The following is a 51294-nucleotide window of genomic DNA, read 5'->3' on the forward strand; positions in this document are numbered from 1 at the left end:
GCCCGAGGTAGCTGAACAGGGCGATGGCCCCCGCCGCGGAGATCGCGCCCAGCGCCGACTGGCCGCTGGCGTTGAAGGCACCGAAGTTGTCGGGGTCGATGAAGAACAGCCCGATGCTGGCCATGAAGATCAACGGAATGAACTTCAGCGCGGTCGTGATCACCTGGAACGCGCCGATGTTGCGGACCCCGGTGAGGTTGATCGCCGCGGGTATCCAGAGTCCGACCAGCGCGAGGGCCACGGAGATCCACGTCTTGTGGCCGGTGTTCACGAAGACCTCGACGTAGCCGACCCACGCCACGACGATCGCCGCGTTGCCGGCCCATGCGGTGATCCAGTAGGACCAGGCGTTCAGGAAGCCCGCGAACTCGCCGAAGGCCTCCCGGGCGTAGACGTACGGTCCGCCGCTCGCCGGGACCCGCTTCGACAGGGAACCGAAGGTCGACGCGAGCGCCAGCGCGCCCAGGGTCACGGCGGCGAAGGCGACCAGGGAGATCGGCCCGTAGGAGGCGAGGGCCGAGGGCAGGGCGAAGACTCCGGTACCGATGATGCTGCCGATCACGAGTGCGGACGCGGCGGGCAGCCCGAGAGCGGCCTTGGGCGCCGCTCGCTCACCACTGGTCGTGGTTCTGGACATGGCTGTGCTCCTTGTGCAAGTCGCTGGAGATGCGGTGGATGCAGGTCGCTGCGAATGCCGCGGCCACGGGACGATGCTTCTGCGCCATGCCGGATCGGGGCAGCGGCCATACGGTCCCGCGCGGTTCCCGAAGGTCCCGGTCTCGAAGGTCCGTGCAGCCCAACCGGCCTTGGCCGCGGGTCGTGTGGGCCGCTCTGAGGGGTCGTCAGCACCCGCGGGCTTCGGCGGCTCAAGATCCCGCGACCAGAAGACGATCAGCCGTCGCCCCCGCCGCGGGGCCGGAAGACAGGCGCACCGCCCCTGGCGGCGTACTTCGGCGCCGCACCGAAATTCCCTCTGCGGTACCGAACAGACCGATCAGTGGACCGAGCGGCCCATGGCCTGCTTGGAGGCACGGCCACACGCTGGCTCCGGAAGTTCACACATCTGCCCGGAGGCAGGCCATGACCGCTTCGCCCACCCCCACCATGGCGCTCTCGCTGTCCGCCGAACACCGCGAGCGGCTCATGCGCGTCGCCCGCGAGGTGTCTCTCCCGCAGGGGACCCGCCTGTTCGAGGAGGGCGGACGCGCCGACCGCTTCTGGATCATCCGCACCGGCAGCATCGAACTCGACCTGCGGGTGCCCGGTCACCGCACGGCCGCGGTCGAGAACCTCGGGCACAACGAACTGGTCGGCTGGTCCTGGCTCTTCGCTCCGCACTTCTGGCACCTGGGCGCCGAGACGACCACACCCGTACGGGCCTACGAGTTCGACGGCGCGGCCGTCCGGTCCATGTGCCAGGACGACCCGGCGCTGGGCAACGACGTCAGCCAGTGGGTCGGTCAGGTGCTCGCTCACCGTCTCCGCGCAGCCAGGACGCGGCTTGTGGACCTGTACGCCCCGCACGGCGCCGGCAGCGCTGTCTGACCCGCCCCGGCACAGGACGAAGGAGTGACCATGCACGGCACGCCGCACATCGTCAGCGATGTCATGACCCACACGGTCGCCGCGGTCGGTCGCGAAGCGACCTTCAAGGAGATCGTGCGGCTGATGCAGGACTGGAAGGTCAGCGCCCTGCCCGTCGTCGAGGGCGAGAACCGCGTCGTCGGCGTCGTCTCCGAGGCCGATCTGCTGCACAAGGAGGAGTTCCGCGACAGCGACCCCGACAGGTACACGCAACTGCGTCGTCTCTCCGATCTGAGGAAGGCCGGCGCGGTGACCGCGGAGGAACTCATGACCTCCCCCGCCCTCACCGTCCACCCCGACGCCACGCTCGCCCAGGCCGCCCGGACCATGGCCCGGGCGAAGGTCAAGCGGCTTCCCGTGGTGGATGCCGTGGGCATGCTCGAAGGCGTCGTCAGCCGTGCCGACCTTCTCAAGGTCTTCCTCCGCACCGACGAGGAGATCGCCGAAGAGGTTCGGCGCGAGGTCGTCTCCTATCTGTTCCCCACGCCGGAGTCGAACGTGCGCGTGGAGGTGTCGGACGGCCGCGTGAAGCTCGTCGGCCGGGCCCGGGACACCTCTCTGGTACCGGTGGCGGCACGGCTGGTCCGCGCCGTCGAGGGCGTCGTGGACGTGGACTTCGACCTCGCGCGCCGCGGCGGTCCGGCCGAGCCGAAGGAGACTCCCTCGGACGGCGCCGGGACCGTCGGCTCCGAGTGAACCCGCGGGGACACTCCGGGCGGGTTGGGCCGGTCGGCCCTAGCACATTCGATCCGGGCGCGTGATGATCGGCGACAAGGACAGCCCAGAGTCTGTCCTCCGTCGGGGAACGAGAGGTCACCATGCCGGAGTCACGCACTTTCAGCGAGCAGAACCCGATTCGCGTGTTTCTGCTCGACGACCATGAGGTCGTCCGCCGTGGCCTGGCCGATCTGCTCGAATCCGAGCCGGACATCTCCGTTGTCGGCGACGCCGGCACCGTCGACCACGCGCTCGCGCGAGGCCCGGCGCTGCGCCCCGACGTCGCCGTCCTGGACGTACGGCTGCCGGACGGCAACGGCATCACGGTCTGCCGGGAGCTGCGCGACCAGATGCCGGAGCTGGCCTGCCTCATGCTGACCTCGTTCGACGACGAGGAGGCCCTGCTCGACGCGATCATGGCTGGGGCGTCGGGCTATGTCCTCAAGCAGATCAAGGGCTCCGACCTGGTCTCCGCGGTGCGTACGGTGGCCTCGGGCCAGTCGATGCTGGATCCCGCCACCACGGCCCGCCTGATGCGCTCGCTGCGGGCGGAACCCGCGGACAGCCCCGCCGTGCCGTCGGAGATCGCCGGCCTCTCACCTCGTGAGCGGGACATCCTCGCGCTGATCGGCGACGGGCTGACCAACCGCGAGATCGGCAAGCGGCTCTACCTGTCGGAGAAGACCGTCAAGAACCACATCTCCCGGCTGCTGGCCAAGCTGGGCGTACAGCGCCGGGTCCAGGCCGCCGTCCTCGCCTCCCACCTGGAACAGCCGGAGGCCGGCGAACGCCCGGCGAGGTGAGACACGCCGGGCCGTCTGGAACGGCCCGGCCGGGAGCGTCGCTGGGGCGACGTGCGCACATTCCCGAACCCGGCGGTCGGCCGTTCGGCCGGCGGGACACTGGAGCGTGCCCGGACGGCCACACCGAATACGGCAGGGCGGGCGATACCCCGCCCACGCACTGCTCCCGCCGGGCAGGCAAACACGATCACGGCGTCCATCACAGGAGGTGTCGGTCATGAGTGGGTCCCGCTCCCCCGGGGCGGTTCGAGGACAGCGCCCGCGCCGGCGGCCCGGTTCGTACAGTGGCCGAGCCGCTCGGCCGTGGACACCGGAGTTTCCGTGGTGACGACCGCGACCGGGGGCGAGGAGCAGACGCTCCCGTCCCAGACACCTGGCTCCTCGATTCAGACGCTGGCGACGCGGGAGGTGTTCACCGCGCTGGACGCCTCCGCTCGCGGCCTCACCTCGGCGGACGCGGCCGCGCGCCAGGCCCGGTTCGGGCCCAACGAACTGCCTCCCGCGCGGCGCAGGAGCCTGTGGCGAGAGCTGGCCGGACAGTTCACTGATCTCTTCGCGGTCGTCCTGCTCGTCGCGTCGGCGATCACTTTCCTGGCCTACGGGCTCCAGGAGCCTCGCGAGGTGGGCACCCTGCAACTGGCCGCGGCGATCGCGGGTGTGGTCGTACTGAACGCGGGCATCGGCTTCGCCCAGGAGTACTCCGCGGAGCGAACGGCGGAGTCCCTGCAGGCGATGGTGCCGCACACCTGCCGGGTGCTGCGCGACGGGGAGCGGCAGGAGCTGCCCGCGCGGGACCTCGTCCCCGGGGACGTCATCGTCCTGGAGGCCGGGGACGCGGTGCCGGCGGACTGCCGCCTCGTCGAGGCACACGAGGTCTCCGTCAACAACGCGGCGCTGACCGGGGAGAGCGACGCCGTCGCCCGTACCGCCGACCCCGTGCCCGCCGGGCCGGTGCTGGAGACGCGCAACTGCCTGTTCATGGGCACCGACGTCGTGGCGGGCTCCGCGAAGGCCGTGGTGTTCGCCATCGGCGCGGCGACCGAGTTCGGCGGGATCTTCCGGCTCACCTCCTCGGCGACGCGCCAGAAGACGCCGCTGCAGCTCCAGGTGGCCTCGATGGCCCGGCGGGTGGCGGGGGCGGCGCTGGCGATCGGAGCCGCCCTGTTCGCGGTGCGGCTGCCTGCCGGGCAGCCGTTCGTCGAGACCTTCGTGTTCTCCCTGGGAGTGATGGTCGCCCTCGTGCCGGAGGGTCTGCCCGCGACGCTGTCCGTCTCGCTGGCGATCGGCGTACGACGTATGGCCCGTCGGCACGCGCTGGTCAAACAGCTGCTCGCCGTGGAGGCGCTGGGGTCCACCACTGTCGTGTGCACGGACAAGACCGGAACGCTCACCCAGGCCGAGATGACCGTGGTACAGGCGTGGGCCGGCGGCGTGCGGCACCCGGTGTCCGGGGTGGGGTACGCGCCCGAGGGCGACGTGGCCGACCCCCGGCCGGTGCGGGACCTGCTGCGGACGTCCGCGCTGTGCTCCAACGCCCGGCTCCTCCCGCCCTCGGCCGACGGCGGGACGTCCGCCCCGGCGGAGCACCGGGGCTGGCGGGTGCTCGGCGACACCACCGAAGGCGCGCTGCTCGTGGCGGCGGCCAAGGCGGGACTCGACCGTGCCGCGGAGGAGGCCGCTGCCCCGCGGGTGGCGGAGTACCCTTTCGACTCCGTCCGCAAGCTGATGAGCACGGTGCACGGTGATGCCGACGGCGGCTACCGCGCCTGCGTCAAGGGCGCGCCGCAGGAGCTGCTCGCCCGCTGCACGACGATCGACTGGGACGGGGAGCAGCGCCCGCTGAACGAGGGACTCCGTGCCGCTGTCATCGCCGCGAACGACGAGCTGGCGTCGCAGGGGCTGCGCGTGCTGGCCGCGGCGTGGCGCCCGGTGTCGGGCCCCCGCCCGGCTCAGGAGGAAGCGGAGTCGGAGCTGACGCTCCTGGGGCTCGTGGGCATGCTCGACCCGCCACGGCCCGAGGTCAGCGGCGCGGTCGCCGCGTGCCGACGGGCCGGCATCCGTATCGTCATGGTCACCGGCGACCACCCGCTGACGGCGGAGGCCGTCGCCCGCCGGGTGGGTATCGTCACCGGGCCCGCACCGACCGTGGTGACCGGTGACCGGCTCGACGCCCTGGACGACGACGCCCTGGACCGGCTGCTGGCTGTTCCCGACGAGCTCCTGATGTGCCGGGTCAGCCCGGAACACAAGATGCGCGTGGTCACCGCCTTGCAGCGGCGCGGCGAGGTCGTCGCCGTGACCGGCGACGGCGCCAACGACGCGCCCGCTCTCAAACACGCCGACATCGGTGTCGCCATGGGCGCCTCGGGCACCGACGTCGCCCGGGAGGCCGCGGTGATGGTTCTGCTGGACGACTCGTTCGCCTCCATCGCCGCGGCGGTCAGGCTCGGCCGGTCCGTCTACCAGAACATCCGCAAGTTCCTTATCTACCTGTTCAGCCACAACATCGCCGAGCTCGTCCCCATCCTGGCCGCGACCTTCGCCGGGTTCCCCCTGGTGCCGATCAGCGCGGTGCAGATCCTCGCCATCGACCTCGGCTCCGACGTCCTGCCCGCGCTCGCGCTCGGCGCCGAGCCACCGGAATCCGACGTCATGGACCGCCCCCCGCGCTCCCGGCGCGAGCGGCTCTTCTCGACCGCCGTGATGGGACGCATCCTCTTCCTCGGCGGCATTCAGGCCCTGGGCGTGACAGCCGTGTTCTTCTGGCACATCCACGCCTCCGGAATCCCGTACTCGGACTTCACCAAGCACGACCTCGTCTACCGGGAAGCGATCACCATGGTCCAGGCAGGCATCGTGGTCAGCCAGTTCTTCAACGCACTCGCGGTGCGCACCGACCGGCAGAGCGTGTTTCACGTCGGTCTGCTGTCCAACCCGTGGCTGCTGGCCGCCGGCGGCTTCGGCATCGCCCTGATGGCGGCAATCAGCTACCTGCCCCCGCTCCAGTCCCTCTTCGGCACCGCTCCGCTGGCCGCGTCCGACTGGGCGGTCCTCGCGGCCTTCGGCGCGCTGCTGCTGGCCGCGGAGGAAGCCCGCAAGTGGTGGCTGCGGCGCCCCAGGGCGACCCGTCCGAAAGGAGAAGCACGATGAGAGTGATCATCGCGGGCTGCGGCCGGGTGGGCTCCACACTCGCGGCCCGGCTCGTCACCGAAGGCCATGACGTGCGGATCGTCGACCGGTCCGCCCGGACCCGCCGACACCTTCCCACCGGGTTCCCGGGGCAGTTCCACGAGGGCAACGCATACAGCCGAACCGCGCTCGAAGCAGCCGGAATCGAGCACGCGGACGCGTTCGTCGCCGTCACCTCGGGCGACAACAGCAACATCGTCAGCGCACGGACGGCCAAGGACTCGTACCGGGTGCCGATCGTCCTCGCCCGTATCTACGACCCCCGCCGCGCCGACATCTACCGCGACCTCGGCATCCCCACCGTCGCCAGTGTCCGCTGGACGGTGCACGAGATCCACCGGGCGCTGCTGCACCGCCATCTCACGCCCGAACTCACCTTCGGCAACGGCGAGACGCTACTGGTCCGTTCGCAGCTGCCCGACCATCTCACCGGGCGGCGCCTGACCGAATGCGACGTCGACGGAGAGATCCGTGTCGTGGAGGTCACCCGCGCGGGTCGCTCGCTCGTGCCCGGCCGCGACACCCCGGCCGAGCCGGGAGACCTGGTCACCTTCGCCGTCGCCGCCACCGCACTCGGGCGGTTGCGCGGCTTCCTGGACAGAGAGTTGGGGACATGAGGGCTCTCATCGCCGGCGCCGGGCGCCTGGGCACCCAGATCGCCCAGGTCCTCGCCGCCGCCCACAACGACGTCACCCTCGTCGACGTCGACGAGGACCGCGTCGCCGAACTCGAAGGCCATCTCCCCGTGCGCCTGCTGGCCGGGGACGCCTGCGAACCGGCCTTCCTGGAGGAGGCCGGGGCACTCACCGCCGACCTGGTCGTCGCGGCCACCGGCGAGGACGAGGACAACCTCGTCATCAGCCTCCTGGCCAAGCGGCAATTCACCGTTCCGCGCGTCGCGGCCCGTGTCAACGACGCGGAGAACACCTGGCTGTTCGACCAGAGCTGGGGGGTGGACACCGCGGTCCCCGCGGCCACCCCCCTGATCTCCCTCATCGAGGAGGCCACCGGCGCCACCGACACCGTCGCCCTGCTGCGGCTGAGCAAGGCGGGCGTCGACGTCATCGAGACGGCCATCACGCCGGAATCCAGCGCCGTGGGCCGTACGCTCGCCGGGATCCGCCTGCCCACGGGCGCCGTCATCGCAACCGTCATCCGCGACGGCCAGCCCACCGTCCCGGCCCCCGAGATGCGGCTCCAGCCCGGCGACGAACTCCTCATCGTCTCCCACGCCGCCACCGAACGGGAGATCCACGCCGCCTTCCAGTGACGACCGCGCTCCGGGCGCCCGCTCACGAACGCCTGACCAGGACGGACAGCCGACTGCTGCCGGTGCTTCCCCGCCACGGAGCACAGGCGCCGGGAAAGGATTGTCGCGGGTCCGCAAGCCCCCTCTTCGGCACGGTTCCGCGTCATGCCGGTCACAAAAAGGGCCGACCGGCCCCGTACGCACCCGATCGGCCTCTCGATCCGCCCTTCCGCCCGCGCTGCACTGGAAATCGCCGGCAGGACCCGTCGTCGAGGGAGGCCCGCCATGACCAGCACAGCATCGAGGACTCCGACCGTGCGCCCGGCGCCGGAGGGGGACGTGCACCGACTGGACGTCGCACACGTCGACGGTGACGCATTCGCAGTGGACATCCGAGGTCATCGCATCCTGGTCGACCAGCCCACGGACGCGGGCGGGACGGACACCGCGCCGACCCCTGTCGAGTTGTTCGCCGCGTCCCTCGCCACCTGCGTCGCCTTCTACGCAGGCCGCTACCTCCAGCGCCACGGACTGCCCCGCGCCGGACTGCAGGTCCGTACGGAGTTCACCATGGCCGCGGACCGCCCGGCCCGGGTCGCGTCCGTACGCCTGGTCATCGTCCCGCCGCCCGCGCTGTCCGCCGAACGCCATGCAGCGATGCTCGCGGTCGCCGCGCACTGCACCGTCCACAACACGCTGCACGAGCCACCCGTGATCGACATCGGGCTGGAGGCATGAGTACGCCGGGCACCCGCTCCGAGCTCCGGCCGCACCCGCACCGCGGACGAGACGACCGCGGCCGGTCCGGGGGCGCTGCTCCCCTCCATGGTGCGGGACGACCTTGGGCGCCGAGGACCAACGTCCCGGGGCGGAAGGGCCCCTCCGGCCCATGACGGGCAGGCGGACGGGGCCCACCCTGCAGGGGAGACACAAGGACCGCGGGGAACCACGGACGAGAAGACCCTCGTCCTGTAGCCGCGAGGAAGTGAGTGACCGTGATGCTCTGGTATGGGCATGACCCCGGTGTATGGAGCTGGATGGCCATGTCGGCCGGCATGGTCCTCTTCTGGGCCGCACTGGTCGCCGTCGGTGTCCTGCTGTTCGGGGCACTTTCCCGGTCGGCCGGCAGCGGGGCGCCCGCCACCGCTCCGCCGACCGGGCCGACGCCCGAGCGACTCCTCGCCGAACGCTTCGCCCGCGGGGAGATCGACGAGGACGAATACCGACGCCGCCTGGCAGTCCTGCGCGCCGACGACTGCCTCCGTCTCAGCAAGAGCTGACCACGTCCGGGTGCACCCCGCCCAGGAAGCCCCTCGCAGGGGCGCAACAGCTCATCCTCGGACCTCCTCGGCTGGGCGAACCCGGTCCTCCGTGAAATCGTGGAGGAGACGGGAGTCGCCTTCCCGTGAACGCCCGGTCGGCCTGGGAGAGAGGCAGATCCAGTGTTCGTACACACACTCGATACGCGGACCGTGACGGCCCTGGTCGAAAACGCCGCAGCCGCTCCGTCCATGCACAACGCGCAACCGTGGAAATTCAGCTTCCGCCGCGGCGACAGCACTTTCCGGTTGCGCTCGGATCTGGAACGCGCCATGCCGCATGCCGACCCGACCACCCGCGCCCTTCACCTGGGCTGCGCCGCCGCCCTGTTCAACCTGCGCGTCGCCGCCGCGCACGCCGGCTGGGAGACGGCGGTCGACCTGCTGCCTGATCCGGCCGATCCGCGCCTCCTCGCGGTGGTACGCCTGACAGACCCGGCGCCTTCCGACAACGACCTCGCACCGCTGTACCCGGCGATCCACCGCCGGCACACCAGCCGTCACCCGTTCACCGAGGAGGAAATACCGCAGGCGATCAAGGACTCCCTGAGTGCGGCCGCCCTGCTCGAAGGTGCACGACTGTCCTTCCCCGAGCTCTGGCATGTGCGGACGCTGCTGGACCTCGTCCACGACGCCGAGGGGCGCGATGCCACGGACCCCGCCGCCGCGGACGAACTGGAACAGTGGACCCGTGCCACCGCGGAGGCGGGGAGTGACGGCGTACCGGAGTACGCCTTCGGCCCGCGCAGGCGTGCCGGCGAGGCTCCCGTGCGTGACTTCGTCGGCAGGATCCCCGTGCCCGGCCGCGAGGCGGCAACATTCGAAAACACGCCTCAGCTCGCCCTGCTGGGCACCACCCGCGACCGGCCGAGAGACTGGCTGGTTGCAGGCCAGGCGATGGAGCGGGTCCTGCTCCAAGCCACCCTCGACGGGCTGGCCACCTCACTCACCTCCCAGGCCCTCGAACGGCCCGAACTCCGCTGGACCGTGCGCGATCCTCAGTCGGCGATGGGATACGTCCAGATGGTCCTCCGCCTCGGATACGGCCCTGCGGGCCCAGGGACACCGCGGCGCCCCGTGCACGAGGTGCTGGACATCGGGTGAGTGCACTCGTGGAACCCAGCTGACCTTCGCGGACGGCCTGCTCGGCCAGGCCGGCATTGTTTCTGGTGGCAGCCCGTGTGCGACAAACTCCACGGCGCCGATGACCGCAGCCGCTGCCGCACGGCGCCCCCCGCGAAGCCATGGGCTCAGATGCCAGCACTCGGAGATCACGAGGAAGCCTTTCGCTACCACTCATCCACCGCCCCGGCAAACCGTGGTCTGCAGCTGAGACTCAGGGGCCTTGTCAGCCCAAGCTCGCTTGAGGATCCTGCATGCCTACCCAGTTCATGAACGCCAAGCAGACCGCTGAGTATCTGAACATGTCGATCACTTGGGTGTACCGAGACGCTCCTAAGCTCGGACTTGTCCCCTACAAGTTCGGGAACGGCCGTAGCGCAAAGCTGCAGTTCAAGATCGCAGATGTACAGGCTTGGGCTCGCCAGCAGAAGCTCGGCTGAGCTGCTCCACTCTGGATTCCCGGCCGCCTACACTGCCGGGAATCGCCCGCCGCGTCAGGCCGCGAGTGCCATGTTCAGGACCTGCGCCGCCTTGCCGATCGATCCCGGCAGCAGATGCCGGTAGATCTTGAACGTGACGCCGACGCTCTTGTGCCCCATCCACTCAGCGACGTCCGTGATGGGGATGCCGTGGCTCAGGCAGTTCGACGCGTAGAAGTGGCGGTTGCTGTACAGGACCATTCCTTCCGGGATGTCCACCTGTCCCGATGCCCTGATCCGTCGCCACTGGTTGTCCATTCCCCAATGCGGATAAGGCTTGCGAGGGTCGGTCTCCTGCCGCAGCAGGTAGCCGTCGACCGTGCCGTATTTCTCGGCGTACCACTGGATCGTCTCCCTGATCCGTGCAGGAAGCGGCACGTCGCGGTACTCCCCCACCTTGCGATGCTTGAGCGGCCCGTACCGGCGCGTGGACAGCACCACCTGTTCGGTGATCCGATACACGTCATCGGCCACGATGTTGTTCAGGTTCACCGCGAACGCCTCGCCATTCCGCAGACCGCAGCCGCTCATCAGGTCGACGACCAGCATGAAGGCGTCATCACCTGCGGTCCGTATCGCTCGAAGCTGTTCGAGGGACGGGATCACCGCCCGGGCCGGGTCATACTGCGGCGGCTTGACGCCGTCCAGCGGGTTGTCGGAGAAGAGGCCAAGCCGCTGCCCGTCGAGGAGGACCGCGCGCAGCTTGTCGAACGCGTTGGACTGGGTGGCCAGACCCACACCGTTGCGTTCCATGGTGCGGATGAAGCCGTCGACCACCTTGTGGTCGAAGGAGTTCATCCGCCGACTGCCGAGGGCCGGGTAGAGGTGGTGCTCCAGGAGCGAGTCGAGGTGCCGTACAGATGAGGCAGCCAAGTGCCGTTGGCCGGCCTTCCACTCCTCGGCGTACTCCTCGAACCGCATCTTCCCGTACTTCTGGATCCGCTCCGCCTTCGACTGGGACTGCGGCGCCGCCTTCTTCTGGTTGTAGACCTCCGTCAAACGCGCGATGGCCTTGTCCTGGGTCCCGAAACCGGACTCCTCCGCCTGCCTGCCCGCCGCACTGCGGTACCGGATCTTGTACTCGTGCGGGCACTTCGACCAGCGGGACTCAGGGTGCTCGCAGTCCTTGAAGAAGGTGCCCATGCCGCGGGCGAGGGCGCGTGCTGCCATGTGGTGGTGACTCCTCGGCGTCCGATGCTGACCTTTTGCTGACGCCCGAGGGTGGTCGATATCTCTGACCTGGGAAGAACCGCCGAATCCGTGGTATGTGGTGGAACTTCATCGGGCGCACCCAGGACGACATAAAACAGGCTCGCGAGGACTGGACCAACGGGTCGCGATTTGGGGAAGTGAAGGGCTACGACGGAGCACCCCTCCCGGCGCCGGAACTGCCGCCGGTGCCACTGAAACCGCGGGGAAGAGTGCGCTGATCCGGCACTTCACGAACGCGCACACTCAACACCGGGCGAGGCGAAACACGCCCCGCCCGATTCATCAAGACAGCGTGAGCATTTGATCGGACTGATGCTGACTCAAAGGCGACTTTACTGACGAATAGTCAAATCTTTCGGGAGGGCTGCGCTCTCTAGGAGTGACTCGTCGTGGGTGAGTCGGCCGGTGGCCGTGAAGGTGTCCGTGCCGCAGGCCAGTTGCCGGTCCCTGGCGGCTTCGAGGCTCGTCTGAGAGCAGCACCCGGCGCCGACCAGCGCCTGCTTGGGGGCGCGAGCGGCCTGCAGCCCGGCCAGGCGCGTGTCGCGCCGGTCGAGTTCGGCAGGCGGGTCGGTGTCCTTGCCGTCGAGCCCGAATCCGTGATCCTCGGCTTCGGCCGGCAGGGCGGCGGCTGTCGCCTCCAGACGGGCGATCTCGGCCTTGATCCATTCCTCCTTGTCCACCAAGCGGCCGTAGCACATCGCCTTGTCCTTGGGGGCGTTGGAGTAGTCGGGGTACTGGTCCGCGGCCAGGAACCGGAACGCCACTCCGTCGGTGCACTTGCGGTCGATCGCCCGGGAGGAGCACTTATTACCGAGAAACGCGCCTCCAACGGCCGATGAAGCCGTCAGGAGCGGTAGGCGCGCTTGGATCGACGGCTCATCTTCGTGTTCTGGAACGCCACGCACTCCCAGCGCCTCTCGCGGCGGTGCAGCGTGAAGGTCTGGAACTTGTCGAAGTCGATCCGGTCGCCCTTGCCGATGCCGCCGACGGTGGTCACCACCGCCGTGGACTCGTTCGGCATCCGCACATCGATCGGCCTGACCGCCAGGCGTGTGCCCTTCTGCCACCGGGTGAACACCTCGTGATGCGTCTGCTCGATGGCGGCGCGCCCGAACATGGCGTCCCCCATGAAGATCACATATGAGGCGTTCTCCGCGAACCGTGCCGCGTAGCCGGTCGCGTCCCCCGCGTCCCAGGCAGCCCGGATCCGCTCGAGGAATTCCTCGACCGTGTCGTCACTCGTGGCAGTCATCAGCTCGCTCAGCCCTCGCAGTGCGCGCCGGCCACCGGGAGGGTGGTGACGGAGTCGCTGTCCTGGGAATCGGTGTTCCGGACGAACCGGTAGCACTGCTGCTGCCCGGAGGCGTGCACGAGGGCGGTGACGGTGACGTCCGTGCCCTGGCCGGTCACGGTGATCACGTCGTAGGCGTGGTGGTCGGAGGCGCTGCCGGCCGACGCGAGGAGCTGCTGGACCTCCGAGTGGGTCACGCCCGGTCGGACGAGGGTGCGCAGGGCGTCCTGGGCGGCCTGGGCGGCGTCGGTGACCGGCTGCCGCCGCCCGCAGTCCGCCTCGGACCGAGCGGTGACGTCGGCCCGCCAGCCATCCGTGTCGCGCCAGAAGGCCAGGGCGTAGCAGCGTGTCTCCGACTCCGTGCGGACGGCTCCCCACAGGGCGGGACGCACCTCGTACCCGCTGGAGAACGGCGTGACGACGGTCAGCCGGCCTGTGCCCCGGTCGTACCCGAGATCCGGCGCCACCGCGCTGCCGCCGGAGTCCGGGTCTCTTCCGTCGCGCAACACGATGTCATCCGCCGTCGGGCCGTCGGCGGATGTCCGCGCCGCGGTCAGCGCGCGGACGGTCGCCGACGCGGCCTGCCGTGCCTGCCGCTCCACCGCGGCCTGTGCTTGCGTCCGGCGGTCCGCGTTGTCGGCGCCGGCCCGGTGGAACGCGTACGCCGTCCAGGCGAGGACGGTCCCGAGGACGAGGACCAGGGCGACCAGCACGGCCAGGCAGCCGCCGGTCACGGCGCGGGAGCCCCGCCCCGTGACCGGCGTGGAAGTGGTGGTGTGTGTCACTGGCTGCCCGTGTATCCGATGTCGGCGAGGGTCTGGTCCATCACCTCGGCATAGGCCGTGGTGCCCCGGTCCTTGGGGTGGAACGACTCCAGGCTGGCGCAGATACCCGTGAGCGGAATGCACGGCACCGGGTTGGCCGGATCGCCCGAGTGGTAGTCGCCGTCGCCGTTCGGGCCGGCCACGATGCGGTTGATCCACTCGTCGCTGTCGCAGATCCCATGCCCCTGGAAGGCGCTGATCGGGTCGGCGAACGCCACCTTGACCCCTTGGCTCTTCAGTTCGGCGACCTTGGCTGCCTGCTGGTCCCGCACTTCGTCGGCAAGGGCGTTCAACGTGTCGAAGTCGGCGGTCAGACAAGGTTCGTCGGCGACGATGTGAGGGTAGCCCATGAGGACGATCTGCGCGTTGGGAGCCTTCTGGCTGATCTCGTCGAGAAGTCTCCCGGTCGCCTCGACAGCCGTGTTCAGCCTGGCCGTGTAGTCGTCCTTGTCGCACACACCGACGATGTAGCAGTCGGTGATGGCGTCGGTGAAGAGTCCGCCGTCGTTCCCGCCGATGGTGAGCATCACCAGGGTGGTGTCGTCGCTGAGGACGCCCGAGTCGATCTGTGCGACCTCGTGGAACTGGCCCTGGGTCTGCGGCTGGCTCGGGTCGTCCCAGGCGGAGGGGTGCACCTCCGCGTCGTTCTGGGTGATGTCCTTGCCCCGCACGTTCCAGGTGGCGGCTCCGGAGCAACTGACGTTCTGCAGGTCGGCGACCGTGGAGTGGGTGTCGGAGAGGTCGCCGAGGGGGGTGGCCTGGAAGGGCAGGAGAATCTTGCGGCTCCAGCCGTTGGCGCCGCGCCGGCAGGCGTTCCACTCGACGGTGCCGTGGGAGGTGTCGGACTCGCTGGAGTAGTCCCCGGCGCCCTCGCCGGAGGTGTAGGAGTCGCCCATGGCGACGACCATGTGCTGCGGCTTTCCAGGAAGCTCCTGGAAGGCGACCGAGGTGAACGCCACGTCCTCGTCGCCGGTGCCGTCGTCGGCGGTGTTCGACAGTTCCACCTGGGGCGTCCCGGTGAAGTGGTAGACGCCGAGTTCGGCCCAGGTGTTGGCACCGTAGTGGGTGTTGAGGTAGCGGTCCCGGTCGCCGCCGTCCACCCCGTGGATGATGTAGTGCGCCTGCTGGGTGTGAGCGCCGGTGTCGGGCAACTGCACGAACACCCGAGTCCAGCCGTCCAGGTTCTGGCCGAGAGTCCAGGTTCCCTTCACCGTCATGGCCCCGCCATCACCGCCGAGGTGGCTGGAGTTGCGGGTGTGGGCGTACCAGAAGTGGCCGCCATACCCGCCGCCTATCTGGTAGAGGTCCCCCTTGGCCTCGTACTGCCCGAGGCCGGGACCGGACGTGCCGTTGGAGTTGAACGTGAACTCGAAGCTCCCGTCGTCGGTGCCGGTCGTACCGCACGAGCTGTAGGTGTTCGTGTTGTCGGGTACGGAGTTCACGATCAGCGCGCCCGCGGGCAGACCGTCGTCGGTGCAGATCGGGGTGCCGTACTGGAGCCGGGTGCCGCGGCCGGGCTCGGCGACCAGGGTCAGGTACTTGATGTTCTCGAAGCCGCAGGTGGTGGCGCAGTCGCCCTTCCAGGTGGCGTTGGACTCGTGCCACCAGTACTGGGTGTAGCAGCCCGCGTCGGGGCAGTCCGGCGGGTTCGCGGCGTCGCAGTTGTTCGCGGTGTTGCAGAACGTGTCGAGCGGCGGCGTGGCGTGCGCGCGGTTGTACGTCGCGCTGCCCGGGACCGTGTAGGCGTCGGCCGTGCCGTTCCAGTAGGCGGGGCGGAAGCCGGCGGACGAGAACCCGGACTCGCCCGGCCAGTCCTGCCGGCCCGAGGTGGCGTAGGAGTAGCCGGTGTCGATGGACCAGGCGGCCCAGCCCTCCACCTTCTCCTCGTACGGCCAGTCCTGGGGATGCGCGGCGTCCTTGACGGCCAGCGGGTCGACGTCGGTGTTCATGAAGGCCGAACGGGACGGGGGATACACCGGGTTGGCGGGGTTGTTGTACCAGCCCAGGCCCCAGTTGCCGTTGGTGCCGTCGTCCGCCTTCTCGTTGAAGCCGAGGTTGTAGTTCCATAGCGCGGCGAACCAGTTCTCGGGCTTGGCCGGGTCGTCGTTGTTGACGGTGATCGTCTGGTCCGGCTCGTGGAGCTCGTTCCACTTGTCCGCGAGGATGTACAGGGAGGCGGCGACGTTCACGGTGTAGTCCAGGGCGACCGCGCGCTGGGTGGTCGCGGGCAGTGCGGTCTCGCCCGCCTTCTCGTACCCCGCGAGCCGCATGCCGTCGGTGACCTGGCCGACGCCGTAACCGCAGTCGGAGTTCGCCCAGTCGATCTGCCAGTAGTCGGCGGGGTCGTCGCCCGAGTGGCCGTAGAAACCGGCGTAGGAGGCCAGCGGGTTGCCCATCTGGCCGGGGATCGAGCCCGGTTCGGCCTGCCACAGGTTCGATTCCTGCGCCATCACTCCGAGCAGCACGTTCGCCGGGATACGGCCGCCGCCGGTCAGCGCGGGGAGGGGGAAGAGGCCCTGGGGGTCGATGGTGCTCAGTCCGATCTGGTCGCGCCAGCCGCCCTGGGTGAGATAGCTCGCCCGCAGGTCTCCGCGTACGGCCATGTCGACGGCCCACTCGACCTGGTTCGGGGTGGGCTGCAGGGCCTGGGAGTCGACATCGTTGCGAGGCACCGAGCACCAGCGGTCGGTGTCGACCGGGTCGTGGGCGCGGGGGTCGGTGTCGGCGGGTGCGAGAGCGACGGTGGGGGCGGCGGTGCCGGTGAGGGCGGGGGACATGGAGGTGCTGCCCCCGGCAGCCGCGGTCTGCGGCACCGACTGGCTGATCTTCTCTCCGGTGGTGGTGGCGGTGGACGTCACAGTGGTCGGCTCGTCGGCGGCCACCGTGTCAGGTGTGCCCACCGTGGTGCTCTCCGGCCCGGGACTGCTCGTGGTGAAGTTCTGGCCCGCGTCCTTGATCTGGGCCAGGCCGCGGCGGACTCCGGGGGTGAGCACGGGGTCGACGGCGAGGCGCCCCAGTGTGGAGACGTCCGTGTCGGCGGGCGCGTCGAGGAGTGTGACGTGCGTGTCCTTCAGGTGTGTGTCGGAGGGTGTCCCGGTGAGGAACACCCGGCCCCCGGCGCCCTGGCGCAGGTCCACGTCGCCGAGCTTGCCTGAGGCGATCACGGAGGGCTCGCCGCTCCCGGGCCAGAGTTCGGCGTGCACGGTGGAGTCGCCCTCGCGGTCGAGGAAGGCGACCTGCCCGTTCATGGTCGGCCGGATGTCGAACGGGACGCTGTCGGCCGCGGCGAGCGTCGTCACCTTGCCTGCCTTGTCGATGTGGACCAGGGCGCGCCCGCGTCCGCCGATCGCGCCGTCCTCGACCGGTACCGCGCCGGTGATCTCGCCCGCCGTCGCCGCCGAACCCATCGTTTTTCCCGCCGTGTTGACGGTCACCACCCGGGTCCTCGTCTTCGCCGGATCGTTCATGTCCCGGAAGGCGGTGAACGCGGCCGTGTGCGTGACCGTGTTGCAGGACGGGTCGAAGTAGGCGAGCGATGCGGTGAACGGCAGTTTCACCACCTGGCCGGTGGCCGAGTCGACGATGGCGGCGAACGCGCCGCCCTGCATCAGGTCGGGCTCGTTGGTGAACGAGCGGGGCGCGTACACGGCGGCGATGTGATCCGCGTCCATGACGCACTGGTTGCCGATCCAGGTGTCCGCCGGCATCCCCGGCTCCGACAACGAGGCGGCGGTCTTCCAGGCGTAGGCCCTCGACGAGTCGGCCACCAGGATCTTCAGGCCGTCGGTGTCGGCCGCGCTCGTCACCGCCCGGTCCTTGGACGTCTTCCAGCCCGTCCCGAGCTTCTTGCCGGGATTTTCGACCTGGGACGACGGCGCGGACCCGGTGGAGGGTTCGGGAGTCGGTGCCGCTTCCGACTCGGCGGCAAGTGCCGGCGCGGCGGCTGGTATCAGGCCGGTGACCACCAGTGCGGCGGCCGCCAAGGCGATGGCTGTGCGTGCCCTGCGTCTCCGTCTCAAGGGTTCTCCAAGGTCCGAAAGAGCGGTTCTCTGTATGGGCTCGGGGTCCGCAGCGGCGCAGGTGACGTCGGACCGGCGGCGGAGGGAGCTTCGGCGTTCGGGACGGCACCAGCGCGCCAGGCCGGGTAGCGGACTGCCAGACCAGCGTGCGATCAGCGTGATTGGGGCTACCGACCGGCCGGCGAGAGGCGGCCATCGAAGATGAGGACGCAGGCGTTCGACGCGGCCTTCCAGCGACCGGTCCAGCGGACCTGAGTCCCTTCGGCGCGGTCGAGGGACATCGCCGTGGAGACGTATTTCGTGCGGCCTGCTCGTTCGGGAAGTGCCTGCGGGCCACAACCGCCCGGCTTGGATGCCGGCGTTGACCGAATCAGCCTGAGTTGTGGGGAAGACGGCGCGGCCAGTCGTGCCAGGTCGCGGCGTGGCCGGCCACGGAGCCCGGGTCGTACCGGCCCCGAAGGCGACGGCTCACGCGATCACCGCCGCCACGGAAACGCGCGCATGTCTGCATCGGGTGTGTCCTGCTGCGTCTCAACGTCGTGTCTCTCTACTGAAAGATCGCAGGTGGATTTCCGCTAGCGAACTGCGTCAGCGTAGACGGACGTCGAGATCCGACGGAAGTGTGCGGGCCGGCATCGGCGCCCGGCGGACCCGGGAGACGTTCACCGATGGTGGCTGCGCGTGTTGGATGGTAGGGGAAGTTGGGCGTTTCTGCGTCAGTTTCGCTCTCCATCCGATCTCACCGCCTGCGCTGCAAGTGATGTGAATCACCCTTATTTTCAAGGGAGTTGAGGCCGCCACCAGCAGGATCCCTTGACCTTCCCGTGAGAAATTCTTGGTTGTGGTTGATCGGGAGCGGCGATGAGCCTGTATGGGTCACGCAATCAAACGCGCTGCTCGGTGACGACCACGGGGGTGGCGGCGGCGCGTTGCACGGTGTCTCGGTGAACCCACCTCCGGTGCATGAGATTTACCTTAATTCCTTTTGTAAAGGATGCTTCATGCCTAGACGAAGACACCTCCTGTCCTGTTTACTCGCGCTCGCCCTGGCGGGCGGCGGCGTGCTCGCCGTCTCGGCGCCTGCCTCGGCGGTCGGCTGCCAGGGTTCGGCGTGCGACGGTGCCAGTCCGGTGACGATGGGCTGCGACGGCGACGCACGGCTCCTCGACGAGGTCGACACGACCAATCTGTCCGTGCGCTTCTACCACTCCCCCGCGTGCGACGCGTCCTGGGCCTATGTGACCTCCGCTTTGGCCGAGCCGGTCGCCGCGGACATCTACTACCTGCCGCAGTTCGGCGGCACGGAGGCGTACCACACCGCTGACTACGTGAACCCGGGGGACGTGGCCAAGGCCACGCCGATGGTCGGCGGGAACGCCCAGGCCAAGGGATGCGCCGAGGACAACGGGCCCGGCGCGGACCCCGCGCCGGAAGTCTGGCAGCAGGAGGGGGACCACGGACTGTGTACCGCATGGCACTGAACATCGCACCGGCCCAGGCGCGCCGGTCCGGTCGCCGTGGACGATCCCGGGCCCGGACCGCCCGCCTGATGTCCAGGATGGCCGCCGTCTCCTGCGCGGCGCTCGCCGCCGGGCTGCTGCCGGCCACCGGGGCGGCCGCCGCGACCACCTCGACCGATGCCCCCACGGCCGAGTCCCACACCGGCGGACGCCTGTTCGCCTCCCCGGACACCACGCTCGGCGCGGGCTGGAAGTCCTCCTCGGACCGGGCGGTGACCGGCACAGGCGACTCGGAAGGTTTCCACGTCCTGGTGGCCGACGAGTCGAAGTCCTTCGCCTACCGTGAGGTCGCCGACCTCACCCAGGAAGGACTGGACGGGATCGGCCCGTGGACCGGGTACGTGTGCCAGACCGGCTCCGGCCGGTACGCGGCCGCGGTCTACGCGCCCTCGTCCGCCGTCAACACACCGGCGCTGATGCAGCACGACGCCTTCGCCGCCGTCGTCGACCTGGACACCGGCAAGGTGACCCAGGCCGCCACCAAGGTGCAGCTCGCCTACTTCTCGCCCGGCTGCGGCGCCGGTGACACCGTCACCTTCACCCGCACGACAGTCGGAGACTCGGCGAAGGGCACCACGACGCTCCTCGACATCGATGCCAGAACCGGCAAGACCGTCGGGAAGAGCACCGTCGCCGGTCAGCTGACCAACCCGCTGCCCTCCACCGATGGCGACCTCGGCGTGCTCGGCGGACGGCTCGTCAGGGTCGGCTCCGACGGCAGCACCAGCACCCTCACCGATCTGCCCGGCCGCGCCTTCGCCCTGGCACCGGCGGCGGGCGGTGGCCTCGACGTGGCCGAGGTGGACGGCGGCAAGGACGTCCTGCGCCGCTGGACCGGCACGAAACTCACCGAACTGGGCAGCGCACCCCTGGGCAAGCTGGCCCTCTTCCCCCGTGCCGGCGGCGATCTGGTCGCCGGTCAGGTGTCCGGCATCGACACCGCCGAAGCCCCCGGCCTCCTCAAGGCGAGCAGCGCCGACAAGCCGGTGGCCGCCTCACGCGAGGGGCATCTGCTGACCACCTCGGTGGCCTCACAAGAACTCAAGGGCATCACCTCGAAGATCGGTTCAGCCGACGGCCAGGGCGCCGGTGTCCTCACGGTCGGCGCGCTCGCCACCTCCTCGGGCAGCACGGCCACCACCGAACTCGTCACCCCGGAGGCCACCGCCACCGCCACCGCCACCGCCACCGCCGATAACGTGACAGCGGCCGCGGACGCACCCGACGACGTGGAACCCACCGTCGACGGCCAGTCGGAGAAGGACTTCCTGGCGCACGCCGGGGTGGCCCCGACCGACCCCAACCCCCAGTCGCACTACAGCAACTGCCTGGTCAAACGCAACGACGTCAACGCCCAGGCCCTCCAGCCGAGCGCCAACCAGGTCGAGTGGGCCGTCGACCAGGCCGTGCACGGCGACCTGGACATCACCCGGCCGGCGAACTACCTCGGCACCGGCAGCGCGGCCTACGACCCCGAGTCGCTGTTCCCGCGGGTCACCCTGAGCGGCGGCGGCACCGTGCCCGCCCAGGTGATGCTCGGCGTCCTCGCCCAGGAGTCCAACTTCAAGCAGGCGTCCTGGCACTCCGTCCCGGGCGACGGCGGCAACCCGCTGCTCGGCGACTACTACGGCAACGCCGACAGCATCCACACCTACCCCAACGGCTCCGTCGCCGACTGCGGTTACGGCATCGCCCAGGTCACCAGCGGCATGAACGAGGCCAAGCCGGACCCCTACGAGCCGGCCGAGGCCTACGCCATCGCCACCGACTACGCCGCGAACATCGCGGCCGGCGTGCAGATCCTCAGCAAGACCTGGAACCAGCTCAAGACGCTCGGCATGAACGTCAACACCGGCAACTCGGCCTACATCGAGAACTGGTTCATGGCGCTGTGGGGCTACAACAGCGGCGTCTACACCGATGCCTCCGCCAACGACGGCCAGACCGGACTCGGCTGGTTCAACAACCCGGCCAACCCGATCTACCCGCCAGACCGAGCCCCCTTCCTGCGCGACTCCTACGACGACGCCTCCCACCCGGCCGACTGGCCCTACGAGGAAAAAATCATGGGCTGGGTGGAGACACCGCAGCGCACCTACAACAGCCAGCCCTCGTACGCGCTGCCGCAGTTCCCGGTCGGCGGCACCAGCCCGGCCGGCAAACTCGACCTCGACCTGGACTACCGCGCCTACTGCAACAGTTCCAACAACTGCGACCCCGGCGCGGCCACCGGCACCGACCCGTGCCCGGCCGAGGACGGGACCTGCTGGTTCAACGGCTCGGTCAGCTGGGGCGCAGGCGAGGACAGCACCACCGGATCCAGCGAGAACCTCGTCTACTCCCTCGGCTCCGGCGAGCCAGCCCTCAACCGCCAGTACACAGCAGGCCCCTGCGGCGGCGCCCCGTCCGGCCTGCTGATCGACGACGTGCCCGACCCGAAGGACAACACCCAGGGCTGCGCCGACTCCCGCACGAACGACGGCAAGTTCACCCTCCAGCTCGGGGACAACTTCACCTACCAACGCAGTGACGGCAGTTGGCGGGCCACCGGCGACATCGCCCCCATCGACCTGCACCAACTGGGCGCCGGCTACGACGGACACGCCTGGTTCACCCACGCCTACCCCGGCAGCATCGTCGGCAGCTCCGTCGCCGAGGCGGGCGACCTGTGGCACAAGGTCCTGGCCACCTGGACCCCCGACCCTGCCCTGATGGCGGACTACGGCACCAACGGCGTGCTGTACGACATCTTCGTCCACCTGCCCAACCACGGGGCGCAGGCCGTCGTGCCGTACACCGTCCACGTCGGCATGAACAACGCCAACGCGAAGCCCACACACGTGTGCAACGTCAACCAGGCGACCAAGAGCAACGGCAACGACGTCTGGGTGGATCTCGGCACCCTGCGACTGTGGCAGGGCGCCAACATCCAGCTGGACAACGTCAGCCGCAGCGACTACACGGGCGACCAGGACGTCGCCTATGACGCCGTCGTCTTCCAGCCGACGACCACTGTGGCCAGTTCGGACCACTGCTTCACCGACTCCTGACCGCGCCTCCTCCCTCACCCACCATGGCGGTGCGTCCACGCCCCGGCCCCGGCCGGCCCGCACGGCGCACCGCCACCCACGTCCTCGCCCCACGCCCCGGAGCCCCGAACATGCACCTGCCCGCCATCCGCCCCCGCCAACTCGCCGCAGTGGTAGCGGCGTTGGCCCTGCCTCTCGCCGGATGTTCGTCCTCGCACCACACCACCTCCTCCGCAGGCACCACGAACCCGGCCACCACCGGCCCGGCGGCCACCACCTCACCGTCCCCGTCGGCCTCCGCCTCCCCCGACATCTCGGCCTGGCCGACCGTACCGACCGACGTCAACGAGACGGAGGTCCCGAAGGTTTCCTATGAGGTCTTGTCCCAGAACTACACGGGCAGAGGTTTCATCGACGCCCTGACCCGGCAGTGGCACATCGACCTTGACGCCCGCACCAAGTTCGACTCCACGAAGGACGACAGACCCGCTGTATGGCACGCCGAGGGGACCACGCATCCGACCAAAGGCACCGAACTCGGGGTGTCCGTGGTGTGGGACCTGACAGGCGACCTGGAGTCACTGTCATGCGGTGCCACCGCGAAGGCACCCGGCCAGGCCGATTTCCTGCACGCCTGCGCCCGACTGGACCACCCCGGCGCCGACCCGGCCGCGGCCGTCCGCTGGCTCGACAGCATCACCGGGCCCGTGGACCGGAAGTACCGCGAGGCCGGTGTGACGACGGTCAGCCCGCTGTACCGGGCTGGAACGGCCGCCACCGAGCTCCTGGAGTACGGCGGCAGTTCGACCCCCACCACCTACGATCTCCGCACCTTCGGCGTCAAGAACTGACCACCGCGGTAGGGCTGGGGCGAGGAAAGCCCTTTTCGGCAGGCTTCAGAATCGCCGCGGACTCCACATGCGAGGTCATCGGAGTCACATCAAGCGCCTGCACCCGCAGGTTCGGGTCTCTGAGCGAAAGAGCGACAACTCCGCGAGGGGGCCGCGCCCGCCTTGCGGATGGCCGGTCGGCCGTGGTGCCGTGTGCCGTCACCTCACCGCCGGCTCCACACCACCTGTGCGAGCCGAACTCGCCAGTTTCTCGGCAGCCGCTTGGGCGGTGAGGCTCTGGATCTCCTCCCCGGCCTCGACGACTGCACGCTTGACTTCGAGGGCCAGGCCGACCGATGTCTTGATGACGCCTCGCACCAGCGGTTTCGCCACTCTTTTGGCCAGAGGGGCCGTGATCACGCCGACGGCGAAGGGAGCAACTGCAGGGAGCATGTGTGAACCCTCTTCTTGTGTACACAGCACGACTGCCGACGCCGCACGAGCCGATACCGTCTGGCCGACAAAGCCGGGCAGGAATTTCGCCCCCTCAGAAAGCACGATAGTCGGACCTCGGCCGATGCGCCCGTGGACGCCGGCGTTGTTCATTCGGTCGGGCGGAAACTCGCCGGAGCGGACCGTGGCTGCGCGACGGGATCAGAACGGCTTCGGCGTCTGCGACCCGCACTGATCCAGCATCGAGCCCACCACCTGTACAACGAAGTCGGGTACGCGATCCGGGAAATCGTGGCCGGTGCCCTCTGGGGTGTAAACCCTCCGCCCCCTGCTGGAAGCCGCGAGGAACCGCTCTCTCACGGTGAGGAAGAAGTGCCGTACCCGGGCGCTCTCCTCCGGATCGTCGACCGCGTCGAAGACCTCGCCACCGCCTGTCAGATCGCGTGGCGCCACGAGGAGGAGGGGCAGCGAGCCGAGTTCGCCATCGTGTACGGCCGTCTGCCAGCCGTCTCTGGTGATGCCGTCCGGCGACAGCTCTCGCAGGATCGATGCCGCGGCGCAGCTCGCCTTGGTCCGGAGCTCGATCATGGTGAGAATCTGCGTCGGGTCGTCGGAGGTGTGTGTCTCCTTCTTGCCCGCGAGAGGGTGGAGGCCGAAGAGGTGCCGCAGCGCGAGAGCGGTCTGGTCCCTCGGGGCACGTCGCAGGGCCGGAAGCGCCGGGCCGAAGGCGACGGCATCGGGCGGGGTGGGATCGAGCAGCACCAGACCGGCCACCAGGTCGGGGCGGCGCCTGGCGGCGTTGGCCATGAGCAGCCCCCCGAACGAATGCCCCACGAAGACGTAGGGCCCCTTCTCACCGGCCCGTTCCAGCACCGTGAGCAGTTCGGCGGCTTCTACCGCCGTCGTCCGCGGGAACGGGCCCGGGTCACTCCAGCCGGACCCCGGACGGTCCACCAGGACCGAACGCGTCTGTTCCCGCGCCAGCGCGTGCAGCCGGTACATGGCGTACCCTCCGGCATGGCCACCCGGCATCCACACCACAGTGGGCCTCGGTCCGGCGTCCCCCTCGGCCAGGACATGCATGCGGTAGCTGCCCACGTCGACCATTCGTCCGGGGGGCGGATACCTCACCCGTATCCGGCCCACATGCACCAGATGGCGGAACGACCCGAGACCGAGCGCGAGGGCCACAGCCCACAGCACACCGCCGAGAGCCCGCCGGCCGGTCCCCCTGGTGACGCACCGCGCACCCGCGGCCGCCGGCAGCAGAGCGATGCCCAGCCCGGCCCAGTCCCGGCTGAGCAGCCGGAGTATCGCGTCGGCGGCACGTGTTCCCGGTCGCATGGTCCCTTCTCCGTCCCGGCCTTCGCGGCCGCTGCCGGGGACACCGCACGTCTCAGCGACCGGTACGACCATCGTCCCCCGGGAACCCCGCGGGCGCCATGCGCGGTGCCGGCATCCGCCGTCAGGCCTGACCGGCGCCGCACGCACGCGCAAGGCGTGCTGCCACGTCCGCGACCACTTCGGCCTCCCGGGCTGCGAGGTAGAAGTGATCCCCGGGGAACGGGCACAGCTCGAAGGAGCCCGGGGCGGTGAGGCCGGACCAGGCGAGGACCCCGTCGAGCACGCAACTCGGATCGTCCTGGCCGACGTACGCGGTGATCGGCGCCTTGACCGGAGCCGGATTCAGGGGGTGGTAGCCCTCGATCAGCCGGTAGTCCGAACGGAGGGCGGGCAGCAGCAGGTCACGCAGCTCCGGGATGTCGTAGGCCTGCGAGTGCAGGTCTCCGAGGTGCCGGACATGGGTGATCAGGGATTCGTCGTCGGCGTCGTGCAGCGCGACGCGTTCGGCCCACCGGGGGGCTTCGTGTGCGGAGACCAGCAGGTGCTCGGGGACGATGCCGCGGGTCTCCAGTCGCAGGGCCACCTCGTAGGCGACGCAGGCGCCCATGCTGTGCCCGAAGAGCGCCAGCGGCCGGTCGAGCCAGGGCCGCAGTGCGTCCTCGATCGTGTCGGCCAGGGTGGCCATGTCCTCGATGCAGGCTTCCGCAAGCCGGTCCTGGCGGCCGGGGTACCGCACGGCGAGCACCTCGACGTCCGCGGGGAGCAGCGCGGGCCAGCCGTGGAACAGCTGTGCCGTGCCGCCGGCGTGCGGGAAACACACCAGTCGGAGCCTGGGGTCCGCCGCCCGCTGGTGAACACGGAACCACTTCTTCGGGTCGGTCACCGTCATCGCCGACGGATCCCGCGCGTGGACACGTATGCGGGCCGCACGGTGTGGCGCCGGCAATCGGTCACGACGAGTTCGCAGGCACCGCCTTCCTGGATGAGTCCTGCGGAATACAGGGGGGTTCCGGTCGCAGACATCTGACCTGCCTCCATCAGGGTGTCGTGATGGCCGATAGGGCGCAGCCCACCATGTCGCCGATGGCACAGGTCGGCGGGCAGACTCAGCGCGCCTTGGCGGCGGCCGAACCGGTGCTACGGGCCTTGCCGACGGGCTTGTCCTGAGCGCCGGTCCGTCCCTCGGGGGCCTCTACCGCTGCGGGCGCCGGCTTGGCTGCCGCTGCCGGCGCCGACTTCGCTTCCTCAGCGGCCCGGCCCGCGGTGCCGTCCTCCGGGACGCCTACGCTGTGTCGCGCTCCCGGTGTCGTCTGGGCTGCGAGCACCCCGGCAGTCGCCTCGGCGGCGAGATCATGGATTCCCTCGCCGGCTTCATGGACGGCCCGCTTGACCTCAAGTCCCAGGCCCACCGACGCTTTGACGACCCCTCGCACCAAGGGCTTGCCCAGCCTCTTCACCAGGGACGCGGCGATCAGACCGATCAGGAAAGGAGGTACTACAGGCGGCATGGCACAACATCCTTCTCTTCTGTCGAGGAGATGATGATTAGATGGACGCACTCCGCTTCAGCGGACCCGCACCCTCCATCACAGAGAGTATCCGAGGCCGGGCAAACGGCTACGAATTCCCCGTGGCCTTCACTCATTCGAGTAGAGCGGCCTTCCCTGGAAGCCTGGTCGGCCGTGTGCCCCGGGCAGTTCTCTCGCCACCCGTCGGCGCAGGGCGGGAAACGGCAGTGTGCCGCCGGCCAGCACGGTCTCGTGAAAGGCGCGCACGTCGAAGGCGGCGCCGGCGCCGCGTTCGCACGCTGCCCGCAGTGCCGTGAACTCCGTGTGACCCGCCCGGTACGTGAGCGCCTGCCCCGGCAGATCGGTCGCGTAGCGCAACAACTCGGTCGTGATCTGTCCTTCGGACTCGGCTGCCGCGTGGGCCCGCATGAAGGTGCGCGCCTCCTCCAGCGTCATCGTCCCGAGGTTGAGGCCGGTGTCGACGACGAGGCGCTGCGCGGTGAACCGTTCGTGGGCCAGTCGTCCGTACGCGTCCCACGGGTCGTCGTACAGCCCCATCTCCCAGGCGAGCCCTGCCGCGTACTCCGCCCAGCCTTCCTCGAACCCGCTGAAGGCCGCCAGTTCGCGTCGCAGGTCGGGCAGCGCGGTGTTCTCGGCCTGGCGGGCGAGGTGGAAGTGATGTCCGGGCGACAGCTCGTGGTAGATGAGCGCGGCTGCGCCGAGCAGTGACCGGTGTGCCAGGTCCGAGGCGTTGTAGCGGTAGCGTCCCACCGGTTGCGTGGCGGTCGGCGGTTCGTAGTAGCCGAACGTCATCGAACCCTCCAGCGCCGGGTCGAGGCGGGCCACGTCGTAGGGGGCGCGGGGCAGGACCGCGAACCAGCGCGGCAGCAGCGGCGCGAGGCGGTCGAGGTGTCCGCGGTAGCGGGCTTCGACCTCCTCCGGGGTGGCGGCGTACAGGCGCGGCTCGGTCGCGAGCCGTTCGTGGAACTCCGCCTCCGTCCCCGCGAAACCGAGCGTGTCGCGCATCTCCCGCAGCCGCTCGCCGAGTTCGCGGCAGTGCTCCCGGCCGAGTTCGTGGAGGCGTTCGGGTGGCGTGTCGCCGGATGTGTACGTCCTGACGAAGGACCGGTATGCCGCCTCGCCTTCCGGGTAGCGGGCCCAGCCGACGGCCTGCGGTGCCCGCCGGAGGTAGTCCGGGTCGCCCACGAGGGCGACGAGGCGGTCGAACGCCGGCTCCAGTTCGGTGGCCACGAGCCGCTCGACCGTGTCGCGCAGGTGCCCCCGGCTCGCCGCGTCGAGTCGGGTGAGCCGCTCGGCATCCGCCCGGACGTACCGAGCCGACGACGCCCGCAGGCGGGTGAGTGTGGTGTGGACGCCGGTCAGGGCGGGGGCGGGGATGTGAAAGCCCCGCTCCGCCTGCCCGGCGACCTTGTCGCCGATCGCCGCGACGCAGCGGGCCAGGTCCCGTACGAGGGTCACGTACCGGTCCGCGTCGGCTCGGTGCTCGAAGCGGAACGGGCGGAAGACGGTGTCACCGTACTGCTGGAGGCGGAAGAGCTGGTACGGCGTGGCGGTGGGGGTGAGCCAGTGGAAACGTCCCGCCTCCGCTTCCTGTTCGGCCAGTGCCCGGAGGAAGCCCGCCGTGTCGGCGGCGGGACCGGACAGCTCCGCCGGTCGCAGCGCACGCAGCCGGTCCAGCACCCCTGCCGCGAACCCGGCGCGCTCGTCGGCCTCCGCGGCGGACACCCCCGGCAGCGACTCGACCGGCAGCCCGCGGCGTGTGCGCAGCGACGGCTCGCGTGCGAGCAGGAAGTCCCAGTACGAGGTCGCGAGTCGGTCGATCTCGCGCTCCGTCGAGTCGTCCGGGGAGCCCGCTGGATTGATGACCATGTCGCCAGTGTGCGTCTCGAGGTGACGCAGCGTCAGCAACAGGAGCGTGGACCGCGCGTCGGGCGGCCTCACTCGGACGGGGGAAATAGTCCCGCATGTTCGCGTCCGTCCCGGGAAAGCCCGGCCGGCGCCGTCGATCGCGATGGCACGATGAGCGCCATGCGCCGCCGAACCGTGTCGTCTCCCAGGGCTCGGTCGGTGGCGGCGGCGGTCGGCGCCGTCGTGTCAGTCGTGCTGGCCGGTTGCGGCGGCGACGTGTCGTCGACGCGCACTCCTGTGGTCGTGGGCGGCACCGTCACGATCGCCACCGCCTCCGAGACCCCGAGCTTCAACCCGTACTCGCAGTTCGGCCTTTCACTGGCTCCCTACGCCTACGACTCACTGGTCGATGTGGCGCGGGACGGGCGTGTGGTGTCCGGTCTGGCCGAGAGATGGCAGGCGGGGGCCACTGCGGCGAGTTTCACCCTGCGCAAGGGGGTGACCTGCTCCGACGGCACGGCCCTGACGGCGTCCGGGGTGGCCCGGTCGCTGCGGTATGCCGGCGATCCCCGCAACCGGCTCGTCGGTGCCCGGACCGCCCTGCCGGGTGTGCCGTTCACGGTGTCGGCAGACGACGCGGAGCGGACGGTGTCGGTGCGGACGGCATCGCCGTACAGCTTCATCGTGCGGACGATCGGTCTGCTGCCCGTGGTCTGCCCCGCCGGACTGGCGGATCCCGGCGCGCTGGACAGGAGATCGGAGGGCACCGGGCCGTATGTGCTGAGCGGCTACGCCTCGGGGGGTCCCTACCTCTTCACGCGGCGCAAGGGTTACGCGTGGGGGCCGCGCGGAGCGGGCAACGCGGCTCCGGGGCAGCCGGAGCGGATCGTGGTGACGGTGGTTCCGCAGGAGTCCACCGTGGCGAACCTGCTGCTCACGGGCGGGGTGAACATCGCCATGGTGACCGGCCCGGACCGCGCGCGGCTGACCGGCCACGGTCTGGCGACCGCCCGGGTGCCGACCGTGGTGGGGCTGACCTTCTTCAACGAGCGCGCCGACCGGCCCCTGAGCGATCCGGTGCTGCGGCGGGCGCTGGTGGGGGCCCTGAACCGCAAGGGCCTCGCCAATGTGGCGATCGGGGGCACCGGTACGCCCGCCCGCGCTCTCACCGCCCCGAACTCCCTCTGCTACTCCGACGTGGCCGCGGGGAACCTGCCCTCGCACCGCAGCGCCGTGCGGGCCCTGCGCGCCGCGGGCTGGACGAAGAACGTGCGGGGCAGGCTGGTCAAGCAGGGCCGACCGCTGCGTCTGCGGCTGCTCAGCAGCGCCGACTTCGGCTCCACCCTTCCGTCGGTCGCCGAACTGATGGCCGTGACGTGGCAGGCGCTGGGCGTGGACGTCGACCTCGTCGGCGAGAGCCGCAACGCGGTGGTCCAGGCCATGTACGGAAGCGGCGACTTCGACGTCGTGGTCGGCAGCTCGCCGGGGCCGCCGCTGCCCGCGCAGCTCGTCCCGTACTTCTCCGGGCCGCCGTCGTCAGGAGGACTGAACTTCGCGCACGTCACCAACCCCGCCTACGACCGATTCGTCGCCCGGGCCCTGCGTGCGCCGGGCTCGGCCAGTTGCGCGGACTGGAACAGGGCCGCCGCGGCGCTTCTCCGCTCGGCCGACGCGCTGCCCATCGCCGACGGCACGAGCACGGTGTACGGCTACCGGACGACCTTCTCCGTCGCACCCGGCGGCCGGATCGTACCGACCAGCATCCGCCTGCACAGATAGCGGCGGCGGACCCACCACCCGGCCGACCACCACCAGTCGAGGAGGTCTCTCATGACGACCGTGTCCGCACGGCTCGGTGCCCTGGCGCGGCGCCATCCGTGGGCGGTGTTCTGCTGCCGGCGCGCGGCACGGCTGGTCGTCTCGCTCTTCCTTGTCGTCACCGCTTCCTTCGCGATGATCCGGCTGGTCCCCGGGGACCCGGTCCGGGCCGCGCTGGGCGTGGACGCCCCGCCGGACCTGGTGGCGGCGAAGCGGCACGAACTCGGTCTGGATCATGGCCTGTCGACTCAGTACTGGCGGTATCTGCGACACCTGGCCCACGGGGACCTCGGGGTCTCGCTGGTGACCGGCGAGCCGGTGGCCGACCTGGTCAGGGCACGACTGCCGGCCACCTTGCTGCTCGCCGTCGTGGCCTTCGCCTGCGTACTCGCCGTCGCCCTCCCAGGGGGGCTGCTCGCCGCGGCGTGGACGCACGGAGGGCGACGCCCACGGGTGGAACTGGCGTTCACCGCCACCACATCGGTCCTGGCGGGCGTGCCGGACTTCGTCCTCGCGGCCGGTCTCACCGCGGGGCTGGCGGTCGCCCTGCGCATGCTTCCCGCCGCCGGCGACCTCGGTCCCCGGTCCTATGTGCTGCCCGTCCTCGCGCTGGCGCTCGCTCCGACCGCGGTCCTGCTGCGGATCGTGCGGGTGGAGACGCTCAAGGTCCTCGCCACGGACTATGTGCGTGCCGCCCGTGCGAAACGGCTGTCCGCCGTCCCGCTCTACCTGCGCCACGTGGCCCCGAACACGCTGACCGCGTCGCTGACGGTCGCCGGGAACCTGCTGCCGGCCCTGATCGCGGGAACGGTACTGGTCGAGAAGGTGTTCGCCTGGCCGGGCATCGGTTCGGCGATGGCGCAGTCCGTGGTCGCACAGGACTACGCGGTCGTCGAGGCGTCGGTCCTGGTGCTGGGCTCGGCCGTCCTCGTGGTGAACTTCCTGGTCGATCTGGCCCTCGCGCTGCTCGACCCCCGATCGGTCATCCGGGAGACGTGATCCGATGGCGTTGTCCGCCCCTTCCCCGCTCACGCCGCGTGCCACCGCCGGCAGGTCTCGTGCGGCCCGCTCGGGCTGGTCCACACCGATGGGCGTGATCACCCTGGTGATGCTCGGGTCACTCGTCGTACTGGCCGTCGCGGGGGCGGTGCTGTGGGGGCAGGCCGCCGAACGTCCGGACCCGTCGGCGGTGTTGCGGGCGCCCTCTGCAAGCCATCTGCTCGGCACGGACCATCTCGGGCGCGACCTGCTCGCCCGGCTGCTCTCGGCGACCTGGCTCTCCCTGCTGCTGGCCGTCGCGGCCACGCTCCTCGGTGCGACGGCCGGGATCACGCTGGGGGCGCTCACCGCCGTCGTCGGCGGACGTGCCCGCCGCCTGCTGGGAGCCCTGATCAACCTCCTGCTGGCCTTCCCCGCGCTCCTCGTCGCGATGTTCTTCGCGGCCCTCTTCGGTGCGGGGGCGGACGGGGCCGTGTGCGCACTCGCCGTCGCCTGTGCGCCCGGCTTCGCGCGGATCACCCAGACCCTCGCGGCCAAAGTGGCCGGAACCGACTTCATGGCGGCGGCGCGCGTGCTCGGCCTGCGCCGTCACCGGCTCCTGCTGCGCCATGTCCTGCCCCACATCGCCGAACCGCTGATGCTCAACACCACGGTCGCCGCCGGCTCGGCACTCGTGGCCCTGTCGGGACTGAGTTTCCTCGGACTGGGGGTGCAGCCCCCCTCGTACGACTGGGGGCTGCTGCTCAGCCAGGGCCTGGACCGCATCTACACCGAACCGCTGCCCGCCGTGGCCCCCGGCATCGCCATCGTGTACGCCGCCGTGGCCTTCCAACTGCTCGGCGAGATGCTGGCCGGAGCCGCCGCGCGCCGCACCCGCCCACGGCAGCCGGCGGAATCCGCGCCACACCCGGCACGCACCGGCCTTCCGGCAGCCGCGGACCACGTGCTGGAGCTGAGGGATCTGCGGGTCGCCCTTCCCACGGCGGAGGGAGTGGTCCGGCCCGTCCGCGGTGTCACCCTCACCCTGCAACGCGGTGAGATGGTCGGCCTGGTGGGCGAGTCCGGTTCCGGCAAGTCGCTGACGGCGCTCGCCATCGCCGACCTGCTGCCGGACGGCGCCTGCGCGACCTGGGGCACCCACCGGTTCCTCGGCGCGGACGCCGAGTCGCTGTCAGGCAAAGAGCGGCGCAGGCAGCTGGCGGCGGGGATGGCGATGATCTTCCAGAACCCGGCCTCGGCCTTCAACCCGTCGCTCCGCATCGGAACGCAGATGACGGAGGCCGTGCGCGCACACCACCGCACGCCTCGTGCCGAGGCCGTCGAGCAGGCCCTGGTCCAGCTTCAGCGGGTCGCGCTGCCCGGCGGGCGCCGGTTGCTGCGCTCCCGGCCCTTCCAGCTGTCCGGCGGTCAGCGGCAGCGAGTGGCGATCGCCGCCGCTTCGATGATGCGGCCCGACCTCATCGTCGCGGACGAGCCGACGACAGCCCTGGACGTCACCGTGCAGCGGCAGATCATGGACCTGCTCCGCCGTATCCGGCGGGACGACGGCACCGCGATCCTCTTCATCAGCCACGACATCGCCCTGGTGGCCGACGCCTGCGACCGAGTTCTGGTCATGTACGGCGGAATGATCGTGGAGAGTCTTCCCGCCCGTGAACTGGCGACCGGCGCACAGCATCCGTACACGCGGATGCTCGTGGCCTCGGTGCCGGACCTGGCCGCGGATCGCGACCACCCCCTGCACACCATCGAGGGAGGGCCGCCCGATCCGGGCGGTACGGCCCCGGGCTGCCCGTTCCATGACCGCTGCCCGCATCGGGTGGACCGGTGTGCCGTGGAGAGCCCCGTGCTGTCCCCGCTCGACCCGGAGCACGAGGTCGCCTGCTGGCAGCCGCTGCCCCCGGCACCGTTCCGCGGACAGCGTGAGACCGAAGAGGCGGAGCAGTGAGGGAAGAGGCAGGGCTGGCGCTGTGCGACGTCACCGTCCGCCACCACGGACCGTTCGGGCCGGTCACGGCGGTGGACGGGGTGTCACTGGAGGTTCCCCGGGGCACGACGGTCGGCCTGGTCGGCGAGTCCGGTTCGGGAAAGTCCACTCTGGCACGTGCGGTCGTCGGGCTGGACAGCCCGTGCGCCGGGCGGATCACGGTCGGCGGACGGGAGTACCGAGGCCGCCGGGCGGCGGATCGGCGTCGGCTGGGCCAACAGGTCCAACTGGTGTTCCAGGACCCGGACACGGCACTGGACCCCCGTATGACGGTCCGCCAGTCGCTTGTCGAAGCAGCCGGGGCCTTCGTCCGGCTGGACCGCCGTAGCCGCGAACGGCGCGTCGGCGGACTGCTGGAACTCGTCGGTCTCGACACCGGTTGCGCCGACCGGCTGCCGCGGCAGCTCTCGGGCGGCCAGCGCCAACGCGTCGCCGTCGCCCGCGCGCTCGCCGTCGATCCGGCGGTGCTCATCGCCGACGAGGTCACCTCGGCTCTCGACGTGTCGGTCCGGGCGGCACTGCTCACCATGCTCCGGGATCTGCAGCGGCGCATGGGCTTCGCCATGCTGTTCATCAGCCATGACCTCGCCGCCGTCCGCCATGTGTCGGACGCCGTCGCCGTGATGTACCTCGGCCGGATCGTGGAGATCGCCGCCACCGAGAGCCTGCTGAGCGGCCCACGGCATCCCTACACCCGAACGCTGCTGTCCGCCGTGCCCAGTCTGCACGCCGGGAGACGCCCGGCCGGGGAACCCCTTCTGGCCGGTGAGGTGCCCGACCCCGCGTCGCCGCCGACCGGGTGCCGCTTCCATCCGCGCTGCCCCGTCGGACCTGACCGGCATCCCGGACGGGACGTCTGCGCCGCGCGGGACCCGCAGCAGGACGCGGCCGGTCAGCCGCATCGCGCCGCCTGCCACTTCCCGTACCGCGCCGACGACCGCCCGCCCCAGGCCCGTCGCGTTCCCCCGGACGACGGCAGTGACCGGACTCCGCGAACCCCCGAGGAGCCGCTGTCATGACGGCCGGGGAAGCGGACACGCCGCCGTCCGGCGCGGACGCGGTCGTCGTGGGGGCCGGTGTGATCGGTGCCGCGGTGGCACTGGAACTGGCGCGCACCGGTCGGCGCGTCGTGGTCGTCGACAAGTCCGGCGGCGTCGGCCACGGATCCACCAGCGCGTCGAGCGCGATCATCCGTTTCAACTACTCGACCTGGGACGGTGTCGCCACCGCGTGGGAGTCCCGGCACTGCTGGGGACGATGGGCGGAGCACCTGGGCACCGTGCGCGGCCCTGGTCTGGCGGCGTTCCGGCGGACCGGAGCGGTACTCCTCGACGCACCGGGCTCCGGGACGTCGGAGGTCGTCGCGCTGTTCGAGCGTGCCGGTGTGCCGCACGAGCGCTGGGACGCCGCGACGCTGCGCAGCCGGATCCCCGGTATCGACGCGGGACGCTACGGGCCTCCCAGGTCCCTGCTCGACGATGCCTTCTTCTCCGGCCCCGAAGGTGAACTCGGCGCGCTGTTCACACCCGACGCGGGCTTCGTCGACGATCCGCAGCTCGCGGCACAGAACCTCGCGGACGCGGCGGCCCGCCTCGGCGCGAGTTTCCTCTTCCACCGCACGGTCGTCGGTGTCCTGCGTCGCGAGGACCGGGTGGCCGGCATCCGGCTCGCCGACGGCACCGCGATCACCGCACCGGTGGTGGTCAACGCCGCCGGGCCCTGGTCGGGAGCGTTGAACCGGCTGGCCGGGGTCGGGGCCGAGTTCACCGTCGGAGTGCGCCCCCTGCGCCAGGAGGTCCACCAGGTGGCCGCACCGGTCGGCCAGGGCGACACCGACCCGTCGGGCCCGGGCGGCGCCGAGACCACGCTCGGCCCGATCGTGGCCGATGTCGACCTCGGGATCTATCTGCGCCCCTCCGGCGGACACCTCCTCATCGGCAGTACGCTGCCCGCCTGCGACCCCAGGGAGTGGCTCGACGATCCCGACGAGTGCAACCCGCACCCGACGCCCGCCCGGTTCGAGACCCAGGTGACCAGGGCCGCACGCCGGTTCCCGCTCCTCGGCGTGCCGAACCGGCCGACCGGCGTCGCCGGTGTCTACGACGCCGCCGACGACTGGTCCCCCATCTACGACCGCACCGATCTGGCCGGCTTCTACGTCGCGATGGGCACGAGCGGCAACCAGTTCAAGAACGCTCCCCTGGCGGGCCGGTTCCTCGCCACCCTGGTCGACCGGGTCGAGGCCGGCCACGACCACGACCGCGATCCGCTGCGGTACACGGGGGAACACACCGGTGTCGTCGTCGACCTGGGGGCTTTCTCCCGCAGACGGCCTCTGGCCGAGGGTGCCGCCTCCAGAACGGTCCTGGGCTGACGTTCGGCCATCAGCGCCCGGTCACGGAGCCGGTGCCGTCCGGCAGTCGATGTGCGGGACGACACCGGCCTCGTCAATTTGGAAGCGGTCTACCAGCGGCCGCGTGCCGTCGCCGAGCCGAGCTTGGAACTCAGCACCGACAGGAAGGCCGGAAGCCTGGCCACCGCGGATTCGGGAACCGGGGTGACCTGGACCGTGTCCCGCACCACGTCCTGAACCACGAGTTTGTAGGTGCCGTCTTCCCGGACGAGTTCGGCGGCGTAGAGCAGTGTTTCCACCAGAGGTCCTTCGATTGTGTTGTGCGATGGGTCAGGAGCCGTTGAGCCAGGCGTTCCAGGCCTTGATGGCCTGCTTTTCGTCCGCGTCCTCGGCGAACAGGTGGTGGCCCAGCCAGATCGGCCAGTTCCAGGAACTGCCGTTGAAGAACCGGTACAGCGCGTCCGGGCCTCGCAGGCCGACGAAGTCGGGGCTCAGCCAGTCCACGACCACCTCCGTCGGGCCGCCGTCCGTACCCGGGAGGTCGAGCGGCAACCGGTCGCCGACGGACGCGCCGTCGGCGAGGCCGAGGCGCCGGCGCAGGGCGGCGAAGTCGGCGGGATCCTCGGTGCACTCGCCACGGGCGGCCTTCACGTAGACGGCGGGGCGGCCGGCGAAGTGCCTCAGGTACTCGGGGAGGGAGTGCTGGTAGAAGTCGACGTGCTTCTCGGCCGCGTCCGCCTTGGTGTCCCAGTTCCAGGTGTCGTCCACGACGCCCGTGTGCACCCAGTGGATTCCCATCCGCAGGTGGCTCGCGCCGCCGTCGGCCGGCTCGATGCGGTAGGTGAGCGTGTTGGAGAACCCGCCGTCCTGGGTCGCCCGAACCGCGAAGTGGTGCGGCGGCTCCCACGCCACGACGGTGCTGTCGCCGCGCGTGGCCTTTCCACCGACGCGCGGCTCGACCTCCATCGGGTAGAGCCAGCCGAGGTTGCCGGCACCGGTGGCGACCGCGTCCCAGACCTGTTCGGGCGTGGCGGGCAGGTCCTGTTCCCGGCGGACCTCGAGCTCTCGGGCCATGGTCACTTCTCCTTCGTCGTCGTTCATGGGTCAGTAGGCGAGCGGAAGCGCGGTGAGCCGCCGTTGCAGCGGGTTGGGCCGCCAGTCGAGGGCCGCGCCGTCGGCCAGCCGCAGGTGCGGGAGCCGGCGGACCAGCGTGCCGACGGCCACCTCCGCCTGGAGCTTGGCCAGCGGGCCGCCGAGGCAGAAGTGCGGTCCGTTGCCGAAGCTGAGGTGCCGGTTGCCGGGGCGGGTCAGGTCGAGTCGGTCGGGGTCCTCGAAGCGCTCGGGGTCACGGTTGGTCGCGGCGAGGAACAGGTAGACCAGCTCGCCCTCGCGCAGCGTCCGCCCGCCGATCGCGATGTCCTCGGCGGCGACCCGGACGATCGCCTGGGTCGGGGTGTCGTAGCGGGCGAGTTCCTCGACGGCCGTGCGGACCAGCGCCGGGTCGGCGCGCAGCGAGGCCAGTTGGTCGGGGTGGCGCAAGAGGGCGAGCATGCCGTTGCCGACCACGTGGGTGGTGGTCTCGTCGCCGGCGGTGATCAGGACGAAGCAGGTGGCCAGCAGTTCGGAGTCGGTGAGCCGGTCGTCCTGCGACTGGGTGGCGACCAGGGCGCTGATGAGGTCGTCGCCGGGGTCGGCCCGGCGGCGGCGGACGAGCCGGGCGAGGTACTCCTCGTACTGCTCGATCGCCGCCTCGGACTTGTCGATGTCCTCGCTCAGCCGGCCGAACCGCTGGAACCAGGTCTTGACCTGCGGGAGGTCCTCGGGCGGGATACCGAAGAGCTCGCAGACGACGGACATCGGCAGCGGGGAGGCGACCGCCTCGATCAGGTCCATGGTCGGCCCGGCCGCGACCGCCTCGTCGATGAGCCGGTCGACGATCCGCTGGATGCCGTCGCGCAGGGCTTCGACGCGCCGGGCGGTGAAGGCCCGGTTGGCCAGCTTGCGCAGCCGGGCGTGGTCCGGCGGGTCGGTGTTGCTCATCACCCGGCCGAGCCGGTCGGTGAGCCGGCTGAAGGCCTTGAGGTCGCCGCCGAGCGCGCTGTAGGCGCGGGTCATCCGGTCCCGGTCGTTGGAGAGCCGCAGGTCGCTCAGGGCCGCCTCGACGTCGGCGTACCGGGTGAGGTACCAGATGCCCTGGGCGCTGCGGTGGACCGGGTCCTCGCGGCGCATGCGGGCGTAGAACGGGTAGGGGTCCCGGCGGGCCTCGGGCGTGAGCAGGGCCGCGGCGAGGTCGTCGGACCGGGCGAGGCCCGCGCTGTCGAGGGCCTCGTCGGTGGTGTCGGTCAGGTTCACTGCGAGCCGCGCTACTGCTGGGCGTTCATGGCGTCGGCGAGGCTCTTGGGCCGCATGTCGGTCCAGGACCGCTCGACGTACTCCAGGCAGGCGGCGTGGGTGTCGGGTCCGTGGGCGATGCTCCAGCCGTCGGGGACGTCCGCGAACTGCGGCCACAGCGAGTGCTGGTTCTCGTCGTTGGTGAGCACGAGGAAGGTGCCGTTCTCGTCCTCGAACGGGTTGGTCATGGGTCAGTCCTCCAGGTGGGAAAGGGTGGTGTCACGGGTGGCTTCGGCGAGGCGGGCGGCCAGGATCGGTCCGATCTGGGCCAGCGAGCCGGCTTCGGTCATCCGGTTGTGCCGGGTGGTGATCTCGTGTGATTCGATCCGGCCCGCGATGTAGGGGCGCCAGGTCGCGGGCCCGGCGTCGTCCCCGTCGCGGTCGATCGTCGAGTTGAACAGCAACAGGTCGCCGTCGAACCCGGTGGGGACGAAGTCGACCGCCAGCTGCGCGTTGTTGATCATGATGTGGACGATGACCTCGATCTGCTGCTCCGTCAGGCCCTGCAGCGCGCTGCCGCGCCGGTTCAGGACCTCGGCGACCTCGGCGTAGGTCAGCTCCCGGTCGCCCAACTCGTCCGGGTCGACGTCGAGCACACCGACGAGCACGTCCCGCTCGGTGGGCACGGGCATCTCCTCGAACTGCACGTCCTTGACCGGGTAGGCGTCGAGGATGGCAAGGAGCGCGGTCCGCTCGCCGCGCGCCTGCAGCTCGCAGGCGAGCGCGTGGGCGATCAGCCCGCCGGCGGACCAGCCGAGCAGCAGGTACGGGCCCTCGGGCTGGATCTTGCGGATCTGGTCGGCGTAGTCGGCCGCCATCTCCTCGAAGGACGTCGGCAGGGGTTCGGGGCGGCCGAGGCCGCGTGCCTGGATCGCGTAGACCGGGTGCTGGGGACCGATGTGGTTCAGGAGCCCGCTGTACGACCAGCTGATGCCGCCGCCGGGGTGGATGCAGAACAGCGGCGTGCCGGTCCCGGTCGAACGCAGCGGCAGTACGACGTCCAAGGCGTCCTCGGGGTCGTCCATGACCAGGCGCTCGGTGAGACCGGCCACGGTCGGTGCCTCGAACAGCATGCGCAGGCCCAGCTCCAGGCCGAGGGTCTCGCGGACGCGGGAGGCCAGGCGGGCGGCCAGCAGGGAGTGCCCGCCCAGGTCGAAGAAGTTGTCGTCGATGTGCACCTGTTCCCGGCCGAGGACCTCGGCGAAGAGGCCGCACAGCAGCTGCTCCCGCGGTGTCCGGGGGCCGCGTCCGGTGCCCTGCGCCCCGTACTCGGGGGCGGGCAGGGCGGCCCGGTCCAGCTTGCCGTTGGCGGTCAACGGCAGCGTGTCCAGGGTGACGAACGCCGACGGCACCATGTAGTCGGGCAGTTCACGGCGCAGCCGCCCGGAGAGCTCGCCCGTCTCGGGCACGCCCTCGGGGGCGGGCACCAGGTAGGCCACAAGGCGCTTGTCGCCGGGCCGGTCCTCGCGGGCGACGACGGCCGCCTGGGCGACGCCCGGGCAGCTCGCGAGGATCGCCTCGATCTCGCCGGGCTCGATCCGCAGGCCGCGGAGCTTGACCTGGTGGTCGGTCCGTCCGGCGAACTCCAGGGTGCCCCCGGCCGGCCACCACGCCAGGTCGCCGGTGCGGTACATCCGGCTACCGGGCGGCCCGTACGGGTCGGCGGTGAAGCGCTCCGCCGTCAGACCGGGTCGGCCGAGGTAGCCGCGGGCCACGCCCGTCCCCGCGAGGTACAGCTCGCCGACCAGGCCTGTGGGCACCGGCCGCAGGCGTTCGTCGAGGACGTAGGCGCGCATGTTCGCCATCGGCCCGCCGATCGGCACGGTCGCGGCGTTCCCGGGGAGGCTGTGCACCGGGTGGCAGGTGGCCAGGGTCGTGGCCTCGGTGGGCCCGTAGCCGTTGACCACCTCGATGCCGGGGCAGACGTCCAGCACCCGGGCGACGGCGGCCGGGGAGACCACGTCACCGCCGGTCCACACCTCGCGCACCCCCGCGAGCAGGGCCGGCCGCTCCTCGGCGACCAGGCGGAACAGGCCGGCCGTCAGCCACAGTCCGGTCACCTCGTGCGTGCTGATCGTGTGCTGCAGCAGGTCGAGGTCGAGCCGCTCGGGCGGTGCGACCACGACCCGGCCGCCGTTGAGGAGCGGCACCCACAGCTCGTAGGTCGAGAGGTCGAAGGCGGTCGGGGAGTGCATCAGCACCCGCTCGTGTCCGCCGCCGCGGTACTCGGGGGTGAGCGCGAGGCCCACCACGTCGCGGTGGGTGACGGCCACGCCCTTAGGCCGGCCGGTCGAGCCGGAGGTGTACATCACGTACGCCAACTGCCGCTGGTCGCAGCGTACTTCGATTTCGGACGAGTCGGGCTCGCCCTCGATCAACGCGGTCAGCACGTCCTCGTCGAGCACCAGCGCGGCCCCGGCCTCCTGGAGGATCAGGTCGATCCGGGACTGCGGGAAGCGCGAGTCGAGGGGCGCATAGGCGCCGCCCGCCTTGATGATCGCCAGGAGCGCCACGACGAGGTCCGCCGAGCGGTCCAGCAGCACCGCGACCGGGGTCTCCGGTCGTACGCCCTGGCGGATCAGTGCCCGTGCGAGGCGGTTGGACCGCAGGTCGAGTTCCCGGTAGGTCAGCTCGGTGGCACCCGCCACGACGGCCACCGCGTCCGGGGTGGCGCGCACCTGGCGCGCGAACAGCTCCGGCAGCGCGGCCTCGGGCAGCTCGACCGCGGCGCCGGTGGACTCGGACAGCAGTCGGCGGCGTTCCTCGTCCGACATGATGTCGATCCGGCTGATCGGCCGGCCGGGGTCGGTGACCGCCGCGCGCAGCAGCCGCGCCCAGCGCTCGAACAGCAGCTCCACGGTGGCCGGTTCGAACAGGTCGGTGGCGTACTCCACCGCGCCGACCAGGCCGTCGGGGCTGGGGGCACCTCCCTGGCCGCCAGGCCCAGGGGGACCGTCCGCGTTGAACTGCTCGGCCAGGCTGAACGTCAGGTCGACCCGCGAGGTCCCGGTCGACGCCTCCAGGTGGCCGGTCGACAGGCCCGGCAGCGTGAACTCGCCCACCGGCGCGTTCTGCAGGGCCAGCATGATCTGGAACAGCGGGTGGTGCGACAGCGACCGGGCCGGGTTGACCACCTCGACCAGGTACTCGAACGGCACGTCCTGGTGGTCGTAGGCGGCGAGCGCCTTCTGCCGCACCCGGTCGAGCAGTTCGGCGAAGCCGGGGTCGCCGCTCGTGTCGGTGCGCAGCACCAGCGTGTTGACGAAGAAGCCGACGAGGTCGTCCAGCGCCTGGTCGGTACGGCCGGCGATCGGGCTGCCCACGGGGATGTCCGTACCTGCACCGAGCCGGGTGAGCAGCGCGGCGAGGCCGGCCTGGAGCACCATGAACATGCTGGCACCGCGCGCGGCTGCCAGGTCCCGCAACGCCTGGTGCAGTTCGGGGTCAAGACCGACCACGACCCGGCTGCCCTGCTGGGAGGCCACCGGCGGCCGGGGCCGGTCGGCGGGCAGCTGCACCTGCTGCGGAATGCCCGCCAGCTCGTCCTTCCAGTAGGCCAGTTGCCGGGCGAACAGGCTGTCCGGGTCATCGGTGTCGCCGAGCAGGTCGCGTTGCCAGCAGGTGTAGTCGGCGTACTGCACCGGCAGCGGGGCCCACTGCGGCTCCTCGCCACGGCAGCGCGCCGTGTAGGCGGCCGCGAGGTCGCCGGAGAGCGGCCCCATCGACCAGCCGTCGGCGGCGATGTGGTGCACCACGACCAGCAGCACGTGGCGGTCGGGCGCGAGCGCGTACAGCTCCGCCCGGACCGGCGGCTCCGCCGCCAGGTCGAAGCCTCGCCGGGCCGTGTGCGCCAGCCGCTCGGCCAGCCGGCTCTCGTCGAGCTCGACCACGGGCAGCTCCGGGTGCGCCTGCGAAGCGCTCAGCACGACCTGGTACGGCACACCGTCCGTCTCGCGGAAGACAGTCCGCAGGCTCTCGTGCCGGGCGATCACGTCCGCGAGCGCGGCGTGCAGGGCCGGGCGGTCGAGTTCACCGGTCAGGCTCAGCGCGAGCGGCATGTTGTAGGTGGCGCTCGGCCCGTCCATCCGGTGCAGGAACCACAGGCGGCGCTGGGCGAAGGACAGCTCCACATGTTCGGGCCGCGGCCGGGCGGTCAGCGTGGGCCGTGCCGTGCCGGAGCCGTCGAGGCGGGCCGCCAGTCCGGCCACGGTCGGCGTCTCGAACAGCGTCCGGACTTCGAGCTCCGCGCCGAGGGTCGCCCGGACGCGGGAGGCCAGGCGGGTCGCCAGCAGCGAGTGTCCGCCCAGGTCGAAGAAGCTGTCCTCGACGCCGACCTGGGCCAGGCCGAGCACCTCGGCGAACAGCTCGGCGAGGAGCTGTTCCTGCGGGGTGCGCGGCGCCCGCCCGGCTCCGGCCTGGCCGAGGTCGGGCGCGGGCAGCGCGCGGCGGTCGAGCTTGCCGCTGGCCGTCAGCGGCAACGTCTCCAGCGCCACGAACGCCGACGGGATCAGGTAGTCGGGCAGTCGCCCGCGCAGCCATTCGCGGAGTTGGCCGATGAGGGCGCCGGTGCCCCGGCCGCCGGTCGGGCGGTTGGTCAGCGACGACAGCGGCGTGCCGGCGGTCCGGGCCGACCGGTACGGCTCGACCGGGGAGCCGTGCTGTGCCCGCGGGTCGGCGAAGACGACGTCCACGGCGTCGGCCACGGTGGCCGACCAGGTGACGCCCACCCAGCGGCCGAACTCCATCCCGACGGCCCGGAAGTCCTCCGGGTCGGGGAGTTCGCTCGCCTCCGGATCGAGGTATTCGCTCTCCTTCGGGTCGAGGTGTTCGCTCGCCTCCGGGCCGTGCAGCCGCTCCAGCAGCTCGGCGAGCGAGCCGTCGCCGTTCTGCACCGCCCGGGAGAGGGCGGCCTCGCGCAGCACCCGACGGTTCGGCACTCCGGTGATCCGCAGCACGTCGGCGGGCGGCTGGGCGAGGAGTTCGCGCAGCTCGGCCAGTCCCGTGAGCCGGCGGCCCCACTCCAGGTCGACCGTCCGGCCCGGGGCCGCCGGAACGACCGGGGCCTTGTGCAGCGTCACGTCGTAGCGGTAGCGGGTCAGTTCGTTGTGGTGACGGCCGCGCTTGACCTCCACGGCCACCGCGCCGATGTCCGTGCCGTGCTCCCGCAGGACGGTGAAGAAGTCCGGGTCGACCAGGAGTTCCTTCTCCACCCTGACGGCCTGCTCCACCGCGCGGCGCACCGCCGCGAGGTCGCCGTCGGCACCGGTGCGGTGCAGTTGGACCGCGGTGGCCAGCGGGCGCAGCAGCCGCAGGTTGCGGACGTCGCCGACGAAGAGCGTGCCGCCGGGGGCGAGCAGCCGCATCAGCTTCCCGATCACGTCGGCGAGGTAGTCGGCGGACGGGAAGTACTGCACCACCGAGTTGATCACGATGGTGTCGAACCACCCGGCCGGCAGACCGTCGGTGTCGTGCGCCGGGCGGGTCCCCAGCACGACGCGCTCGGCCAGGTCGTCCTGCCGGCCGACCTGCGCGGTCAGCGCGTCGACCGCCGTGGCGGAGAAGTCCGTCGCCCAGTAGGTCTCGCAGTGCGGCGCGATCTGCGACAGCAGCAGTCCGGTGCCGACGCCGACCTCCAGCACCCGGCGGGGGCGCAGGGCCAGGATGCGGGCCACGGTGGCGTCCCGCCACTCCCGCATCTGCTCGACCGGGATCGGGCTGGCGTCGTAACTGCTGTTCCAGCCGACGAAGTTCTGGCCGAAGCCGGCTTCCTCAGGGGTGATGGGCAGGGCGTCGTAGATGTCCTGCCACTCGCCCACGTGGTCCGCTTCCAGGCCACTGTCCCGGGCCTCGTCCTGGTGCGGGACGACGTAGCCGACGAGCCGGTCGTCCTGGGCGAGGACGGCGGCCCGGGCGACGGCGGGGTGCTCGGCCAGCGCCGCCTCGACCTCGCCGGGCTCGACCCGGAAGCCGCGCACCTTCACCTGGTCGTCGGCACGGCCGACGTACTCCAGCTGACTGTCGCCCAGCCAGCGCACCAGGTCTCCGGTGCGGTACATGCGCTCACCGGTCCCGAACGGACAGGCGACGAACCGTCCAGCCGTCAGGTCCGGCCGGTTCAGGTAGCCGCGCGCCAGTCCCGCGCCCGCGACGTACAGCTCCCCCGCCACGCCCGTCGGCACCGGCCGCAGCCGCTCGTCCAGCACGTACACCCGGGCATTGGCGATCGGACGACCGATCGGCGGCACGCCCGCTCCCGGGGACAGCGGGTCGCTCATGGTCGCGCACACCGTGGTCTCGGTCGGCCCGTACGCGTTGATCATCCGGCGCCCGGCGGCCCAGCGGTCCACCAGTTCCGGCGGGCACGCCTCACCCGCCACCACCAGTGTCGGCACCCGCACCGAGCCCTCCGGCACGGCGGCGAGGACGGACGGGGGCACGGTCACGTGGGTGACCGCGAGGTCCCGGTCGGTCAGCGCGGCGACCGGGTCCGCCGTCGGGGGCAGCACCAGGGCCGCGCCGCGCAGCAGGGCGGTGTAGATCTCCGACACCGAGGCGTCGAAGCTGGGCGAGGCGAACTGGAGCACCCGGCTGTCGGGTTCGATCGCGAAGCGCTCGATCTGTGCGGCGACCAGGCTCGCGACGCCGCCGTGGCCGACCACGACGCCCTTGGGGCGGCCGGTCGAGCCCGAGGTGTAGATCACGTAGGCCGGATGCCGGACGTCGAGCGCGACCACGGGGTCGGTCTCCGGCCATGCGGACACCTCGGTGACCAGTGTCGGGTCGTCGACCATCAGGGCCGGCCGGGCGTCCGCCAGCATGTACGCGATCCGCGCCTGCGGGTACGCCGGATCCACGGGCAGGTACGCGGCCCCGGCCTTCAGTACGCCCAGGACTGCCACCACGGACTCCACCGAGCGCGGCAGGGCCACGGCCACGGTCTGCTCCGGGCCGACGCCCCGGGCGATCAGTGCATGCGCGAACCGATTCGCCCGTGCGTTCAGCTGCCGGTACGTCAATTCGGCATCGCCACACACCAGCGCGACCGCGTCCGGTGTCGCCGCCACCTGCGTGGCGAACGCCTGCGGCACCGGGACGGCCGCCACCTCCCGGGCGGTTGCGTTGCCCCGCTCCAGCAAACGGTGCCGTTCGTCGGCGTCGAGGAGCTCGATCCGTCCGATCGACCGGTCCGGGTCGGCGGTGACCGCCTCCAACAGGCGCGTCCAGCGCCTGGCGAGTGCTGCGACCGTCGAGCGGTCGAACAGGTCGGTGGCGTACTCCACCGCGCCGACGATCCCCGCCGGGCTGCCGTCCGGACCGAACTGTTCGACGAGGCTCACACCGAGGTCGAACTTGGCGGTTCCGGTGGCCACCGCGTAGGCGGCGACGTCCAGGCCGGGCAGGGAGAACCGGCCCATCGGAGCGTTCTGCACCGCCAGGATGGTCTGGAACAGCGGGTGGTGGGACAGCGAGCGGGACGGGTTCAGCGCCTCGACCAGGTGCTCGAACGGCACGTCCTGGTGCGCGTACGCCGACAGCGCCGTCTCCCGGACCCGGTCCAGCAGTTCGGCGAACGTCGGATCACCGCTCGTGTCGGTGCGCAGCACCAGCGTGTTCACGAAGAACCCGACCAGATCGTCCAGCGCCTCGTCGGTACGTCCTGCGATCGGACTTCCGATCGGGATGTCGGTGCCCGCGCCCAGCCGCGTGTACAGCGCCGCCAACGCCGCCTGCAGCACCATGAACAGGCTCGCGCCCGACCGTCGGGCCAACTCCACCAGGGCGATGTGCAGTTCGGGGCTCAGCTCCAGGCCGACGTGGTCCCCGCGCCAGCCGGCGACGGCCGGCCTAGGCCGGTCGGCGGGCAGCTGGAGCAGCTCCGGAAGGTCGGACAACTGACGTTTCCAGTAATCGAGTTGTTCGGCGAACCGGCTCTCCGGGTCGGCGGCGTCGCCGAGCAGGTCGCGCTGCCACAGCGTGTAGTCCGCGTACTGCACCGGCAGGGCCGGCCAGTGCGGCGCGCGGCCCTCGCACCGGGCGGCGTACGCCTCGGCCAGGTCACGGGCCAGCGGGCCGGTGGACCAGCCGTCGCCGGCGATGTGGTGCATCACCAGCAGCAGCACGTGCTCGTCCGGCGCGAGCGCGAACAGCTCCGCCCGCAGAGGCGCTTCGGCCTCCAGGTCGAAGGGCTGCCGGGCGAACTCGGCGAGCCGCTCGGACAGTTCGGCCTCCGACACCTCGGTCAGCCGCGCCCGGGGCCGGGCCTCGGCCGGGTCCAGGACGAGCTGGCAGGGTACGCCGTCGACCTCCGGGAAGACCGTCCGCAGGCTCTCGTGCCGGGCCACCACGTCGGCCAGCGCCTCGTCCAGCGCCGCCCGGTCGAGCGTCCCGGTCAGCCGGAGCGCCAGCGGGATGTGGTAGGTCGCGGCGGTGCCGTCCATGCGGTGCAGGAACCAGAGTCGGCGCTGGGCGAAGGACAGCGGCACCGCCTCCGGCCGCTCGTGCGCGGTCAGCGCCGGGCGTACGCGGCCGGCCCCGGCCAGCGCCTCGGCCAGGCCGGCCACGGTGGGCGCCAGGAACAGCGCGCGCAGCCCCAGTTCCACGCCGAGCACCGAACGCACCCGCGCGGACAGCCGGGTGGCGAGCAGGGAGTGCCCGCCCAGGTCGAAGAAGTCGTCGTCGAGTCCGATCCGCGGCACGCCCAGCACCTCGGCGAACAGCTCGCACAGGATCTGCTCCTGCGGCGTCCGCGGCGCCCGGCCCGTCGCCGTGGCCACCTGCTCGGGCGCGGGCAGCGCCGCCCGGTCCAGCTTCCCGTTCGGCGTCAGCGGCAGCACGTCCAGCAGCACGAACGCCGACGGCACCAGATAGTCGGGCAGACGGTCGCGCAGATACGCCGTCAGCTCCGCCGGACGTACGACCGTGTCGGGACGCGCCGCCACGTAGCCGACGAGCCGGTCGTCCTGGGCGAGGACGGCGGCCTGGGCGACCGCGGGGTGCTCGGTCAGGGACGCCTCGATCTCGCCGGGTTCGATGCGGAAGCCGCGGACCTTCACCTGCTGGTCGGCGCGGCCGACGTACTCCAGCTCGCCGTCGGCGCGCCGGCGCACCAGGTCGCCCGTGCGGTACATCCGCGCACCCGTCGAGCCGAACGGGCAGGCGACGAACCGCCCGGCCGTCAGCCCGGGCCGGTTCAGGTACCCGCGCGCCAGGCCGGGGCCGGCGACGTACAACTCCCCCACCACCCCTGGCGGCACGATGCGCAGCCGCTCGTCGAGGACGTACACCCGGAAGCCCGCGACCGATCGGCCGATCGGCGGTACACCGGGCCCCGGGGACAGCGGGTCGCTCATGGTCGCGCACACCGTGGTCTCCGTCGGACCGTACGCGTTGATCATCCGCCGGCCAGGCGCCCACCGGGCCACCAGCTCCGGCGTGCAGGCCTCACCCGCCACCACCAGGGTGGTGGCCGTGAGGTCGGCGCTCTCCAGCGCGGCCAGGGCCGAGGGCGGAAGCGTCACGTGGGTGACGTCGAGCCGGCGGTCCGTCAGGGCCTCCAGCGGGGCCTCGGACGGGGCTAGGACGAGGGCGGCGCCGGTGAGCACGGCACCGCACAGGTCCCAGAAGGACGCGTCGAAGCTGGGCGAGGCGAACTGGAGAACGCGGCTGCCCGGCGCCACGCCGAGCCGGTCGACCTGCGCCGCCACCAGGCCCGACACGCCGCTGTGACTCACCATGACGCCCTTGGGCCGGCCCGTCGAGCCTGAGGTGTAGATCACGTAGGCCGGGTGCCGGGCGTCGAGCGCGGTCCGCGGGTCGGTGTCCGGCCGGTTTCCGTCGGTCACTGTCGCCGGGTCGTCGATCACCACCGTGGGCCGCGCGTCGTCCAGCATGAACGCGATCCGTGCCGCCGGGTACGCCGGATCCACCGGCAGGTACGCAGCCCCGGCCTTCAGCACACCCAGGACCGCCACCACCGCCTCCACCGAGCGCGGCAACGCCACCGCCACGACCTGCTCCGGACCGACGCCCCGGGCGATCAGCGCGTGTGCGAACTGGTTTGCCTTCGCGTCGAGTTGACGGTATGTCAGCTTGATGTCACCGCAGACGAGCGCGACCGCGTCCGGCCTCGCCGTCACCTGCGCCGCGAACAGCTCCGGCAGGCTCACCCCGGCCGCCCCGCCCTCGACTGCGGGCAGCAGCTCGCGGCGCTCCTCGGCGGAGAGCAGGTCGATCCCGCCGATCGGCCGGTCGGGCGCGGCGGCGACCGCGGCCAGCAGCCTGGTCCACCGGGCGACCAGTGCCTCGACCGTCGAGCGGTCGAACAGGTCGGTGCTGTACTCGACCGCGCCGCTGAGACCGGCCGGCGCGCCGTCGGGCCCGTGCTCCTCCGCGAACCCGAAGGTCAGGTCGAGCCGCGCGGTCCCGGTGAGCACGGTCACCCCGGAGACCTGGAGACCCGGCAGCTCGAAGTCACCACCCGGCGCGTTCTGCACGACCAACCCGGTCTGGTACAGCGGGTGGTGGGACAGCGAGCGGGACGGGTTCAGCGCCTCCACCAGGTGCTCGAACGGCACGTCCTGGTGCGCGTACGCCGACAGCGCCGCCTCCCGCACCCGCCCCAGCAGCTCGGCGAAACTCGGGTCACCGCTCGTGTCGGTGCGCAGCACCAGCGTGTTGATGAAGAACCCGACCAGGTCGTCCAGCGCCTCGTCGGTACGCCCCGCGATCGGACTCCCGATCGGGATGTCCGTGCCCGCGCCCAGCCGCGTGTACAGCGCGGCGAGCGCGGCCTGCAGCACCATGAACAGGGTGGCACCCGACCTTTGGGCCAACTCCGCCAGTGCCGTGTGCAGTTCGGCGTCGATCCGGAGTTCCAGCAGGTCGCCGCCGTACGACATGGTGGCCGGGCGCGGCCGGTCGGCAGGCAGCTGCAGCTGCTCGGGCAGTCCGGCCAGCGCCTCCGTCCAGTAGGTGACCTGGCGGGCGAACACGCTGTCCGCGTCGTGCTCGTCGCCGAGGATCTCGTGCTGCCACAGGGTGTAGTCGCCGTAGGTGACCGGCAGTGGCGGCCATGTCGGCGCCCCGCCACCCAGCCGGGTGGTGTAGGCGGTGGCGAGGTCACGGGCGAGCGGGCCCATGGACCAGCCGTCCCCGACGATGTGGTGCATGACCAGCAGCAGTACGTGCTCGTCCGGCGCGAGCGTGAACAGCTCCGCCCGCAGCGGTACTTCCGAGGTCAGGTCGAATGCCCGTACCGCCGACTCGCGCAGCAGGGCGGGCAGCTCCGCCTCGCCTGCCGCGCGTACGGTCAGCGGGACGGCGACCTCGGTGGTGTCCAGCACCCGCTGGTACGGGACTCCGGCGGTGTGCGGGAAGACCGTGCGCAGGGTCTCGTGGCGGACCACCACGTCCGCGAGCGCGGCGCTCAGCGCGGCCCGGTCGAGGTCGCCGGACAGCCGCAGGCAGAGGGGCATGTGGTAGGTGGCGCTCGGCGCCCCGAACTGCTGGAGGAACCAGAGCCGGCGCTGGGCGAACGACAGCGGCATCGGTTCGCGGCGGGGCCGGGGAACCAGGGCCTGCCGTGCGGTGCCGGCGTCGTGCAGCCCGGCCGCGAGCCCGGCGGGTGTCGGGGCCCGGAACAGGCTGCGCAGTTCCAGCTCGACCCCGAGGGTCGCCCGGACCCGCGAGACCAGCCGGGTGGCGAGCAGGGAGTGCCCGCCCAGGTCGAAGAAGCCGTCGTCGACCCCGACCCGCGGCACGCCCAGCACCTCGGCGAACAACTCGCACAGGATCTGCTCCTGCGGCGTCCGCGGCGCCCGGCCGCCGGCGGTCGTGGCCACGGGCTCCGGCGCGGGCAGCGCCGCCCGGTCCAGCTTCCCGTTCGGCGTCAGCGGCAGCGCGTCCAGCAGCACGAACGCGGACGGCACCAGGTGGTCCGGCACCCGGCCGCGCAGGTATGCCGCCAGCGCCGCCGCGGTCGCCCCGGCCTGGGCCAGGGGGACGACGTACGCGACGATCCGGTCCTCCCGGGCGAGCACCGCGACCTGGGCGACACCCGGGTGCGCGGCCAGCTCGGCCTCGATCTCGCCCGGCTCGACCCGGAACCCGCGGATCTTCACCTGGTGGTCCACCCGGCCCGCGAACTCCAGCTCACCGTCGGCGCGCCAGCGGACCAGGTCACCGGTGCGGTACATCAGCGCGCCGGCCGGACCGTACGGGTTGGCGACGAACCGCGTGGCGGTGAGCCCGGGCCGGTTCAGGTAGCCGCGGGCGAGTCCCGCCCCGGCGAGGTACAGCTCGCCCAGCACGCCGGGGGCGACCGGTCGCAGCGCCGAATCCAGCACGTATGTCTGGCAGTTGGCGATCGGACGGCCGATCGGTACCGGCAGCGGGCAGTCGGCGGGGTCGGCCGGCAGCGGGTAGGCGGTGATCACATGGGTCTCGGCGGGGCCGTAGTGGTTGTGCAGCTCCCGGCCCGGCCGCCGGGTCTGGAGGCGGCGTACGGCACCGCCGAGGCGCATCGCCTCGCCGGCCTGGGCGACCAGCCGCAGGCTCGGCAGTTCCAGCCCGGCCTCCTCGGCGGCCTCGGCCAGCGCCTCGACCACCAGGTTGGGCGCGAACAGCTCCTCGACCCCGTGCCGGTCCAGCCAGCGGGCGAACAGCTCGGCGCTGCGGCGCTGCTCCTCGGTCGGCACCACGAGGGTCTTGCCGTGCAGCAGCGCGGAGAGTGTCTCCTGCACCGAGACGTCGAAGCTGATCGCGGTGAACTGCGCGGTGCGCGTGCCGGGTACGCCGCCGACGGACCTGTGGTGCCACGCCAGCAGGTTCAGCAGCCCGGCGGCGGGCATCACGACGGCCTTGGGCCGGCCGGTGGAGCCCGAGGTGTAGATGACGTAGGCCGGGTGGCGCGTGTCCACGGCGACGGCCGGGTCGTGCTCCGGCAGGTCCCCGTCCGGTGTGACGGCCGCGAGGTCGTCGAGCACCACGGCCGGGCGTGCGTCCTGGAGCATGTACGCGATACGGGCCGCCGGGTAGTCCGGGTCGACCGGCAGATAGGCCGCGCCCGTCTTGAGCACCGCGAGGACGGCGACCACCAGCTCGGCCGAGCGCGGCAGCCGCAGGGCGACGACCTGCTCCGGTCCCACCCCGCGCGCGATCAGCGCGTGCGCCAGGCGGTTGGCCCTTCGGTTCAGCTCCCGGTAGGTCAGCACGGTGTCCTCGAACACCACCGCCGGAGCCTCTGGGGTCGCCCGGACCTGCGCCTCGAACTGAGCGGGCAGGCCGGCAGCGGGAGCCGGGCAGGCGGTGTCGTTGCGCGCGACCAGCAGCTCGTGCCGCTCCTCGGCGGTGAGGACGTCGATCCGGCTCAACGGCCGGTCCGGCTC

The 51294-nt window shown here is 71.4% G+C and carries 33 protein-coding genes and 2 pseudogenes; 19 read left to right on the forward strand and 16 right to left on the reverse strand.

What is annotated here, in order from left to right; all coding sequences use genetic code 11:
* A partial coding sequence (locus tag ACWGKQ_RS40810; protein ID WP_453297157.1) for an amino acid permease occupies positions 1 to 562 on the reverse strand: 562 nt, incomplete at its 3' end.
* A 518-nt stretch (positions 563 to 1080) separates the two neighbouring features.
* Between ACWGKQ_RS40810 and ACWGKQ_RS40815 the strand changes: the two genes are divergently transcribed.
* The 10 genes from ACWGKQ_RS40815 to ACWGKQ_RS40860 all read left to right on the forward strand — a co-directional run bounded on the left by ACWGKQ_RS40815 (position 1081) and on the right by ACWGKQ_RS40860 (position 10423).
* Positions 1081 to 1545: a Crp/Fnr family transcriptional regulator gene (locus ACWGKQ_RS40815; RefSeq protein ID WP_453297127.1), complete on the forward strand. Its 465-nt coding sequence runs from the start codon at positions 1081 to 1083 to the stop codon at positions 1543 to 1545.
* A gap of 30 nt (positions 1546 to 1575) precedes the next feature.
* Positions 1576 to 2280 carry a CBS domain-containing protein gene (locus ACWGKQ_RS40820; RefSeq protein WP_316781540.1) on the forward strand — a complete coding sequence of 235 codons (705 nt, stop codon included), beginning with the start codon at positions 1576 to 1578 and terminating at the stop codon, positions 2278 to 2280.
* Positions 2281 to 2402: 122 nt separating this feature from the next.
* Entirely contained in the window at positions 2403 to 3104 is a 702-nt protein-coding gene (locus ACWGKQ_RS40825; protein ID WP_453297128.1) for a response regulator, read from the forward strand.
* Positions 3105 to 3425: 321 nt separating this feature from the next.
* A complete protein-coding gene (locus tag ACWGKQ_RS40830; RefSeq protein ID WP_453297129.1) occupies positions 3426 to 6254 on the forward strand; it encodes a cation-translocating P-type ATPase in 2829 nt (942 codons plus the stop codon).
* A complete protein-coding gene (locus tag ACWGKQ_RS40835) occupies positions 6251 to 6910 on the forward strand; it encodes a potassium channel family protein (protein WP_453297130.1) in 660 nt (219 codons plus the stop codon). Before ACWGKQ_RS40830 ends, ACWGKQ_RS40835 begins: the two co-directional genes overlap by 4 nt.
* Entirely contained in the window at positions 6907 to 7563 is a 657-nt protein-coding gene (locus ACWGKQ_RS40840; RefSeq protein ID WP_453297131.1) for a potassium channel family protein, read from the forward strand. Before ACWGKQ_RS40835 ends, ACWGKQ_RS40840 begins: the two co-directional genes overlap by 4 nt.
* 264 nt (positions 7564 to 7827) lie before the next feature.
* Positions 7828 to 8280: an OsmC family protein gene (locus tag ACWGKQ_RS40845; protein WP_453297132.1), complete on the forward strand. Its 453-nt coding sequence runs from the start codon at positions 7828 to 7830 to the stop codon at positions 8278 to 8280.
* 299 nt (positions 8281 to 8579) lie between these two features.
* A complete protein-coding gene (locus tag ACWGKQ_RS40850) occupies positions 8580 to 8822 on the forward strand; it encodes an SHOCT domain-containing protein (RefSeq protein ID WP_453297133.1) in 243 nt (80 codons plus the stop codon).
* Positions 8823 to 8984: 162 nt separating this feature from the next.
* Entirely contained in the window at positions 8985 to 9965 is a 981-nt protein-coding gene (locus tag ACWGKQ_RS40855) for an Acg family FMN-binding oxidoreductase (RefSeq protein WP_453297134.1), read from the forward strand.
* A 272-nt stretch (positions 9966 to 10237) separates the two neighbouring features.
* Positions 10238 to 10423, forward strand: a complete 186-nt coding sequence (locus tag ACWGKQ_RS40860; RefSeq protein WP_453297135.1) for a hypothetical protein — start codon at positions 10238 to 10240, stop codon at positions 10421 to 10423.
* A 54-nt stretch (positions 10424 to 10477) separates the two neighbouring features.
* On the opposite strand, the gene ACWGKQ_RS40865 is transcribed toward ACWGKQ_RS40860, so the two are convergent.
* Positions 10478 to 11632 (reverse strand): tyrosine-type recombinase/integrase, encoded by a 1155-nt coding sequence (locus ACWGKQ_RS40865; RefSeq protein ID WP_453297136.1) that lies wholly within the window; start codon positions 11630 to 11632, stop codon positions 10478 to 10480.
* A gap of 95 nt (positions 11633 to 11727) precedes the next feature.
* Between ACWGKQ_RS40865 and ACWGKQ_RS40870 the strand changes: the two are divergent.
* Positions 11728 to 11892: pseudogene (locus ACWGKQ_RS40870) on the forward strand (pirin family protein); the annotation flags it as partial.
* Between the two features lie 117 nt (positions 11893 to 12009).
* On the opposite strand, the pseudogene ACWGKQ_RS40875 reads toward ACWGKQ_RS40870, so the two are convergent.
* The 4 genes and pseudogenes from ACWGKQ_RS40875 to ACWGKQ_RS40890 form a co-directional block, all read right to left on the reverse strand.
* Positions 12010 to 12474 (reverse strand): annotated as a pseudogene (locus ACWGKQ_RS40875) (hypothetical protein); the annotation flags it as partial.
* A gap of 44 nt (positions 12475 to 12518) precedes the next feature.
* Positions 12519 to 12926 (reverse strand): SgcJ/EcaC family oxidoreductase, encoded by a 408-nt coding sequence (locus tag ACWGKQ_RS40880; RefSeq protein WP_453297137.1) that lies wholly within the window; start codon positions 12924 to 12926, stop codon positions 12519 to 12521.
* A gap of 8 nt (positions 12927 to 12934) precedes the next feature.
* Positions 12935 to 13750, reverse strand: a complete 816-nt coding sequence (locus ACWGKQ_RS40885) for a hypothetical protein (RefSeq protein ID WP_453297138.1) — start codon at positions 13748 to 13750, stop codon at positions 12935 to 12937.
* Positions 13747 to 17772, reverse strand: coding sequence for an SGNH/GDSL hydrolase family protein (locus ACWGKQ_RS40890; RefSeq protein ID WP_453297139.1), 4026 nt, complete (start codon positions 17770 to 17772; stop codon positions 13747 to 13749). The genes ACWGKQ_RS40885 and ACWGKQ_RS40890 overlap by 4 nt, the downstream gene beginning before the upstream one ends.
* 1037 nt (positions 17773 to 18809) lie before the next feature.
* On the opposite strand from ACWGKQ_RS40890, the gene ACWGKQ_RS40895 reads away from it, so the two are divergent.
* From ACWGKQ_RS40895 to ACWGKQ_RS40905, 3 genes are read left to right on the forward strand one after another with little or no spacing between them, the layout of a single operon-like run.
* Positions 18810 to 19289 carry a DUF2690 domain-containing protein gene (locus ACWGKQ_RS40895; protein ID WP_453297140.1) on the forward strand — a complete coding sequence of 160 codons (480 nt, stop codon included), beginning with the start codon at positions 18810 to 18812 and terminating at the stop codon, positions 19287 to 19289.
* Positions 19280 to 22378, forward strand: coding sequence for a hypothetical protein (locus tag ACWGKQ_RS40900; protein ID WP_453297141.1), 3099 nt, complete (start codon positions 19280 to 19282; stop codon positions 22376 to 22378). The genes ACWGKQ_RS40895 and ACWGKQ_RS40900 overlap by 10 nt, the downstream gene beginning before the upstream one ends.
* Positions 22379 to 22401: 23 nt before the next feature.
* Positions 22402 to 23208, forward strand: coding sequence for a hypothetical protein (locus ACWGKQ_RS40905; protein WP_453297142.1), 807 nt, complete (start codon positions 22402 to 22404; stop codon positions 23206 to 23208).
* 198 nt (positions 23209 to 23406) lie between these two features.
* Here ACWGKQ_RS40905 and ACWGKQ_RS40910 read toward each other — a convergent pair whose 3' ends face one another.
* The 5 genes from ACWGKQ_RS40910 to ACWGKQ_RS40930 form a co-directional block, all read right to left on the reverse strand.
* Positions 23407 to 23793 (reverse strand): DUF5132 domain-containing protein, encoded by a 387-nt coding sequence (locus tag ACWGKQ_RS40910; RefSeq protein ID WP_453297143.1) that lies wholly within the window; start codon positions 23791 to 23793, stop codon positions 23407 to 23409.
* Positions 23794 to 23841: 48 nt separating this feature from the next.
* The gene (locus tag ACWGKQ_RS40915; RefSeq protein ID WP_453297144.1) at positions 23842 to 24984 is read right to left on the reverse strand and encodes an alpha/beta fold hydrolase; all 1143 of its coding nucleotides are present in this window, start codon (positions 24982 to 24984) and stop codon (positions 23842 to 23844) included.
* A gap of 121 nt (positions 24985 to 25105) precedes the next feature.
* Positions 25106 to 25873: a thioesterase II family protein gene (locus ACWGKQ_RS40920; RefSeq protein WP_453297145.1), complete on the reverse strand. Its 768-nt coding sequence runs from the start codon at positions 25871 to 25873 to the stop codon at positions 25106 to 25108.
* A 217-nt stretch (positions 25874 to 26090) separates the two neighbouring features.
* The gene (locus ACWGKQ_RS40925) at positions 26091 to 26492 is read right to left on the reverse strand and encodes a DUF5132 domain-containing protein (protein ID WP_453297146.1); all 402 of its coding nucleotides are present in this window, start codon (positions 26490 to 26492) and stop codon (positions 26091 to 26093) included.
* A 129-nt stretch (positions 26493 to 26621) separates the two neighbouring features.
* Positions 26622 to 28382: a DUF885 domain-containing protein gene (locus ACWGKQ_RS40930; RefSeq protein ID WP_453297147.1), complete on the reverse strand. Its 1761-nt coding sequence runs from the start codon at positions 28380 to 28382 to the stop codon at positions 26622 to 26624.
* Positions 28383 to 28541: 159 nt separating this feature from the next.
* Here ACWGKQ_RS40930 and ACWGKQ_RS40935 point away from each other — a divergent pair, with 159 nt between their 5' ends.
* From ACWGKQ_RS40935 to ACWGKQ_RS40955, 5 genes are read left to right on the forward strand one after another with little or no spacing between them, the layout of a single operon-like run.
* On the forward strand, positions 28542 to 30140 hold the full coding sequence (locus tag ACWGKQ_RS40935) for an ABC transporter substrate-binding protein (RefSeq protein ID WP_453297148.1): 1599 nt from the start codon (positions 28542 to 28544) through the stop codon (positions 30138 to 30140).
* A gap of 51 nt (positions 30141 to 30191) precedes the next feature.
* Positions 30192 to 31178 (forward strand): ABC transporter permease, encoded by a 987-nt coding sequence (locus ACWGKQ_RS40940; protein ID WP_453297149.1) that lies wholly within the window; start codon positions 30192 to 30194, stop codon positions 31176 to 31178.
* Positions 31179 to 31182: 4 nt separating this feature from the next.
* On the forward strand, positions 31183 to 33126 hold the full coding sequence (locus ACWGKQ_RS40945) for a dipeptide/oligopeptide/nickel ABC transporter permease/ATP-binding protein (RefSeq protein ID WP_453297150.1): 1944 nt from the start codon (positions 31183 to 31185) through the stop codon (positions 33124 to 33126).
* Positions 33123 to 34184, forward strand: a complete 1062-nt coding sequence (locus tag ACWGKQ_RS40950; RefSeq protein ID WP_453297151.1) for an oligopeptide/dipeptide ABC transporter ATP-binding protein — start codon at positions 33123 to 33125, stop codon at positions 34182 to 34184. Before ACWGKQ_RS40945 ends, ACWGKQ_RS40950 begins: the two co-directional genes overlap by 4 nt.
* Positions 34181 to 35539, forward strand: coding sequence for an NAD(P)/FAD-dependent oxidoreductase (locus tag ACWGKQ_RS40955; protein WP_453297152.1), 1359 nt, complete (start codon positions 34181 to 34183; stop codon positions 35537 to 35539). The genes ACWGKQ_RS40950 and ACWGKQ_RS40955 overlap by 4 nt, the downstream gene beginning before the upstream one ends.
* A gap of 89 nt (positions 35540 to 35628) precedes the next feature.
* Here the strand turns inward: ACWGKQ_RS40955 and ACWGKQ_RS40960 are convergent, their stop codons facing one another.
* The 5 genes from ACWGKQ_RS40960 to ACWGKQ_RS40980 all read right to left on the reverse strand — a co-directional run.
* Positions 35629 to 35817: a hypothetical protein gene (locus ACWGKQ_RS40960; RefSeq protein WP_308310646.1), complete on the reverse strand. Its 189-nt coding sequence runs from the start codon at positions 35815 to 35817 to the stop codon at positions 35629 to 35631.
* A 31-nt stretch (positions 35818 to 35848) separates the two neighbouring features.
* Positions 35849 to 36592: an SRPBCC family protein gene (locus tag ACWGKQ_RS40965; RefSeq protein ID WP_453297153.1), complete on the reverse strand. Its 744-nt coding sequence runs from the start codon at positions 36590 to 36592 to the stop codon at positions 35849 to 35851.
* A 30-nt stretch (positions 36593 to 36622) separates the two neighbouring features.
* Positions 36623 to 37870 carry a cytochrome P450 gene (locus ACWGKQ_RS40970; protein WP_453297154.1) on the reverse strand — a complete coding sequence of 416 codons (1248 nt, stop codon included), beginning with the start codon at positions 37868 to 37870 and terminating at the stop codon, positions 36623 to 36625.
* A gap of 11 nt (positions 37871 to 37881) precedes the next feature.
* On the reverse strand, positions 37882 to 38097 hold the full coding sequence (locus ACWGKQ_RS40975; RefSeq protein WP_453297155.1) for an MbtH family protein: 216 nt from the start codon (positions 38095 to 38097) through the stop codon (positions 37882 to 37884).
* A gap of 3 nt (positions 38098 to 38100) precedes the next feature.
* A partial coding sequence (locus ACWGKQ_RS40980; protein ID WP_453297156.1) for an amino acid adenylation domain-containing protein occupies positions 38101 to 51294 on the reverse strand: 13194 nt, incomplete at its 5' end.

The organism is Streptomyces sp. NPDC054770 (assembly GCF_053611985.1).

What these genes read in the sequence shown, in the direction of transcription:
- ACWGKQ_RS40815 (WP_453297127.1), top strand. Translation starts at nt 1,081, where the DNA reads ATGACCGCTTCGCCCACCCCCACCATGGCGCTCTCGCTGTCCGCCGAA.
- ACWGKQ_RS40820 (WP_316781540.1), top strand. Translation starts at nt 1,576, where the DNA reads ATGCACGGCACGCCGCACATCGTCAGCGATGTCATGACCCACACGGTC.
- ACWGKQ_RS40825 (WP_453297128.1), top strand. Translation starts at nt 2,403, where the DNA reads ATGCCGGAGTCACGCACTTTCAGCGAGCAGAACCCGATTCGCGTGTTT.
- ACWGKQ_RS40835 (WP_453297130.1), top strand. Translation starts at nt 6,251, where the DNA reads ATGAGAGTGATCATCGCGGGCTGCGGCCGGGTGGGCTCCACACTCGCG.
- ACWGKQ_RS40840 (WP_453297131.1), top strand. Translation starts at nt 6,907, where the DNA reads ATGAGGGCTCTCATCGCCGGCGCCGGGCGCCTGGGCACCCAGATCGCC.
- ACWGKQ_RS40845 (WP_453297132.1), top strand. Translation starts at nt 7,828, where the DNA reads ATGACCAGCACAGCATCGAGGACTCCGACCGTGCGCCCGGCGCCGGAG.
- ACWGKQ_RS40850 (WP_453297133.1), top strand. Translation starts at nt 8,580, where the DNA reads ATGGCCATGTCGGCCGGCATGGTCCTCTTCTGGGCCGCACTGGTCGCC.
- ACWGKQ_RS40860 (WP_453297135.1), top strand. Translation starts at nt 10,238, where the DNA reads ATGCCTACCCAGTTCATGAACGCCAAGCAGACCGCTGAGTATCTGAAC.
- ACWGKQ_RS40865 (WP_453297136.1), bottom strand. Translation starts at nt 11,632, where the DNA reads ATGGCAGCACGCGCCCTCGCCCGCGGCATGGGCACCTTCTTCAAGGAC.
- ACWGKQ_RS40880 (WP_453297137.1), bottom strand. Translation starts at nt 12,926, where the DNA reads ATGACTGCCACGAGTGACGACACGGTCGAGGAATTCCTCGAGCGGATC.
- ACWGKQ_RS40895 (WP_453297140.1), top strand. Translation starts at nt 18,810, where the DNA reads ATGCCTAGACGAAGACACCTCCTGTCCTGTTTACTCGCGCTCGCCCTG.
- ACWGKQ_RS40900 (WP_453297141.1), top strand. Translation starts at nt 19,280, where the DNA reads ATGGCACTGAACATCGCACCGGCCCAGGCGCGCCGGTCCGGTCGCCGT.
- ACWGKQ_RS40905 (WP_453297142.1), top strand. Translation starts at nt 22,402, where the DNA reads ATGGCGGTGCGTCCACGCCCCGGCCCCGGCCGGCCCGCACGGCGCACC.
- ACWGKQ_RS40910 (WP_453297143.1), bottom strand. Translation starts at nt 23,793, where the DNA reads ATGAACAACGCCGGCGTCCACGGGCGCATCGGCCGAGGTCCGACTATC.
- ACWGKQ_RS40915 (WP_453297144.1), bottom strand. Translation starts at nt 24,984, where the DNA reads ATGCGACCGGGAACACGTGCCGCCGACGCGATACTCCGGCTGCTCAGC.
- ACWGKQ_RS40920 (WP_453297145.1), bottom strand. Translation starts at nt 25,873, where the DNA reads ATGACGGTGACCGACCCGAAGAAGTGGTTCCGTGTTCACCAGCGGGCG.
- ACWGKQ_RS40925 (WP_453297146.1), bottom strand. Translation starts at nt 26,492, where the DNA reads ATGCCGCCTGTAGTACCTCCTTTCCTGATCGGTCTGATCGCCGCGTCC.
- ACWGKQ_RS40930 (WP_453297147.1), bottom strand. Translation starts at nt 28,382, where the DNA reads ATGGTCATCAATCCAGCGGGCTCCCCGGACGACTCGACGGAGCGCGAG.
- ACWGKQ_RS40935 (WP_453297148.1), top strand. Translation starts at nt 28,542, where the DNA reads ATGCGCCGCCGAACCGTGTCGTCTCCCAGGGCTCGGTCGGTGGCGGCG.
- ACWGKQ_RS40940 (WP_453297149.1), top strand. Translation starts at nt 30,192, where the DNA reads ATGACGACCGTGTCCGCACGGCTCGGTGCCCTGGCGCGGCGCCATCCG.
- ACWGKQ_RS40945 (WP_453297150.1), top strand. Translation starts at nt 31,183, where the DNA reads ATGGCGTTGTCCGCCCCTTCCCCGCTCACGCCGCGTGCCACCGCCGGC.
- ACWGKQ_RS40955 (WP_453297152.1), top strand. Translation starts at nt 34,181, where the DNA reads ATGACGGCCGGGGAAGCGGACACGCCGCCGTCCGGCGCGGACGCGGTC.
- ACWGKQ_RS40965 (WP_453297153.1), bottom strand. Translation starts at nt 36,592, where the DNA reads ATGGCCCGAGAGCTCGAGGTCCGCCGGGAACAGGACCTGCCCGCCACG.
- ACWGKQ_RS40975 (WP_453297155.1), bottom strand. Translation starts at nt 38,097, where the DNA reads ATGACCAACCCGTTCGAGGACGAGAACGGCACCTTCCTCGTGCTCACC.